Annotated in this window: 46 protein-coding genes and 1 tRNA gene; 31 read left to right on the forward strand and 16 right to left on the reverse strand. The window is 70.6% G+C overall.

All coding sequences use genetic code 11. From position 1 onward, the window contains the following. Positions 1-294: 294 nt before the first annotated feature. The 3 genes from ACFW5B_RS30415 to ACFW5B_RS30425 all read left to right on the forward strand — a co-directional run bounded on the left by ACFW5B_RS30415 (position 295) and on the right by ACFW5B_RS30425 (position 4,005). On the forward strand, positions 295-2,091 hold the full coding sequence (locus ACFW5B_RS30415) for a DEAD/DEAH box helicase (protein ID WP_386446579.1): 1,797 nt from the start codon (positions 295-297) through the stop codon (positions 2,089-2,091). Between the two features lie 385 nt (positions 2,092-2,476). Further along, on the forward strand, positions 2,477-3,118 hold the full coding sequence (locus ACFW5B_RS30420; RefSeq protein ID WP_386446582.1) for an IclR family transcriptional regulator: 642 nt from the start codon (positions 2,477-2,479) through the stop codon (positions 3,116-3,118). A gap of 107 nt (positions 3,119-3,225) precedes the next feature. Beyond that, positions 3,226-4,005 carry a S16 family serine protease gene (locus tag ACFW5B_RS30425; protein ID WP_386446585.1) on the forward strand — a complete coding sequence of 260 codons (780 nt, stop codon included), beginning with the start codon at positions 3,226-3,228 and terminating at the stop codon, positions 4,003-4,005. A 34-nt stretch (positions 4,006-4,039) separates the two neighbouring features. Here ACFW5B_RS30425 and ACFW5B_RS30430 read toward each other — a convergent pair whose 3' ends face one another. Genes ACFW5B_RS30430 through ACFW5B_RS30450 form a run of 5 tightly spaced genes read right to left on the reverse strand, consistent with a single transcriptional unit; the run spans position 4,040 to position 8,330 of the window. Beyond that, complete coding sequence (locus ACFW5B_RS30430; RefSeq protein WP_386446588.1) at positions 4,040-5,053, reverse strand: glycine betaine ABC transporter substrate-binding protein; 1,014 nt, start codon at positions 5,051-5,053, stop codon at positions 4,040-4,042. After that, entirely contained in the window at positions 5,050-5,937 is an 888-nt protein-coding gene (locus ACFW5B_RS30435; RefSeq protein WP_386446591.1) for an ABC transporter permease, read from the reverse strand. Before ACFW5B_RS30435 ends, ACFW5B_RS30430 begins: the two co-directional genes overlap by 4 nt. Continuing rightward, complete coding sequence (locus tag ACFW5B_RS30440; protein WP_386446594.1) at positions 5,934-7,208, reverse strand: betaine/proline/choline family ABC transporter ATP-binding protein; 1,275 nt, start codon at positions 7,206-7,208, stop codon at positions 5,934-5,936. Before ACFW5B_RS30440 ends, ACFW5B_RS30435 begins: the two co-directional genes overlap by 4 nt. Continuing rightward, positions 7,201-7,848 (reverse strand): ABC transporter permease, encoded by a 648-nt coding sequence (locus ACFW5B_RS30445; RefSeq protein WP_386446597.1) that lies wholly within the window; start codon positions 7,846-7,848, stop codon positions 7,201-7,203. Before ACFW5B_RS30445 ends, ACFW5B_RS30440 begins: the two co-directional genes overlap by 8 nt. 14 nt (positions 7,849-7,862) lie before the next feature. Beyond that, complete coding sequence (locus ACFW5B_RS30450) at positions 7,863-8,330, reverse strand: Lrp/AsnC family transcriptional regulator (protein ID WP_386446600.1); 468 nt, start codon at positions 8,328-8,330, stop codon at positions 7,863-7,865. Between the two features lie 129 nt (positions 8,331-8,459). Between ACFW5B_RS30450 and hppD the strand changes: the two genes are divergently transcribed. From hppD to ACFW5B_RS30490, 8 genes are all read left to right on the forward strand, one after another. After that, complete coding sequence (gene hppD, locus ACFW5B_RS30455) at positions 8,460-9,614, forward strand: 4-hydroxyphenylpyruvate dioxygenase (RefSeq protein ID WP_386446603.1); 1,155 nt, start codon at positions 8,460-8,462, stop codon at positions 9,612-9,614. Between the two features lie 122 nt (positions 9,615-9,736). Continuing rightward, positions 9,737-11,101, forward strand: a complete 1,365-nt coding sequence (locus tag ACFW5B_RS30460) for an FAD-binding oxidoreductase (protein ID WP_386446606.1) — start codon at positions 9,737-9,739, stop codon at positions 11,099-11,101. Positions 11,102-11,440: 339 nt separating this feature from the next. After that, positions 11,441-12,268, forward strand: coding sequence for an FAD binding domain-containing protein (locus ACFW5B_RS30465; protein WP_386446609.1), 828 nt, complete (start codon positions 11,441-11,443; stop codon positions 12,266-12,268). Continuing rightward, positions 12,265-14,991 (forward strand): molybdopterin-dependent oxidoreductase, encoded by a 2,727-nt coding sequence (locus ACFW5B_RS30470; protein WP_386446612.1) that lies wholly within the window; start codon positions 12,265-12,267, stop codon positions 14,989-14,991. Before ACFW5B_RS30465 ends, ACFW5B_RS30470 begins: the two co-directional genes overlap by 4 nt. After that, positions 14,988-15,959 carry an antibiotic biosynthesis monooxygenase gene (locus ACFW5B_RS30475; RefSeq protein WP_386446614.1) on the forward strand — a complete coding sequence of 324 codons (972 nt, stop codon included), beginning with the start codon at positions 14,988-14,990 and terminating at the stop codon, positions 15,957-15,959. The genes ACFW5B_RS30470 and ACFW5B_RS30475 overlap by 4 nt, the downstream gene beginning before the upstream one ends. Positions 15,960-16,037: 78 nt before the next feature. Further along, a complete protein-coding gene (locus ACFW5B_RS30480) occupies positions 16,038-16,361 on the forward strand; it encodes a hypothetical protein (protein WP_386446617.1) in 324 nt (107 codons plus the stop codon). 10 nt (positions 16,362-16,371) lie between these two features. Beyond that, entirely contained in the window at positions 16,372-16,665 is a 294-nt protein-coding gene (locus ACFW5B_RS30485; RefSeq protein WP_386446620.1) for a hypothetical protein, read from the forward strand. 79 nt (positions 16,666-16,744) lie between these two features. Continuing rightward, a complete protein-coding gene (locus tag ACFW5B_RS30490; protein WP_386446623.1) occupies positions 16,745-18,190 on the forward strand; it encodes a dihydrolipoyl dehydrogenase family protein in 1,446 nt (481 codons plus the stop codon). Between the two features lie 21 nt (positions 18,191-18,211). Here the strand turns inward: ACFW5B_RS30490 and ACFW5B_RS30495 are convergent, their stop codons facing one another. Next, a complete protein-coding gene (locus ACFW5B_RS30495; protein ID WP_386446626.1) occupies positions 18,212-18,688 on the reverse strand; it encodes an SsgA family sporulation/cell division regulator in 477 nt (158 codons plus the stop codon). 237 nt (positions 18,689-18,925) lie between these two features. On the opposite strand from ACFW5B_RS30495, the gene ACFW5B_RS30500 reads away from it, so the two are divergent. Next, on the forward strand, positions 18,926-20,455 hold the full coding sequence (locus ACFW5B_RS30500) for an RDD family protein (protein ID WP_386446629.1): 1,530 nt from the start codon (positions 18,926-18,928) through the stop codon (positions 20,453-20,455). 92 nt (positions 20,456-20,547) lie between these two features. Beyond that, entirely contained in the window at positions 20,548-21,339 is a 792-nt protein-coding gene (locus ACFW5B_RS30505) for an RDD family protein (RefSeq protein WP_386446632.1), read from the forward strand. On the opposite strand, the gene ACFW5B_RS30510 is transcribed toward ACFW5B_RS30505, so the two are convergent. Next, positions 21,331-21,702, reverse strand: coding sequence for a hypothetical protein (locus tag ACFW5B_RS30510; RefSeq protein WP_386446635.1), 372 nt, complete (start codon positions 21,700-21,702; stop codon positions 21,331-21,333). The two genes, ACFW5B_RS30505 and ACFW5B_RS30510, sit on opposite strands and share 9 nt — an antisense overlap. A 395-nt stretch (positions 21,703-22,097) precedes the next feature. Between ACFW5B_RS30510 and ACFW5B_RS30515 the strand changes: the two genes are divergently transcribed. Both ACFW5B_RS30515 and ACFW5B_RS30520 read left to right on the forward strand, forming a co-directional pair. Then, a complete protein-coding gene (locus ACFW5B_RS30515) occupies positions 22,098-24,488 on the forward strand; it encodes an immune inhibitor A domain-containing protein (protein WP_386446637.1) in 2,391 nt (796 codons plus the stop codon). 122 nt (positions 24,489-24,610) lie between these two features. Next, complete coding sequence (locus ACFW5B_RS30520; RefSeq protein WP_386446640.1) at positions 24,611-24,994, forward strand: hypothetical protein; 384 nt, start codon at positions 24,611-24,613, stop codon at positions 24,992-24,994. Between the two features lie 8 nt (positions 24,995-25,002). Here the strand turns inward: ACFW5B_RS30520 and ACFW5B_RS30525 are convergent, their stop codons facing one another. Together ACFW5B_RS30525 and ACFW5B_RS30530 are read right to left on the reverse strand one after the other, a co-directional pair. Continuing rightward, positions 25,003-25,599: an isochorismatase family protein gene (locus ACFW5B_RS30525; protein ID WP_386446643.1), complete on the reverse strand. Its 597-nt coding sequence runs from the start codon at positions 25,597-25,599 to the stop codon at positions 25,003-25,005. Between the two features lie 163 nt (positions 25,600-25,762). Next, positions 25,763-27,091, reverse strand: a complete 1,329-nt coding sequence (locus ACFW5B_RS30530; RefSeq protein WP_386446646.1) for a nicotinate phosphoribosyltransferase — start codon at positions 27,089-27,091, stop codon at positions 25,763-25,765. Between the two features lie 152 nt (positions 27,092-27,243). Between ACFW5B_RS30530 and clpS the strand changes: the two genes are divergently transcribed. The 9 genes from clpS (at position 27,244) to ACFW5B_RS30575 (ending at position 34,613) form a co-directional block, all read left to right on the forward strand. Beyond that, positions 27,244-27,597, forward strand: coding sequence for an ATP-dependent Clp protease adapter ClpS (gene clpS / locus ACFW5B_RS30535; protein WP_386446649.1), 354 nt, complete (start codon positions 27,244-27,246; stop codon positions 27,595-27,597). After that, on the forward strand, positions 27,594-28,187 hold the full coding sequence (locus tag ACFW5B_RS30540) for a DUF2017 domain-containing protein (RefSeq protein ID WP_386446652.1): 594 nt from the start codon (positions 27,594-27,596) through the stop codon (positions 28,185-28,187). The genes clpS and ACFW5B_RS30540 overlap by 4 nt, the downstream gene beginning before the upstream one ends. A gap of 320 nt (positions 28,188-28,507) precedes the next feature. Then, entirely contained in the window at positions 28,508-29,968 is a 1,461-nt protein-coding gene (locus ACFW5B_RS30545; protein ID WP_386446656.1) for an amino acid permease, read from the forward strand. A gap of 101 nt (positions 29,969-30,069) precedes the next feature. Continuing rightward, a complete protein-coding gene (locus tag ACFW5B_RS30550) occupies positions 30,070-30,495 on the forward strand; it encodes a Mov34/MPN/PAD-1 family protein (protein ID WP_386446659.1) in 426 nt (141 codons plus the stop codon). 84 nt (positions 30,496-30,579) lie between these two features. Further along, entirely contained in the window at positions 30,580-30,759 is a 180-nt protein-coding gene (locus tag ACFW5B_RS30555) for a putative leader peptide (protein WP_386446661.1), read from the forward strand. A gap of 131 nt (positions 30,760-30,890) precedes the next feature. After that, positions 30,891-31,223 (forward strand): MoaD/ThiS family protein, encoded by a 333-nt coding sequence (locus ACFW5B_RS30560; protein ID WP_386446663.1) that lies wholly within the window; start codon positions 30,891-30,893, stop codon positions 31,221-31,223. After that, the gene (locus tag ACFW5B_RS30565) at positions 31,223-32,173 is read left to right on the forward strand and encodes a PLP-dependent cysteine synthase family protein (protein ID WP_386446665.1); all 951 of its coding nucleotides are present in this window, start codon (positions 31,223-31,225) and stop codon (positions 32,171-32,173) included. Before ACFW5B_RS30560 ends, ACFW5B_RS30565 begins: the two co-directional genes overlap by 1 nt. A gap of 325 nt (positions 32,174-32,498) precedes the next feature. Further along, entirely contained in the window at positions 32,499-33,251 is a 753-nt protein-coding gene (locus ACFW5B_RS30570; protein ID WP_386446667.1) for an MBL fold metallo-hydrolase, read from the forward strand. Positions 33,252-33,773: 522 nt separating this feature from the next. Then, positions 33,774-34,613 (forward strand): cysteine peptidase family C39 domain-containing protein, encoded by an 840-nt coding sequence (locus tag ACFW5B_RS30575; protein ID WP_386446670.1) that lies wholly within the window; start codon positions 33,774-33,776, stop codon positions 34,611-34,613. Here the strand turns inward: ACFW5B_RS30575 and ACFW5B_RS30580 are convergent. Both ACFW5B_RS30580 and ACFW5B_RS30585 read right to left on the reverse strand, forming a co-directional pair. Beyond that, entirely contained in the window at positions 34,514-35,779 is a 1,266-nt protein-coding gene (locus tag ACFW5B_RS30580; protein WP_386446673.1) for a PTS transporter subunit EIIC, read from the reverse strand. The two genes, ACFW5B_RS30575 and ACFW5B_RS30580, sit on opposite strands and share 100 nt — an antisense overlap. Positions 35,780-36,074: 295 nt before the next feature. Next, positions 36,075-37,385 (reverse strand): PTS transporter subunit EIIC, encoded by a 1,311-nt coding sequence (locus tag ACFW5B_RS30585; protein ID WP_386446676.1) that lies wholly within the window; start codon positions 37,383-37,385, stop codon positions 36,075-36,077. A gap of 238 nt (positions 37,386-37,623) precedes the next feature. On the opposite strand from ACFW5B_RS30585, the gene ACFW5B_RS30590 reads away from it, so the two are divergent. The 5 genes from ACFW5B_RS30590 to rdgB all read left to right on the forward strand — a co-directional run bounded on the left by ACFW5B_RS30590 (position 37,624) and on the right by rdgB (position 40,145). Continuing rightward, entirely contained in the window at positions 37,624-37,857 is a 234-nt protein-coding gene (locus ACFW5B_RS30590) for a glucose PTS transporter subunit EIIB (protein WP_018091307.1), read from the forward strand. An 87-nt stretch (positions 37,858-37,944) separates the two neighbouring features. Continuing rightward, positions 37,945-38,676, forward strand: coding sequence for a ribonuclease PH (gene rph / locus ACFW5B_RS30595; protein ID WP_386446679.1), 732 nt, complete (start codon positions 37,945-37,947; stop codon positions 38,674-38,676). Between the two features lie 152 nt (positions 38,677-38,828). Further along, positions 38,829-38,972 carry an SCO1431 family membrane protein gene (locus tag ACFW5B_RS30600; protein WP_386446682.1) on the forward strand — a complete coding sequence of 48 codons (144 nt, stop codon included), beginning with the start codon at positions 38,829-38,831 and terminating at the stop codon, positions 38,970-38,972. 112 nt (positions 38,973-39,084) lie between these two features. Next, entirely contained in the window at positions 39,085-39,492 is a 408-nt protein-coding gene (locus ACFW5B_RS30605) for a hypothetical protein (protein ID WP_386446685.1), read from the forward strand. A gap of 17 nt (positions 39,493-39,509) precedes the next feature. After that, a complete protein-coding gene (gene rdgB / locus ACFW5B_RS30610; protein ID WP_386446688.1) occupies positions 39,510-40,145 on the forward strand; it encodes an RdgB/HAM1 family non-canonical purine NTP pyrophosphatase in 636 nt (211 codons plus the stop codon). 60 nt (positions 40,146-40,205) lie between these two features. Here rdgB and ACFW5B_RS30615 read toward each other — a convergent pair. The 4 genes from ACFW5B_RS30615 to ACFW5B_RS30630 form a co-directional block, all read right to left on the reverse strand. Beyond that, a tRNA-Leu gene (locus ACFW5B_RS30615) sits at positions 40,206-40,281 on the reverse strand. A gap of 11 nt (positions 40,282-40,292) precedes the next feature. Beyond that, positions 40,293-41,159: an HNH endonuclease signature motif containing protein gene (locus tag ACFW5B_RS30620; RefSeq protein ID WP_386446691.1), complete on the reverse strand. Its 867-nt coding sequence runs from the start codon at positions 41,157-41,159 to the stop codon at positions 40,293-40,295. Between the two features lie 10 nt (positions 41,160-41,169). Further along, positions 41,170-41,793 carry an HNH endonuclease gene (locus ACFW5B_RS30625; RefSeq protein ID WP_386446694.1) on the reverse strand — a complete coding sequence of 208 codons (624 nt, stop codon included), beginning with the start codon at positions 41,791-41,793 and terminating at the stop codon, positions 41,170-41,172. 168 nt (positions 41,794-41,961) lie between these two features. After that, positions 41,962-43,500, reverse strand: coding sequence for an MFS transporter (locus ACFW5B_RS30630; RefSeq protein ID WP_386446697.1), 1,539 nt, complete (start codon positions 43,498-43,500; stop codon positions 41,962-41,964). A gap of 341 nt (positions 43,501-43,841) precedes the next feature. On the opposite strand from ACFW5B_RS30630, the gene ACFW5B_RS30635 reads away from it, so the two are divergent. Together ACFW5B_RS30635 and ACFW5B_RS30640 are read left to right on the forward strand one after the other, a co-directional pair. Further along, entirely contained in the window at positions 43,842-44,348 is a 507-nt protein-coding gene (locus ACFW5B_RS30635; RefSeq protein WP_386446700.1) for a hypothetical protein, read from the forward strand. Next, a complete protein-coding gene (locus ACFW5B_RS30640) occupies positions 44,348-45,661 on the forward strand; it encodes a sensor histidine kinase (RefSeq protein ID WP_386446703.1) in 1,314 nt (437 codons plus the stop codon). The genes ACFW5B_RS30635 and ACFW5B_RS30640 overlap by 1 nt, the downstream gene beginning before the upstream one ends. Before the next feature lie 32 nt (positions 45,662-45,693). Here ACFW5B_RS30640 and bcp read toward each other — a convergent pair whose 3' ends face one another. After that, on the reverse strand, positions 45,694-46,161 hold the full coding sequence (gene bcp, locus ACFW5B_RS30645; protein ID WP_386446706.1) for a thioredoxin-dependent thiol peroxidase: 468 nt from the start codon (positions 46,159-46,161) through the stop codon (positions 45,694-45,696). Positions 46,162-46,339 lie beyond the last annotated feature (178 nt).

The following is a 46,339-nucleotide window of genomic DNA, read 5'->3' on the forward strand; positions in this document are numbered from 1 at the left end:
GGGCAGGGGTGTGGGACGTAAAGCGAAGCAGTCCCACACCCCTGCCCCGGAGGCCCGTCACCGCACCCCGACAGCCCCGCGCAGCGGACCCCGCCCGCCGCAGGCGCAACGGCGAGAAGCCACCACGGCGGGTCAGCCGGAGACGTACGCCGAGGCAAAGCGCAGCGGACCGGCCCGCCGCAGGCGCAACGGCGAGAAGCCTCCACGGCGGGACAGCCAACACCGTGGGAAGCAGCCCAAGCGCAGCGATAGGGTGGCGCGGTTGCCGATCCCCGAGTTCAGCCGACGGAGACTGTGACTACCACCACCAGCGCCACCAATAACCATCACCTCTCCCCGGCCTTTCCGGGGCGGGCCCCTTGGGGTACCGCGAACAAGCTGCGTGCCTGGCAGCAGGCGGCCATGGACCGCTACATCCAGACGCAGCCGAGAGACTTCCTCGCCGTCGCGACGCCGGGCGCCGGCAAGACGACCTTCGCGCTCACGCTCGCCTCGTGGCTGCTGCACCACCACGTCGTGCAGCAGGTGACCGTTGTCGCACCGACCGAGCATCTGAAGAAGCAGTGGGCGGAGGCGGCGGCCCGGCTGGGCATCAAGCTCGACCCGGAGTACAGCGCGGGGCCGCTGGGCCGCGAATACCACGGCGTCGCGGTCACCTATGCCGGTGTGGGCGTCCGGCCGATGCTGCACCGCAACCGGATCGAGCAGCGCAAGACGCTGGTGATCCTCGACGAGATCCACCACGCCGGTGACTCGAAGTCGTGGGGCGAGGCGTGCCTGGAGGCATTCGAGCCGGCGACCCGGCGGCTGGCGCTGACCGGCACGCCCTTCCGGTCCGACACCAACCCGATTCCGTTCGTGACGTACGAGGAGGGGAACGACGGCATCCGGCGTTCCTCGGCCGACTACACCTACGGCTACGGGAACGCGCTGGGCGACGGCGTCGTCCGGCCGGTCATCTTCCTCTCCTACAGCGGCAATATGCGCTGGCGGACGAAGGCGGGCGATGAGATCGCGGCCCGGCTCGGCGAGCCGATGACCAAGGACGCGGTGTCGCAGGCGTGGCGTACGGCGCTGGATCCGCGCGGTGAGTGGATGCCCAATGTGCTGCGCGCCGCCGATCAGCGGCTGAGCGAGGTCCGTAAGTCGATTCCGGATGCCGGGGCGCTGGTGATCGCCTCGGACCAGGAGCAGGCGCGGGCGTACGCCAAGCTGATCCGGGAGATCACCGGGGAGGGCGCCACGCTGGTGCTGTCCGACGACTCCGGGGCCTCGCAGCGCATCGATGACTTCTCGCAGTCGCAGGACCGCTGGATGGTCGCGGTCCGGATGGTGTCCGAGGGGGTGGACGTGCCGCGGCTGGCGGTCGGGGTGTACGCCACCACCATCTCGACGCCGCTGTTCTTCGCGCAGGCCGTGGGGCGCTTCGTGCGGTCCCGTAAGCGCGGCGAGACCGCCTCCGTCTTCCTGCCCACCGTTCCGATGCTGCTCGGCTTCGCGAACGAGATGGAGGTCGAGCGCGATCATGTGCTCGACAAGCCGAAGAAGGACGGGGAGGAGGACCCCTACGCCGAGTCCGAGAAGGAGATGGACGAGGCGAACAAGGAGCAGGACGAGGACACCGGCGAGCAGGAGCAGTTCTCGTTCGAGGCGCTGGAGTCGGAGGCGGTCTTCGACCGGGTGCTCTACGACGGCGCCGAGTTCGGGATGCAGGCCCACGCGGGCAGCGAGGAGGAGCAGGACTACCTCGGCATCCCCGGGCTGCTGGAGCCGGACCAGGTGCAGATGCTGCTGCAGAAGCGGCAGGCCCGGCAGATCGCGCACAGCAAGAAGCGGCCGGACGCGGAGGCGGATCTGCTGGAGCTGCCGGCCGAGCGGCGGCCGGTGGTCACGCACAAGGAGCTGCTGGAGCTGCGCAAGCAGCTGAACACGCTGGTGGGGGCGTATGTCCACCAGAGCGGGAAGCCGCACGGGGTGATCCACACCGAGCTGCGGCGGGTGTGCGGCGGACCGCCGAGCGCGGAGGCCACCGCCGGGCAGCTGACCGAGCGGATCAAGAAGGTACGGGAGTGGGCGACGCGGATGCGGTGAGTCCGCCGGTGGCCCGTGGGGCGGTGTGCCGTTCGGACGGTACGCCGCCCTTTTCCGTGCCTGCCGGGCGGCAGCGGCGGTCTGCCGGGTGTGTCCGTCTCCGCCGTCCCCGGACCACGCCGTAGCTCTCCTTGAAACACCACAGGGAACACAACGGGGCGTTCTGGGTGGACGTACTGGGATATTCCGGGCGTGAGCGACCGGATTCTGGACGGACTCTTCCGCTCACCGGACCGGCTCGCTACTGTCCCGGTCACGCACACGCCCCGTGGCAGCGCCGCCGCGGAGCGCAGCCGTGCCTTGCGGCCGGCGGCCTCTAGCGCGCGCTGCTTCCGGGACCACAGCGCGTCGCGCCCAAGGGCCGCCACTCACCCAGGAGGGCGTCGTGACCGCAGAGACCTCCCAGACACTCGACCGAGGGCTGCGTGTCCTCAAACTCCTCGCCGACACCGATCACGGGCTGACCGTCACCGAGCTGTCCCACAAGCTCGGGGTCAACCGCACGGTGGTCTACCGTCTGCTGGCCACGCTGGAGCAGCACGCCCTGGTGCGCCGCGACATCGGCGGCCGGGCCCGGGTCGGGCTGGGCGTCCTGCGCCTGGGCCGGCAGGTGCATCCGCTGGTCCGGGAGGCCGCGCTGCCCGCGCTGCGGTCGCTCGCCGAGGACGTGGGGGCGACCGCGCACCTCACCCTCGTCGACGGCACGGAGGCGCTGGCGGTCGCCGTGGTGGAGCCGACCTGGACCGACTACCACGTGGCCTACCGGGCCGGTTTCCGGCATCCGCTGGACCGGGGAGCCGCCGGGCGGGCCATCCTCAAGGCCCGGCAGGGCCGTACCCAAGACGCCGGGCTGGCGCTGACGCACGGGGAGCTGGAGGCCGGTGCCAGCGGCGCGGCGGCCCCGCTGCTCGGGGTGAGCGGTATCGAGGGCAGCGTGGGCGTGGTGATGCTCGCGGACACCGTCTCCGAGCGGGTCGGGCCGCGGGTGGTCGACGCGGCCCGGGAGGTCTCCGAGGCGCTCCGCTGAGGCGCGCGGTGCGGACGGGACGCCGGGGTGTGAAGGGGCGGTGGCCGTGTCGTGAGGCGGCAGCGCTGCGAGGCCCTGGTGGAGCGGGTGTCAATTAGGGTGGCGGGGTGTCTGCACGCACCCGCGCCCTGGCGGTTTGCTCCGCCCTCGTTCTCGCCCTTCTCGTCGCCGCGGCCTTCGCCCCGCTGCCGTACTCGCTCGCCTATCCGGGCATGACGGCGAATGTCCTCGGCAACGACAAGGGCAAACCCGTGATCACCATTACCGGCGCCGGAACCCGTAAGACCAGCGGGCAGCTGCGGATGACCTCGATCGTGGCGACCGGCCCGGACGCCGCGGTGCGTCTGCCGGACCTGGTCAAGGGCTGGTTCCGTACGGACGAGGCCGTGATGCCGCGGGAGGCGGTCTACCCGGTGGGCGAGAACACCGAGGAGATCGCCGAGCACAACGCCGAGCAGATGCGGGAGTCGCAGGACACGGCCACCAGCGCGGCGCTCGGGCAGCTCGGCAAGTCCACGAAGGACATCAAGGTCAAGCTGAGCCTCGCGGACGTCGGCGGGCCGAGCGCCGGGCTGATGTTCGCCCTGGGCATCGTCGACAAGCTGGACGGCGACGGCGCGGGCCATGACCTGACCGGCGGGCGCACCATCGCCGGCACCGGGACCATCACGGCCGGCGGCAAGGTCGGCGCGGTGGGCGGCGTCCCGCTCAAGACGCAGGCCGCCGGGCGGGACGGTGCCACGGTCTTCCTCGTCCCGCGCAAGGAGTGCGCGGATGCGCAGGCGGAGCTGCCGAAGGGGATGCGGCTGATCCCGGTCAGCACGCTCGACGGTGCGATGGACGCGCTGAAGGCGCTGCGGACCGGGGGCGCGGTCCCCAGCTGCTGAGGCCGCGGTCCGGGGCCGGCCCACGGCCCGTCCCTCACGCCTCCTTGATGAAGCCCTCCTGGATCAGCCAGTTCTTGGCGACCTCGTGCGGGTCCTGGCCCTCCACGTCGACCTTGCGGTTGAGCTCCTGGGCGACGGTGTTGTTGAGGGCCTTGGTGACCGGGGCCAGCACCGGGGCGATCGCCGGGTACTTCTTCAGGGCCTTGGCGTTGATCTCGGGGGCGACGTTGTAGTTGGGGAAGAAGTGCTTGTCGTCGGCGAGGACGTGCAGGTTCATCGCCTTGATCCGGCCGTCGGTGGTGAAGACCTCGCCCAGCGCACAGGTGCCCTTCGCCGTCTCGGTGTAGACGACACCGCCGGTCATCTTGCGGACGTTGGCGGACGGTACGTTCATGCCGTACGCCCGCGCCATGCCCGGCAGACCGTCGTTGCGGGTGGCGAACTCGTTCTCCACGCACATCGTCACGGCGCTCGGCTTCCGGTGGGACAGCGCCGTCACGTCCGAGAGGTCGCGCACCGCCAGCTTCTTGAAGTTCTCGGAGTTCAGCGCGAGCGCGTAGGTGTTGTTGAGCTTCGAGGCCGGCAGCCAGACGATGCCGTTCTTCGCGTCCTCGGCGCGGACGGCCTTCCACTGCTCGTAGGGGTCGACGATCGGTTTGGTGTGGCCGAGATAGGTGATCCAGCCGGTGCCGGTGTACTCGTACGCGGCGTCCGCGGTGCCGGACTTGACGGCCTCCCGGGCGCCGATCGAGCCCTGGATGCTGGTCCTGTCGATGACCTTGGCGCCGGCCGCCTCGAAGACGATGCCCATCATCTGGCCGAGGATGATCTGCTCGGTGAACTCCTTCGAGGTCACGGTGAGTTGCGCCCCGGACAGCGGGCGTCCCGCATAGCCCGCCTTCGGGCCCGGCCGTACGTTGTCGGACATCACGCTGCCGCTGACCAGGCCGCAGCCGGCGAGGGCGGCGGCGGTGAGCAGGGCGACGGCGAACCGGGTGGCGCGGCGCCGCCGGGGGCGGTGTCCGGCCGGGTGCGGGCGCCTGTTCATGCCGCCACCTCCAGGCCGCGCGGGCGGAGCAGGAGTTCGGCCAGCGAGGCCAGCCACTCCACCAGCAGCGCGAGCGCCACGGTCAGCACCGAGCCGAGGATGAGGACGGGCATCCGCTGGGTGACGATCCCTGCCGAGATCAGGTCACCGAGGCCGCCGCCACCGCCGAAGGTCGCCAGCGTCGCGGTGCCGACGTTCAGCACCAGCGCGGTCCGGACCCCGGCCAGGATCAGCGGTACGGCCAGCGGGAGTTCGACCTGGGTCAGCACCCCCGTGGGGGACATGCCGATGCCGCGGGCGGCCTCGGTCAGCGTGGGGTCGATACCGCGCAGCCCGGCGATGGTGTTGGCGAGCACCGGCAGTACGGCGTAGATGACCATGCCGACGATCGCCGAGCGGGCGCCGATGCCCAGCCAGATCACCAGCAGGACCAGCAGACCCAGGGCCGGCACCGCCTGACCGAGATTGGCGAACGCCATCGCGACCGGGGTGGCCCGGCGCAGCTTCGCCCGGGTCAGTGCGATGCCCAGCGGGATCGCGATGATCAGCACGAAGAAGGTGGAGATCGCGGTGAGTTCGATGTGCTGCTGCAGCGCCAGCCACACCTTGCCGTTGTCCACCGCCTGATGGGCGATGGAGTCCAGCCGGGCGCCGCGGAACCACAGCCAGGTGGCGAGCAGCGCCGCCACCAGGAAGGCCGGCATGAAGGTCCACTTCTGCCAGCTGATCCGGCGCCGGCCGGACGGCACCGTCACCACCGGCGCCTCACCGGAGGCCAGCTCCCGCTGCGCCATCTCGACCTCGTCCTTGAAGGCCAGCGCCTCGTGGTCGCTCGGGTGCCGGCGGCGCGGGCCGCCGTCGCCGTTCCCGTCGCGGGGGCTCATGCCTTGGCTCCCGGGCCGCTCTCGGTGCCGCCCGTGCCGGCCAGGCCCTCCTGTGCCAGCTGGGTCTGGCGGGCGCGCTGCTCCTGGAGCTGGTGCTGATGCTCGATCGCTTCGAGGCGGTCCGCCTCCAGCAGCTCGTGGACGTTGTTCATCAGCGTCGCCATGTCGACCACACCGAGGTACTCGCCGCGCCGCCCGGTGACCGCGACCCGGCCCGCGTTGTCGGTGAGCACCGCCTCCAGGGCGTCGCGCAGCGTCGCGTCCCGGGTCACCGTGTCGGCCACCAGGGTGCCGGCCCGCGCCAGCGATTCCCTGGCCCGGGACAGGTCGCCGCGGCGCAGCCACTTGTAGGGCCGGCGGTTGCGGTCCAGCAGCAGCAGTTCGTTGTGGGAGCCGGAGCGCAGCCGGTCGAAGATGGTCTCCAGGGGGTCGTCGAGCCCGGCGGTGGGGAAGTCGACCACGCCCACGTCCCGTACACGGGTCAGGTTCAGCCGCTTGAGCGCCGCCCCGGCGCCCACGAAACCGGAGACGAAGTCGTCCGTCGGGTTGGTGAGGATGGCCTCGGGGGTGTCGAACTGGGCGATGTGCGACTGCTCGCGGAGCACCGCGATGCGGTCGCCGAGCTTGATGGCCTCGTCGAAGTCGTGGGTGACGAAGCAGATGGTCTTGTGCAGCTCGTGCTGGAGCCGGATCAGCTCGTCCTGGAGGTGGTCCCGGGTGATCGGGTCGACGGCGCCGAACGGCTCGTCCATCAGCAGCACGGGCGGGTCGGCGGCGAGCGCGCGGGCCACCCCGACGCGCTGCTGCTGGCCGCCGGAGAGCTGGCGGGGGTAGCGGCCGTGGAACTCGCGCGGGTCCAGGCCGACCAGGTCGAGCATCTCCTCGACCCGGTTGTTCACCCGGCTCTTGGACCAGCCGGTCATCTTCGGGACCAGGGCGATGTTCTGGGCGACCGTCATGTGCGGGAAGAGGCCGGACGCCTGGATGGCGTAGCCCACCTTGCGGCGCAGCTTGACCGGGTCCATGCCGGTGACGTCCTCGTCGCCGATCCGGATGCGTCCGTGGGTCGGCTCGATCAGCCGGTTGATCATCTTCAGGCAGGTGGACTTCCCGCAGCCCGAGGGCCCGACGAAGATGACGATCTCGCCGGCCTTGATCTCCAGATTGACGTTGTCCACCGCCGGGGTGGGATTCCCCGGGTAGGTCTTCGTCAGGTTCTCCAGATGGATTCTGGCCCCGGAGGCCGGGGTGGTCTCGGTCGTCTCAGGCACGGATCCCCCTGGAGATGGTCAGGCGTCCGATCAGGACGTACGCGGCGTCGAAGAGAAGGGCGAGGATGGCGATCCCGACGGTGCCGGCGAGCACCTGGTTGAGGGAGTTGGCGCTGCCCAGCGAGGCGATCCCGCGGAAGATCTCGTTGCCCAGGCCGGGGCCGGAGGCGAACGCGGCGATGGCGGCGATGCCCATCAGCATCTGGGTGGCGACCCGGATGCCGGTGAGGATCGGCGGCCAGGCCAGCGGGAGTTCGACACGGAAGAGCCGGGCGGTGCGCGACATCCCGATGCCGGTGGCGGCGTCGACCAGGTCCGGGTCCACCCCGCGCAGCCCGACGATGGCGTTACGGACCACCGGCAGCAGCCCGTACAGGGTCAGCGCGATCACCGTCGGGGGGACGCCGAGGCCGACGATCGGGATCAGCAGACCGATCAGGGCCAGGGACGGGATGGTCAGGATGGTGGCGGTCGAGATGGTGGCGAGATTGCCGGCCCACTCACTGCGATAGGTCACCACGCCGATGAAGACTCCCAGCAAGGTGGCGAGCACCATGCACTGGAAGACCGCGCTGGCGTGCTGATACGTGTCCGTCAGCAGCTGGGCGTGCCGGGTGACGACGTACTCCCAGAAGCTCACTCGGTCTCCTCGTTTCAGTCTCCCGATGCCTGTTTCACCAGCGGGATGATCCGCAACGGAACCGGATTTTCCATCACGATTGCCGTCGAGGCCCGCACGATCCCATCAAAGCCCACAACCCGGTCGATCACCCGCTGCAGATCGGCGTTCGAACGGGCCACGAGCCTGCACAGCATGTCCCCGTGTCCGGTCGTTGTATGCAGTTCCAGCACCTCGGGAACGGTCGTCAAGTGGGCGCGTACGTCATTCCCTTGCCCCTGTTTGATCTCCAGCGTGGCAAATGCGGTCACGGGGTAGCCCAGTGCCGCCGGGTCCACCTCCGGCCCGAAGCCCCGGATCACTCCATTCGACTGAAGCCGGTCGAGCCGGGCCTGGATCGTGCCGCGCGCCACCCCCAGCCGCCGGGACGCCTCCAGCACGCCGATCCGCGGCTCCTCGGCGAGCAGCTCCAGCAGCGCCCCGTCCAAATGATCGATCGCCATGGCCTGCGCCTTCCCTTTCGATGGTCATCATGTACAGATAGCCCGGCCCATACGCCCTATCGCTATGCAGAATGCCCAGAAGATTCGCGAACTATTGCGCACCTTGTGGATCGGAGAGACTCTGCGGCCATGGCAGACACCACGATGCACCCTCAGCCCACCACCCCCGGCGCGGCCCGGCAGGCGGACCCCTTCCCGGTCAAGGGGATGGACGCGGTCGTCTTCGCCGTCGGGAACGCCAAGCAGGCCGCGCACTACTACGCGACCGCCTTCGGCATGAAGCGCGTCGCCTACTCCGGCCCGGAGAACGGCAGCCGGGAGACCGCGAGTTATGTGCTCGAATCCGGCGGCGCCCGGTTCGTTTTCACCTCCGTCATCAAGCCCACCACCGACTGGGGCCGCTTCCTCGCCGACCATGTCGCGGCGCACGGCGACGGTGTGATCGACCTCGCCATCGAGGTCCCGGACGCCCGCGCCGCCTACGAGCACGCCGTCGCCCAGGGCGCCACCGGCCTGGTCGAGCCGCACGATCTCAAGGACGAGCACGGCACCGTCGTCCTCGCGGCCATCGCCACCTACGGCAAGACCCGGCACACCCTCGTCGAGCGCTCCGGCTACGACGGCCCCTACCTGCCCGGCTATGCCGTCGCCGAGCCGCTGGTGGAGACCGGCCCGCGGCGCTTCCAGGCCATCGACCACTGCGTCGGCAACGTCGAACTCGGCAAGATGAACGAGTGGGTGGCCTTCTACAACAAGGTCATGGGCTTCACCAACATGAAGGAGTTCGTGGGCGACGACATCGCCACCGAATACAGCGCGCTGATGTCGAAGGTCGTCGCCGACGGCACCCTCAAGGTCAAGTTCCCGATCAACGAGCCCGCGATCGCGAAGAAGAAGTCGCAGATCGACGAGTACCTGGAGTTCTTCGGCGGTCCCGGCGTCCAGCACATCGCGCTGGCCACCAACGACATCGTCGCCAGCGTCCGGGCGATGCGCGCGGCCGGTGTGGAATTCCTGGACACCCCCGACTCCTACTACGACACCCTCGGCGAATGGGCCGGCGAGACCCGGGTGCCCGTGGAGACGCTCCGGGAGCTGAAGATCCTGGTGGACCGGGACGAGGACGGCTATCTGCTGCAGATCTTCACCAAGCCGGTCCAGGACCGGCCGACCGTGTTCTTCGAAATGATCGAGCGGCACGGCTCCATGGGCTTCGGCAAGGGCAACTTCAAGGCGCTCTTCGAGGCGATCGAGCGCGAGCAGGAGCGGCGCGGCAACCTCTGAGTGCGGCACGCCCGCCCGTCACCGGCCGCCACCCCCAGAAGGCGGCGCTGCGCGCGGACCGACCGCACCCGTGGGCCGTACACGATCTTCCGTGTACGGCCCACGGGTGCGAGGCTGAGGGTATGGACCTCATCGCACGTCTGCGCGCCGGACTCCCGGGTGAAGCGATCCTCACCGACCCCGATGTCACCGGCGCGTACGCCAACGACATGGCGAGCTTCTGCGCGGCCGGGACGCCCGCCGTGGTCGTGCTGCCGCGGACCGTCGAGCAGGTCCAGCACGTGATGCGGACGGCCACCGAGCTGCGGGTGCCGGTCGTCCCGCAAGGGGCGCGTACGGGGCTGTCGGGCGCCGCCAACGCCTCCGACGGCTGCCTCGTGCTCTCGCTGGTCAAGATGGACCGGATCATCGAGATCAACCCCGTCGACCGGATCGCGGTGGTCGAACCGGGCGTCATCAACGCCGTGCTGTCCCGCGCGGTCAACGAGCACGGGCTCTACTACCCGCCCGATCCCTCCAGTTGGGAGGAGTGCTCCATCGGCGGGAACATCGGCACCGCCTCCGGCGGCCTGTGCTGCGTCAAATACGGCGTCACCGCCGAGTACGTGCTCGGCCTGGACGTGGTCCTCGCCGACGGACGGCTGCTGACCTGCGGCCGGCGCACCGCCAAGGGCGTCGCGGGCTACGACCTCACCCGGCTGTTCGTCGGCTCCGAGGGAAGCCTGGGCATCGTCGTCCGCGCCGTCCTCGCGCTCAAGCCGGAGCCGCCCGGGCAGCTCGCGCTGGCCGCCGAGTTCCCGTCCACCGCGGCGGCCTGTGCGGCCGTCTGCGAGATCATGGCCCGCGGCCACGCCCCCTCGCTGCTGGAGCTGATGGACCGCACGAGCATCCGCGCGGTCAACGACATGGCGCAGATGGGCCTCCCGGACAGCACCGAGGCGCTGCTGCTGGCCGCCTTCGACACCCCCGAGCCGGCCGCCGACCTCGCCGCCGTCGGCGCGCTGTGCACCGCGGCCGGCGCCACCGAGGTCGTGCCCGCCGAGACCGCCGCCGAGTCCGATCTGCTGCTCCAGGCCCGCCGGCTGACCCTGACCGCGCTGGAGCGGGTCAAGTCCGCCACGATGATCGACGACGTCTGCGTCCCGCGCTCCCGGCTCGCCGAGATGCTCGACGGGACCGCCGCCATCGCCGAGAAGTACGGGCTCACCATCGGCGTCTGCGCCCACGCCGGGGACGGCAACACCCACCCCACGGTCTGCTTCGACGCCGCCGACCCGGACGAGTCCCGCCGGGCCCGGGAGTCCTTCGACGACATCATGGCGCTCGGCCTGCGACTGGGCGGCACCATCACCGGTGAGCACGGCGTCGGCGTCCTCAAGAAAGAGTGGCTGGCGCGCGAACTGGGGCCGGTGGGTGTGGAGTTGCAGCGCGGCATCAAGGCGGTCTTCGACCCGCTGGGGATTCTCAATCCCGGCAAGCTGTTCTGAAGGAACCGCCCCCGGGTCCGGGGAATGCCTTTCCGCCCCTGCCGTTCTTTCCGCCCTGTCGCCCTTCCGGGCGTTCGCGCATTTTACGCGCCCTGGTGGCCGCGTGCAGAAATGCGCACGGAAAAGCCCGGCGGATAAGGCGTTACGGAAATGCCTTTCCCGGCGCCGGATTTCCTGACGTGGCGGGGGCGGGCCCTTCTGTCTATCCTGAACGAAATATCCGCGCCCGCCGGTCCCTCCGTGTGGAGCCGGCCGCAGCGGCCATACGGAGAATTCCGTCGCTTGAGGTTGCGCCGTTCCCCGCGCACACGATGTCCGTCGTGAGGGAGAGCAATTCCCATGGACCTCAACACCATCACCGAAGTCGTCCGGCGCCCGTCCGACCGGCCGGGCGCGGACTGGCGCGCGGGCGATGCCTGGCTCGCCGGGGGCACCTGGCTGTTCTCCGTGGAGCAGCCGGACCTGCGCCGGCTGGTCGACCTGACGGCGCTGCACTGGGAACCCCTCGTGCCGGGCGGCACGGGGCTCGGCATCGGCGCCACCTGCACCATCCGTGACCTGTACGCCTATGAGCCGCCGGCGGAATGGCGCGCGGGCACTCTGTTCGCGACCAGTTGTGAGGCGTTCCTGTCCTCGTTCAAGGTCTGGAACACGGCGACGGTCGGCGGCAACATCTGTATGTCCCTGCCGGCCGGGCCCATGATCACGCTGACCGTCGCCCTGGAGGCCCGGTACGAGTTGTGGGCCCCCGACGGCTCCGTGCGCATCCTCGACGCACTCGACTTCGTGACCGGCAACAACGAGAACGTGCTGGACCCCGGGGAAATCCTGCGGCGTATCGACATTCCGGCGGCCGCCCTGCGGAAACGCACCGCACACCGCCGCTTCTCCCTGACCCGGCTGGGCCGTTCGACGGTATTCCTCATCGGCACGCAATCGCCGGGAACGGACGATCTGCTGCTGACCGTCACCGCCGGCACCATCCGGCCGGTGCGATTCGCCTTTGCCGCGATGCCCGATGCCCGGACGCTGCGGGAGAGCATCGACGCCCTTCCCGCCGACGTCTGGTTCGACGATCCCAACGGGACCCCCGACCACCGCCGCCATCTGACGCGGCATTTCGCCGAAGAGATCCGCCGCGAACTCCTGGCGGGGGGCCCGGTATGACGTACCGCGTGAACGGCAGGAGCTTCGACGACGCACCGGACCCCGGCCAGTGTCTGCGCACCTTTCTGCGCGCGCTCGGCCACTACGGCGTCAAAAAGGGCTGTGACGCGGGCGATTGCGGTGCCTGCACGGTGTGGCTGGACGGCGAACCGGTGCACAGCTGCATCACCCCCGCCTTCCGCGCCGAGGGCCGGGAGGTGACGACGATCGAGGGGCTCGGTGCGCCGGGGAAGCTGCATCCGGTGCAGCGCCGGTTCCGGGACGCCCCGGGGTTCCAGTGCGGCTTCTGCACCGCCGGAATGATCATGACGTCGGCGACCTTCAGCGAGGCCCAGAAGGCCGACCTGCCACGGGCGCTGAAGGGGAACCTCTGCCGCTGCACCGGCTACCGGGCGATCGAGGACGCGGTGCACGGCGTCGCCGGAGTGACCGAGGCCGCGCCCGGGAAGGCCGTCGGGACCAGCGTCGGCGCCCCCGCCGCCGAGGAAGTGGTCACCGGCCGCGCCGAGTTCACCATGGACACCCACCTCGACGGCATGCTCCACCTCAAGGTGCTGCACTCGCCCCACGCGCACGCCCGGATCGTCTCCGTCGACAAGACCGCCGCCCTCGCGGTGCCCGGCGTGCAGCGCGTCTACACCTGGGAGGACGTGCCGCGCAGACGCTTCACCACGGCGATCCACACCGACCATCTGGTGGACCCGGACGACACCTACATCCTCGACGACACCGTCCGCTTCGCCGGCCAGCGCGTCGTCGCGGTCCTGGCCGACTCGGTCGGGGCGGCGGAGGAGGGCTGCCGCCGGGTCGACGTGGAGTACGAGCCGCTGCCGGCGGTCTTCGACCCCGAGGAGGCGCGGGCCGAGGGGGCGCCCCAACTGCACGGCGCGCACGACCCCTTCGTCCGCGACCCGGTCCGCAACACCCTGGTGGAGATCCATGCGCAGATCGGCGATGTGGACACGGGGTTCACCGAGGCCGATGTGATCCACGAGGGCACCTACTTCTCCCCGCGGGTGCAGCATGCGCATCTGGAGACCCACTGCTCGATCGCCTGGATGGAGAACGGCCGGCTGAACGTCCGCACCAGTTCGCAGTCGCCGTCGATCGCCAAGGTCAAACTGGCCTATCTGTTCGCGCTGCGCCCGGACCAGCTGCGGGTGTTCTGCACCCGCGTCGGCGGCGGTTTCGGCGGCAAACAGGAAGTGATCTCGGAGGATCTGGCCGCCCTCGCCACCCTCGACACCGGGCGGCCGGTCAGCTTCGAATACACCCGCGAGGAGGAGTTCACCACCGCCTCGCCCCGCCACCCGATGACCCTGACGGTGAAGCTCGGCGCGAAGGCGGACGGCACGCTCACCGCACTGCAGATCCGCAATGTGTCGAACACCGGCGCCTACGGCAACCACGCCGGCGAAACCCTCTTCGCGGGCGGCGCCGCCGTCATGGCCTACCGCTGCCCCCACAAGAAGTACGACGCGTACTCCGTCTACACCAACACCGTGCCGAGCGGCGCACTGCGCGGCTACGGCATGACCCAGCCCGCCTTCGCCGTGGAATCGGCGATGGACGAACTGGCCCGCGCCCTGCACATGGACCCGCTCGCACTGCGCCGCCGCAACATCGTGCGGCCGGGCGATCCGCTCCTCGCCATGGAGGAGGGCCCCGACGACGTGGTGTTCACCGAGGACGGCCTGGGGAAGTGCCTCGACCTGGTGGACGAGGCCATGGCCCGTACCGCCGACGTGCCGTCCCCGGGCCCGGACTGGCTCGTCGGCGCCGGGGTCGCCGGCTCCCTGCACGAGACCGCGCCGCCGACCGAGCACCTCTCCGAGGCCTGGGTCACGCTGGGCGACGACCTCGTCTACGAACTGGCCGTCGGCACCGTCGAATTCGGTGAGGGCACCTCGACCGCGCATGTCCAGCTCGCGGCCAACCAGCTGGGCACCACGCCGTCGCGCATCCGCCTGGTGCAGTCCGACACCGACCGCACCGGATTCGACACCGGCGCCTTCGCCAGCGCGGGCCTGTTCGTGGCGGGAAACGCCGTGGTCCGCGCGGCCAACGCCGTCCGCGACCGCATCCTGGAATTCGCCGCCGCCCACACCGGCGTCCACCTCGTGCTGTGCTCGATGGACGACGAGGGCGTCAGCTGCGGCGACCGGCGGGTGTCGCTGGCGGAACTGGTGGCGGCGGCCCGCGCCCGCGGTATCCGCTTCACCGCCGCCCGCAAGGCCTACGGCTCGCCCCGCAGCATCACCTCCAACGCGCAGGGCTTCCGTATCGCCGTCCATCCGGTGACCGGCGAGATCCGCATCCTCTACAGCGTTCAGGCGACCGACGCCGCCGTGATCATCAACCCCGCGCAGGTCCGGGGCCAGGTGGAGGGCGGCGTCGCCCAGGGCATCGGCTTCGCCCTGACCGAGCGGCACCGACTCGACGCGGACGGAGCGATGACCAACCCGAACCTCCGCAACTACCGCATCCCCACCTACGCCGACATCCCCCGCACCGAGGTCCTCCTGGTGGACTCGACGGACTCCGTCGGGCCCCTGCGGTCGAAGGGCATCGCGGAGTGCTGCATCAACCCCGTGGCGCCCGCGCTGGCGAACGCGCTGCACGACGCCACCGGCGTCCGCTTCCGCGCCCTGCCCCTGACACCGGAACGGATCTACCGGCAGCTCGGTGCCACCACCTCCGCGACGGCGGGGCCGGGCCGATGACCACCGAGAAGCCGCAGGGCACCGCGGCGACCGTCATCATCGGCCAGAAGGTCCGGGCCGGTGCGGAGCGGGAGTTCCAGCAGTGGCAGGAGGACGTCAACGCCGCCGCCGCCGGGTACGCCGGTTTCCTCGGTGCCGAGATCTCCCCGCCGACCCCCGTCCAGCCCGAGTGGGTGGTGGTCTACCGCTTCGACTCGATCGCCCACCTCCAGGCGTGGATCAACAGCGCCACCCGGCAGCGCTTCCTCGACCGCGGCAGGCAGTACCTCGACGGCCCCGCCACCCAGCAGGTCGTCAGCGGCGGCACCCAGCAGCCGGACCCGCTGGTGACCGTGGTGGTCACGCACCGCGTCCAGCCGGACCACGTCGACGCCTTCCTCGCCTGGCAGCGCCGGATGGACGAGGAGGAGAGCGCCTTCGAGGGCTTCCGCGGCACCGAGCTGTTCCGCCCGGTCGAGGGGCTCCAGGACGAGTGGACCACGCTCTACCGCTTCGACAGCGCCGAGCACCTCGACGCCTGGCTCACCTCGGGCCGGCGGCGGGAACTCCTCGCGGAGGGCGAGAAGTTCCACGACTTCGGACTGCGCACGATCGACAACTCGTTCGGCAGCTGGTTCGCCTTCGAGGAGAACGGCAGACAGGCCCCGCCGCCCTCGGAGACCAAGACCTCCGTCGCGGTCTGGGTCGGTCTGTACCCGACCGTGGTGCTGCTGACGCTCGCCCTGTCACCGGCGAAGCTGCCGCTCTGGCTGAACCTCCTCATCGGCAACCTGCTGTCCAGCTTCGTCATGAGCTTCGTGACGATGCCGTTCTATGTGAACCCGCTGCTCAAACGGTGGCTGCGGCCGCCCCCGGACGCCCCGCCGGGCAGGACCCGGCTGCTCGGATTCGGCCTCGTCGCCGGGGTGATGGTGTTCTGGGCGGCGGTCTTCTTCCTCGTCACGACGCAGATCTGGCATCTGCCCTGACCCGGCGGCCCGCCGCGCACCGCCGCCCGCGGCGGGGCCGGGATGTACACGGCGGGGGCGGGACGGTTGACTGCCCCCATGAAGATCAACGATCCGCACAGACCCGGCGAGGGGATGGTCACCTTCCGGGTGACCGGCCGGGGTGTCGACGACATCACCTACGCCGTCCAGGCGCCCGGGGACTCCGGCGGCGAAGAACAGGTCACCCGGCCGGAGTTGCCGTGGTTCGCGGTGACCGACGCGCGCGGGGTGGGCGCCATGCCGATGCTCACCCTCACCCTCGACGGACCGGACGCCTACGCCGAGTGCGAGATCCTCACCGACGGCGCACCGGCCGTCCGCGGCACCCTGCACGGCCCGGCCGCGACTGCCGTGTTCATGGCACGCGCCGCCGCCTCATAGGGTGACCGCCATGGACTCCGTGATCATCGCAGTACTGCCCCTTCTGATGCTGGCCGCCATCCTGTTGATGACCGCCTCCGACCGCCGCGCCAAGACGCAGGAACGCCGCCTCCGGCACCTGGAGCGCAAGGTGGACCTCCTCCTGGCGCACGCCGGCATAGCGGAGCCCGAGCACGCCCGGATGGCCGAGATCGACCAGCTGCTGCGCGAGGGCAAGACGATCCAGGCGATCAAGGTGCACCGCGAGGTGACCGGCGACGGACTCGCCGAGGCCAAGGCAGCGGTCGAACGCCGGATGCGCTGACGGCCCGTTGGGCTGAGGATGGCCAGAAGGGCCGCCGGGCGCCGGTGGCCCCTCATGCCCACGCAGGAAGCGAGAGCCGATGGCCGCCACCGAAGCCACCAATGCCGCTGATGAGGCGTATGACGTCATCGTGCTGGGCGCGGGGCCGACCGGTGAGAACCTCGCCGACCGGGCGCATGCCGCCGGACTGAGCGCGGTGCTCGTGGAGAGCGAACTCGTCGGCGGCGAATGCTCCTACTGGGCGTGCATGCCCAGCAAGGCCCTGCTGCGCCCGGTCACCGCCCGCTCCGAGGCCCGCCGGGTGGCCGGCCTCGACGACGCCGCGGACGCCCCCCTGGACGCGCCCGCGGTACTCGCCCGCCGCGACTCCTTCACCTCCTACTGGAAGGACGACGGACAGGTCCGCTGGCTGGACTCGGCCGGGATCGACCTGGTGCGCGGCCAGGGACGGCTCGCCGGGCCGCGGCGAGTGGTCGTCGACGGCGGGCGGGTGCTCACCGCACGGCACGCGGTCGCGGTGTGCACCGGCAGCCGCGCGGTGGTGCCCGGCATCCCCGGGCTCGCCGAGGCCCGGCCCTGGACCAGCCGCCACGCGACCAGCGCGAAGAGCGTGCCGGGCCGGCTGGTGGTGGTCGGCGGCGGTGTGGTCGGCGTCGAGATGGCCACCGCCTGGCGGGCCCTGGGCGCCTCCGTGACCCTGCTGGTCCGCGGCGACGGGCTGCTGCCCCGCATGGAGCCGTTCGCCGGGCACCTCGTCGCCGAGTCGCTCGCCGAGGCCGGCGTCCTGCTGCGGAGCGGGGTCGAGGTGCGCGAGGTGCGCCGGGAGGCCCCCGGCGGCCCGGTCACCGTGCTGCTGGACTCCGGGGACGAGATCGTCGCCGATGAACTCCTGATCGCCACCGGCCGGGCCCCGCGCACCGAGGACATCGGCCTGGAAACCGTCGGACTGCCGCCCGGCTCCTGGCTGGACGTCGACGACAGCTGCCGGGTGAAGGGGGTGACCGGCGGCTGGCTCTACGGCGTCGGCGACGTCAACCACCGCGCCCTCCTCACCCACCAGGGCAAGTACCAGGCCAGGATCGCCGGGGCCGCGATCGCCGCGCGCGCCCGGGGCGTCCCGATCCTGGAGACCGACCCCTGGGGCGCGCACTCCGCCACCGCGGACACCCGCGCCGTCCCGCAGGTCGTCTTCAGCGACCCGGAGGCCGCCTCGGTGGGCCTGACCGCCGCCGCGGCGGAGAAGGCCGGCTACCGCACCCGGGTGGTCGACCAGGACCTGGCCGCCGTGGCCGGGGCGTCCCTGTACGCGGACGGCTACCGCGGCCGCGCCCGGATGGTCGTCGACCTGGACCGCGACGTGCTGCTCGGCGTCACCTTCGTCGGCTTCGGCGTCGGCGAGCTGCTGCACTCCGCGACGGTCGCGGTGGCCGGCGAGGTCCCCGTCGAGCGGCTGTGGCACGCGGTGCCCTCGTACCCCACGATCAGTGAGGTGTGGCTGCGGCTGCTGGAGGCCTACCGGGGCTGAGGCGGCCCGGTCCCGCACCCGCTACGCCCCGGGCTCCGGGGCATCGTCCACGGGCTGCGGGCCGCCCGGCCGCAGCTCGTCCCCGGCCGCCAGCGCGAACAGCGCGCTCAGCCCTTTGTCGAGGCCCAGATGCCCGTGCTCGGTCCCCGGCGGCACCACCCGCAGGGTGCGCTCCAGCCAGGCCGAGACCGCCGCGGCCGGCGCCTCCAACAGGGCCCGCCCGTCCGGGGAGTCCAGCGTTATGCAGACCAGGCTGCGCCCGCCCGCCTTCATCGGCCACACCCGCACATCGCCGTCGCCGCACGGCCGGAACACCCCCTCGATCAGCAGCTCCCGGGCGAACGTCCAGCTGACGGGGGAGTCCGAACCGATGTGAAAGGTGACATGGACGGCGTACGGGTCATCGGTCCGGTACCTCAGCCGGGCCGGCACCGGCACGCTGTGCTCCGGCGACAGCACCAGGCCCAGTTCCAGCTCTCGTTCCACCACGGTGTGCATGGGGTCCGCCTCTCTTCGTTCCCTGCGGGCCCCCGAAACGGTCCCGCACGCAGAGAGAGCGGCCTGCCGCCGGACTCTTACACGACTTCGTACAACTTTTTTGCGGCGCCTCTTCCAGGTGGTCGTCGGCGGGCTCGGGCACCTGGGAACCCGGGGTCTGATAGATAGTGGACGCCGCGTTGCGGCAGACTGCACCCGCACACCCACCAGGCCGAGTACAGATACGGGACTTCGGATATGAGCGCCCCTACCTCAGGATCCGCCGGCGGCAGCCCCACGCCAGGCTTCTACCCGGACCCGTCCATCCCCGGCTACATCCGGTACTGGAACGGTGCCGCGTGGGTGCCGGGCACCAGCCGGCCCGCCCCCGCCGAGGGCGAGGCGATGCCCGCCGCGCCGCCCGGCGCGGGCCCGGCCCCCGCCGTCGAGGAGACCGGCCCGGTCTTCTTCGACGAGGAGGAGGCGGCCGGCGGCTCCGCGGTGCCCGCCGTGGGCGAGAGCGGCGAGCCGGCCGCCCGGCCCGCGGCGAGCTGGGACGACCCGGCCCGGCTGCACGGCACCAGCCCCGAGTCGGCCGCCGCCTGGCAGGCCGATGCCTCCCGGCAGAGCGGATTCGGCGGGGAGCCCGTCTCCTGGGGCGCCCCGGACCAGGCCCCCGCCGGCAGCCCGTCGGGGGCCGCTTCCTGGGGCGCGGTGCCGCCGCAGCGCGCGGAGCAGGGCGCCGACGCCCAGGCCGCCGAGGCGCCCGGCGCCGCCCGGCCGGGGGTCCCCGGCGACGGGACGGTCGCCATCCGCGCCGTGAACCCGGCCGCCCGCCGCGGCGGGAAGTCCGGCGACCAGGGCACCACCGCGATCCGCGCGGTACGGCCCGACGGCGGCAAGCCCGCCAAGGGCAACGAGACGATGGCGATCCGGGTCGCGGGCGCCGGCCGCGGTCCGTCCGCCGCGCCCGAGGACGGCGCCGCACAGTCGCCGCCGGCCGCTCAGCAGCCGGCTCCGCAGGCCCCGGCCCCACAGGCTCCCGCTCAGCAGGCTCCGGCCCCGCAGGCCCCCGTCCAGCAGCCCCCGGCCCCGCAGACTCCGGTTCAGCCGGCCCCGTCCCCCCGGAGCGCGGCCCCGCAGCAGCCCGCCCCGCAGGCGTCCGCCGCCGCGGCCGGACTCCCGCCGCAGGGCGGTGCCGCACCGGCCCGGCCCGGTCCGCAGGGCGACGGCGCCGAAGGCGTCACGCCCTGGAAGCCGCCGGCCGCCGCCGACCCCTTCGCGGCCATGGCACAGGCCGCCCAGGGCCACCCGGCCGGCCTCGGCCGCCGGTTCGCGGCCCGGCTGATCGACACCCTGGTGCTGGGCGCGCTCACCGCCGCGGTCGCCGTCCCCATGTGGGGCACGGTCACCGACCACCTCGACGCCAAGGTCGAGGCGGCCAAGCAGTCCGGCCGCCAGGTGACGGTCTATCTGCTCGACGGCACCACCACCCCGGTCTTCGCCACCATCCTGGCCGTGCTGCTGCTCGGCGGTGCGCTCTACGAGGCGCTGCCGACCCTCAAGTGGGGCCGCACCCTGGGCAAGAAGCTGTGCGGGGTACGGGTCCTCGACATCGAGAGCCATGACACCCCGACCCTCGGTGCCGCGCTCAAGCGCTGGTTCCTGTACAGCGTGCTCGGCGTCCTCGCCGTCGGTGTGCTGAACGTCGTCTGGTGCCTGTTCGACCGGCCGTGGCGCCAGTGCTGGCACGACAAGCTGGCCCGGACCTTCGTCGCGTCCGGCTGACCCCGCCGCGGGCGTACCGCGGCGGCGGTATCCGTTCCCCCGAACGGACCTCGCCGGATGCGGCGGGCCACGACAAGCGGTCGACTCGGGCCATGAGTACCGACCAGCCCCGGCCCGGCCCCGGTGAGTCGCCGGAGAACGACCCGTTCCAGAAGCCGCAGGAGCCCCCGGCGGGCGACGCTCCCCGCAACCACGCTCCCCGGGACAACGGCGCGCCCCGTAACCACGCCCCGCACGGCGGCGGTACGGGGGGCGGGGGCTGGGGCGGCGCGGAAGGCGGCGGGCCGCCCCCCGGGGGTACGCCGCCGCCCGGTGGCACCCAACCGCCCCCGGCCGGCGGTCCGTACGGCGCCCCGTACGCCGGTGATCCCTACGGCGGGCAGTACGGCGCGGCCGATCCGCTGGCCGGGATGCCGCCGCTGGCCAACCGCGGCCGCCGCCTCGTGGCGCGCATCATCGACGCGATCATCGTCGGGGTGCCGGTCTGGCTGATCATGACCGCGATCGTCGGCGGGGTGGACTACTTCAGCACCGACGGCGACCAGGCCGGCCGCCAGTCGACGGTCTCGGGCATCACCCTGCTGGTGTATCTGGTCTACGAGGGGCTGATGCTCAGCAGCCGGGGCCAGACCGTCGGCAAGATGGCGATGAAGATCCGGGTGGCGATGCTCGCGGACGGTTCGATCCCGCACGGCCAGCCGGGCTGGGTCCGGGCCGCGGTCTACTCGCTGCCCGAGATCGTGCCCTGCTGCGGTTTCATTTTCTGGCTGATCAACGTCTTGTGGTGTACCTGGGACAAGCCGTATCAGCAGTGTCTGCACGACAAGGCCGCGAAGACGGTCGTGGTGTCCACGGAGACGGGGCCGGCGACCGGTTCAGCGTGAGTGCTCGCCGATCCGGGCCTCACCGGCACCGGCGGTGACACCGCGCCAGGCGGCGGGCTGCGGCGTACCCGTGGGCCGGGCCCGCCCGTCCGGGGCCGGAACGGCCGACGGAACAGCCGCGGGAACCGCCGAAGTGCCGGGCGCGGCGGGCGACTCGGTCCGTACGACATGCCGGCGGACCACCCGCGACACCCGGGGCATCGGGACCGTCATGGCGACCAGCAGCCCGAGCCCGAGCCCGGCGATGGCGATGACCGCGACCCCGATGCCGGTCTCCGTCTGGGAGAGCAGGAGCATCGCGAGGGTCGAGAAAAAGACGGTGGCCGAACCGTAGGCGAGCTGTGCGGCGGTCGGACGAGGCATGGCGGGATCCGTCCTCGGAGGGTCGGCAGGGGGCTTGGTCAGGGCGCGCCGGGAATGGAGCCTACGGTCCAAAATGCCCGCGGGGAACGCCGGGTAAGCGTGACCTAACCCACGGTTCGGGGCACAGGGGGCGCACAACACCGCCACGCCTGCCCGGACGGCATGACGTCCTGGCTGCTGGGACGGGGGCGCATGCCCGGCGGGCATATACGCCGGCGTCGGCCGGGATTTCGGACTGCCCGGCAGGGCGCGGCCGCCCGCTGTCCGATAGCCGCAACTCGCGGACCGAGAAACGTACTTCGCTGACGTGCCCAAGTCAAGATCTGTCTTTTTCATCGTACTTCCGGTCGAATGCCCTCGAACAGTGACCGGTTCGATGGGGAGGACAGCGCCAAGTGAGAGCTAACAGAGGGGTGTTCAGACCGGCCGCCCTGGCCACGGCAATTGCCGCGATCGGGGCGGCCGCTTTGTCTTCGGGGGTGGCGACGGCCGATGCGCAGGGGCCGTCACCGGTCGCCAGGCATCAGGACCCGGCTCCCGAGCGGGCCGTGAACCACGACCTCAAGGGCCCGTTCAGCAAGCGGGAGGCGGCCGAGCGCAAGGAAGCACTCCAGCAGGTCATCGCGGGCGACGCCAAGGCGACCGAGCGGAACGGTTCCCAGGTCGTCCAGCTCGGCAAGCACAAGTACGTCGAGCTGGCCCGGCAGAAGACCGACCGGATCTTCACCATCCTCGTGGACTTCGGCGACAAGGTCGACGACACCACGATGTTCGACCCGGACGGCGACGGCCCCAAGCCGCCGGTGAAGAAGTACGGCGGTGACCCCGGCCCGGCGCACAACGCGATAGGCCGGCCGGACCGTGCCAAGGACAACAGCACGGCCTGGCAGAAGGACTTCAACCGCAAGCACTTCCAGGACCTCTACTTCTCGCACGACAAGAAGAAGCAGTCGCTGGCCAAGTACTACGAGAAGCAGTCCTCGGGCCGTTACTCGGTCGAGGGCGAGGTCTCCGACTGGGTCCGGGTCGACTGGAACGAGGCCCGCTACGGCTCCAACTACTGCGGCCAGACCAACTGCGCCAGCGCCTGGGACCTGATCCGCGACGGCGTCAACCAGTGGGCCAGGAACCAGAAGGCGGCCGGCCGCACCGACGCGCAGATCAAGACCGACCTCGCCAAGTACGACCGGTGGGACCGCTACGACCACGACGGCGACGGCAACTTCAACGAGCCCGACGGCTACCTCGACCACTTCCAGATCGTGCACGCCGGTGAGGACGAGTCCGCGGGCGGCGGTGTCCAGAAGACCAACGCCATCTGGGCGCACCGCTGGTACGCGTACGGCACCGACAACGGCAAGACCGGTCCCGGCGACAACCGGGCGGGCGGCACCCAGATCGGCGACACCGGCTTCTGGGTCGGCGACTACACCATGCAGCCGGAGAACGGCGGCCTCGGCGTCTTCGCCCACGAGTACGGCCACGACCTGGGCCTGCCGGACGAGTACGACACCAGCGGCACCGGTGAGTCCTCGGTGGACTTCTGGTCGCTGATGTCGGGCGGCTCCTGGCTCGGCACCGGCAAGGACAGCATCGGCGACCTGCCCGGCGACATGAGCGCCTGGGACAAGCTCCAGCTGGGCTGGCTCAACTACGGCAAGGCGAAGGCCGCGAAGAAGTCCACCCACACCCTGGGCGTCGCCGAGTACAACACCAGGAACAAGCAGGCGGTGGTCGTCGAACTGCCGGCCAAGGCGGTCAAGACCGAGATCGTGAAGCCCGCGGAAGGCTCCAAGCAGTGGTGGAGCGGCATGGGTGACGACCTCAAGAACACCCTGTCCCGCCCGGTGGACCTCACCGGCAAGGCCAAGGCGTCGCTGACCCTCAAGGGCTGGTGGGACATCGAGAAGGACTACGACTACCTCTACGCCGAGGTCTCCACCGACGGCGGCGCCAACTGGACGGCCCTGGACGGCACCGCGGGCGGCAAGGCCATCCCGCGCGACGGCAGCGACAAGCCCGCCCTGACCGGCACCGTCGCCGCCTACCAGGACCTCGCCTACCCGCTGGACGCCTACGCGGGCAAGAAGATCGACCTGCGCTTCCGCTACCAGACCGACGGCGGCGCGGCCCAGAAGGGCTTCGCGGCCGACGCGGTCAGCGTCGTCGCCGACGGCAAGGCGCTGTTCACCGACAACGCCGAGGGCGACGACAACGGCTGGACGAGCAAGGGCTTCTCGCGCGTCGGCGCGTCCTTCACCAAGGACTACCCGCAGTACTACCTCGCCGAGAACCGCCAGTACGTGTCGTACGACAAGACCCTCAAGGTGGGCCCGTACAACTTCGGCTGGACCTCGACCAAGCCGGACTGGGTGGAGCATTTCCCGTACCAGAACGGTGTGCTGATCTGGCTGTGGGACACCTCGCAGGCGGACAACAACGTCGGCCAGCACCCGGGCCACGGGCTGATCCTGCCGGTCGACGCGCACCCGAAGGCCGAGCACTGGGCGGACGGCAAGCTGATGCGCAACCGCTTCCAGTCCTACGACTCGACCTTCACCCGCTTCCGGACCGACGCCCTCACGCTGCACCGTGACGGCAAGCAGGTGAAGATCGCCTCGAAGAAGGGCGTGACGCTCTTCGACGACCGGCACGGCGTCTACTACGACACGTCGAACCCGACCGGCGGTGTGATCGTTCCTGACACCAACACCCGAATCAAGATCACCAAGGAGGCCCGGGACGGCTCCACGGTGCTGCTGCGGATCGGCTCTGCCGGTAAGTAAAAGGTAAATTCGCAGGTCATACGCGGTTCGGCCGCCGCCCCCTAGCGGGCGGCGGCCGATTCGCGTTTAGATGCGTTCTACAGTTCCTTGTTGACGAGAAGTCTCACGGGGGAGATATGACGATGTCCGGTGGTGGATTCATCAGGCTTCCAGGCGGAAGCGTGGTGGTCGCCCTCTCACTGCCCAGGCCGCCGCACGGCGCGCGGTCCGGCCCGTACGACTGCGGCTGCCGGGTCCGGGTCCTGGTCCATGCCGTGAACCGCCAGCGCGCCCTGACCAGGCTGCGCAACCTCGGTCTGCGCTCCGTCTACCTGCGCGGCAACACCGAGCCGCCCACACCCGACGAGATCACGGCCGTCCTGCACCATCCCGACGGCCTGGTCTGGCGCGAGGCCCCGGACGACGACACCGAGTCGTGGCACCCGATACGGGCCCTGCTGCGGCCCCAGCCGGCCCGCCCGGCGGAGCAGGCCCCGGCCCGAGGGGGTGAGCGCCCGGCCGCCTGACGGGGCCGTCAGCCGCCGATCAGGACCGGCTTGCCGGTCAGCTCGGCGCCCGCCGCGCGCAGCTCCTCCAGTGCCCGCTCGGTGCTGTGCGCGGCCACCCCGGCGGTCAGGTCCAGCAGGACATGGGTGCGCAGCCCGGCGCCGAGCGCGTCCAGGGCGGTGGCGCGTACGCAGTGGTCGGTGGCGAGGCCGACCACGTCGACCTCGCTGACGGAGTGGGCGTGCAGCCAGTCCGCCAGCGGGGTGCCGTTCTCGTCCGTGCCCTCGAAACCGCTGTACGCGGCGGTGTGGGCCCCCTTGTCGAAGACGGCGTCGATGGCGCCGGAGGCGAGCGCCGGGGCGAAATTGGGGTGGAAACCGCTGCCCTCCGTGCCGGCGACACAGTGCACCGGCCAGGAGTGCTCGTAGTCCGGGGTGGCGGAGAAGTGATCGCCCGGGTCGATGTGGTGGTCCCGGGTGGCCACGACGTAGCGGTAGCAGCTGCCGGCCGCCTGGCCCACCAGATCGGTGATGGCCGCCGCGACATCCGCACCTCCCGCCACCGCGAGGCTGCCGCCCTCGCAGAAGTCGTTCTGCACATCAACGACGATCAATGCCCGGTGCATGGTGCGTGCCTTCCGGCTGGGGATCGGGAGTGGGGCGCGAGCGGTGGTGTGACCGAGGGTAGCCACTGGACGGGGATTGCGGGAGTGGGGCGGAGCCCGGTACGGCGCGGGACGCCGGGCGGCCTCCGCCCGGTGTCCCGCGCCCCCGGTCAGACGTACGAGGTCACACGTACTCGGTGGGCAGGACGGGCTCGCCCCGGGAGAGCTGGGTCGCCGACAGCGGCAGCGCGGCGCGGGCCGCGATGTGCCGGTCGCGGGCGGCGTCCAGCGGCTCGCGGGCCACCACCCGGCCGGCGCTCACCAGCGGCACCAGCAGCTGCCGGCCGGCCAGCTCGGCGGGGACCGGCCCGGTACCGATGACCTCGGCCTCGGCGACGCCGTCCGCGTCCGGCCGGCGCGCGGCCCACTTGCGGCCGCCGTGCGACGTCTTGGCGCCCATCGACTTCTTCGCGACCGGCCGCAGCGGTGCGCCGGGCTCCTCGCTGTCGGCGCGGGCGACCAGCTTGTAGACCATCGAGCAGGTCGGGTGCCCGCTGCCGGTCACCAGCTGGGTACCGACGCCGTACGCGTCCACCGGGGCGGCGGCCAGCGAGGCGATGGCGTACTCGTCCAGATCGCTGGTGACCACGATCTTGGTCTTCTCGGCGCCCAGCTCGTCCAGCTGCGCCCGCACCCGGTGGGCGATCAGCAGCAGATCACCGGAGTCGATCCGTACGGCACCGAGCCCCGGGCCGGCCACCTCCACGGCGGTGCGCACCGCCTCGGTGACGTCGAAGGTGTCCACGAGCAGGGTGGTCCCGCCGCCGAGGGTGTCGACCTGCGCGGTGAAGGCGTCCCGCTCGGAGTCGTGCAGCAGGGTGAAGGCGTGGGCGCTGGTGCCGACGGTGGGGATGTGGTAGCGGAAGCCGGCGGCCAGGTCGGAGGTGGAGTGGAAGCCGCCGACGTACGCGGCGCGGGACGCGGCCACCGCCGCCAGCTCGTGGGTGCGGCGGGCGCCCATCTCCATCAGCGGGCGGTCGCCGGCCGCCACCGCCATCCGGGAGGCCGCCGCGGCCACCGCGGAGTCGTGGTTGAGGATCGAAAGGATCACCGTCTCCAGGAGCACCGCCTCGGCGAAGGTGCCCTCGACCCGCATGACGGGGGAGCCGGGAAAGTAGACCTCGCCCTCCGGGTAGCCCCAGATGTCGCCGCGGAAGCGGAAGTCGGCCAGCCACTCCAGGGTCGCCTCGTCGAGGATGCCGCGCTCGCGCAGGAAGCCGAGGATGGTCGCGTCGAAGCGGAAGTTCTCCACCGCGTCCAGGACCCGGCCGGTGCCGCACACCACGCCGTAGCGGCGGCCCTCGGGGAGGCGGCGGGTGAAGACCTCGAAGACGGAGCGCCGGTCCGCGGTGCCGGAGCGCAACGCGGCCTGCAGCATGGTGAGTTCGTACTGGTCGGTGAAGAGCGCAGTCGACGGCACGGCCACCGGCAGCCCCAGGTCTGCTGTGTTCATGGGGGAGATGCTACCCCCCTTACTCGTCACTTTGACGATAGTGGGTCGGGCGGTCCGCGACGCGCCCGCAGGCCGCACCGCGCGGCTCGCCGACGCGGCCCGCGCGAGAGGCATTTGTGCGTCGCCGGGCCCCGGGTGGCAGCATGGGGCCTGTGAGCGCCCACCCGTCACCCACGACCACGCTCCGGCCGCATCGCTGCACGCTCAGTGTCCCGGTCGAGATCGAACGTCCCGAGTCGAGCGAGGCTCCCTTCGAGGTCCCCGAACCCGACGTCCCGTGGGTCACGATCGTCCACAACGACCCCGTCAATCTCATGAGCTACGTCTCCTATGTCTTCCAGACGTACTTCGGCTACTCCAAGGACAAGGCGCACCAGTTGATGCTCGACGTCCATCACAAGGGCCGCGCCGTGGTCTCCAGCGGCAGCCGCGAGGAAATGGAACGCGACGTGCAGGCCATGCACGGCTACGGCCTGTGGGCGACGCTCCAGCAGGACCGCCGATGAGCGGGCACTTCGCGCCGCTGCCCGACGGCGGTGCCGCCGTCCCGCTCGACGAGGTCGAGATCTCCATTCTGCGCAGCCTCGCCGTCCAGCTGATGGAGCTGATCGGTCCGGGCGAGGAGGCCGGGGAGAGCGAGAGCGACGATCTGCTGGCGTCGGTCTTCAGCGACGGCCCCAGCGAGCCGCCCGCCGACCCCGTCCTGGCCCGGTTCTTCCCCGACGCCTACGGCGGGCCCGACCTCGTCCCCGACGACGACGTCCGCGCCGCCTCCGCCGAATTCCGCCGCTACACCGAGAACGATCTGCGCGCCCGCAAGCGCGAGGACGCCCTCGCGCTGATCCGTGCGCTGGACACCCTGGCGCCCGAGGGTGGCAGTGCGGAGCTGCGGCTGAAGCCCGCCGAGTGCCGGCAGTGGCTGGGGGCCCTCAATGACCTCAGGCTGGCCATCGGGACGCGGCTTGAAGTCACCGATGAAGAGGACGGCGGCGAGCTGCTGGGGCTGCCGGACAGCGATCCCCGCAAGCCGATGGTGATGGCGTACCTCTGGCTCGGCGGACTTCAGGAGACTCTCGTCGAGTCACTGATGGGCTGAAATACGGGCGTACCGCTCCGGAAATTCTTCAAGTGTTCGCTCAGCGGACGCTCAAATCCGGATAACGATCGCATCACCGCCGCGCCGCGTTCTGCGGTTATTCGCGGAACTTGTCCCGTTTTCCTTGTGGTTCGGTTCACGCCATCTCTAGTCGATCTTCGATGGCGCGTGTTAAATGTTCACGACCTGCCGTGAGCGACGCCACCCCTGTCGCTGCGGGAGCGCTAGCCGGCCGACCGTCGGCGTGCAGGAACTCCATCCGGGGGGATCGGGACCCGATCCGGACAGACCGGGTCGGAATGGAGAAAGGCGCACCACACATGACCTCTGTGCAGGTCGACAAGCAGCACGACGGCAACGGGGCTGGGACGGAGTCCGAAGAGGGCTACCAGCGGGGTCTGGGGAACCGTCAGATCCAGATGATCGCCATCGGCGGCGCCATCGGCACCGGTCTGTTCCTCGGGGCCGGCAAGGCGATCTCGATGGCCGGGCCGAGCATCGTCCTCGCCTACGCCATCGTCGGTCTCGTCATCTTCTTCATCATGCGGGCCCTGGGCGAACTGCTCATGTACCGGCCCGTCTCCGGCTCCTTCTCGGAGTACGGACGCGAATTCCTCGGCCCGTTCATCGGCTTCGTGACCGGCTGGACGTACTGGCTGTTCTGGGTCGTCACCGGCATCACCGAAGTGACCGCCGCCGCCACCTATGTGCAGTACTGGAACAAGGACATACCGCAGTGGGCCTCGGCGCTCGTCTTCACGTGCGCGCTCTTCGGTATCAACCTGATCTCCGTGAAGATCTTCGGTGAGCTGGAATTCTGGTTCTCGATGGTCAAGGTCACCGCGATCATCGGCATGATCCTGATCGGCCTCGGTGTGATCACCCTCGGCTTCTCCGACGCCGGTGACACCGCCTCCTTCACCCTCCTCTGGTCCGACGGGGGCTTCTTCCCCAAGGGCATCGGCGGCACGCTGATGACGCTGCAGATCGTGATGTTCGCCTTCCTCGCCGTCGAGCTGGTCGGCGTCACCGCGGGCGAGGCGACCGATCCCAAGAAGGTGCTGCCCAAGGCGATCAACACCGTGCCGTGGCGGATCGGCCTCTTCTACATCGGTGCGCTGATCATCATCCTGTCCGTCGTCAGCTGGACCGCGTTCAAGCCGGGCGTCAGCCCGTTCGTCGCCGCCTTCCAGCAGATCGGCCTGCCGGCCGGCGCCGGCATCGTCAACTTCGTCGTGCTGACCGCCGCGCTCTCCTCGGCGAACTCCGGGATGTACTCCACCGGCCGGATGCTGCGCGACCTCGCGCTCAACGGACAGGGCCCGAAGTTCTTCACCAAGCTCAGCAAGAACGGACTGCCCACCTGGGGCACCGGCGTCTCGGTCGGCATGATGCTGTTCGGCGTCTACATCAACTACCAGTGGCCCGGCGAGGCGTTCAACTACGTCGTCTCCTTCGCCACCATCTCCGGTATGTGGGCGTGGATCGTCATCCTGGCCTCGCAGCTGCGCTACCGCGCCAAGGCGAACCGCGGCGAGCTGCCGCAGTCCGAGTTCAAGGCCCCCGGCTCCCCCTTCACCTCGGTCTTCGCGCTGGCCTTCATCGGCATGGTGATCGTGATGATGGGCGCCGACAAGGACGCCCGGATCTCGCTCTACGCGGCTCCCGTGTGGGCGCTCATCCTGGGCGTCGGCTACCTCTGCATCCAGCGGCGGGACGCGGCGAGCCTGGCGGCCGTCGCGGCGCCGCAGGAGGCCGCCGCCAAGGACACCAAGGGCTGAGGCGGCCCCCGGAGGACCCCCGGACGGCCAGGCTGTCCAGTATGCGGGCCGGTACGTACCACTCTTCGGTACGTACCGGCCCGCTGGCTATTCTTGGCGCCATGCTGACCCTCACCAAGGCCCTCTTCGACCAGATCGTCGAGCACGCCCGCCAGGACCACCCCGACGAGGCGTGTGGCGTGGTCGCGGGCCCGGCAGGCAGTGGCCGCCCGGAGCGGTTCATTCCGATGCTGAACGCCGCCCGCTCGCCCACGTTCTACGAATTCGACTCCTCCGACCTGCTCAAGCTCTACCGCGAGATGGACGACCGGGACGAGGAGCCGGTGATCATCTACCACTCGCACACCGCCACCGAGGCCTACCCCTCCCGCACCGACCTCTCCTACGCGAACGAGCCCGGTGCCCACTATGTCCTGGTCTCCACCGCCGACACCGACGACGCCGGGCCCTTCCAGTTCCGCTCGTTCCGCATCGTCGACGGCGAGGTCACGGAGGAAGAGATCGAGGTCGTGGCGGCGTACTCCTGAGCGCGTCCCACCTGGCGTACACCAGTCGTCCGCATCATGGGACAAGGTTCCAATACCCGGACCGGGAATCGCTACGATGACCGCATGGTTGACCACGACGTGAGCGAGAACAAGAAGGGACCGGGCATGCTGCTGCTCGCTCCGCTCGCCACGCGTCGCTCCGCATCCGCGCTGCTCGGCGCGTTCGGCTGCGGAGCCGCCCGGCTGCACGTGGATCTGTGCCGCCTCTCCAGCGCGATCTGTCCGCGCTGCGCCGGCGCCTGACCCGGCCCGTACGGGCGCACCTCCCGCGCGACCCCCGCACCTCCCGCGTCACCCGACGCCCTCCCGGCCTGCCGACCCCGTGCACCCGGGACGCATCGCATCCGCCACCGCACTCCCACAGGAGCACCCTCATGGCCATCGAGGTCCGAATCCCGACCATCCTGCGCACCTACACCGACGGCCAGAAGGCCGTCGAGGGCAGCGGAGACACCCTCGCCGACCTCTTCACCGACCTGGAGAGCCGGCACGCCGGTATCCGCGAGCGCCTGGTCGACGGCGAGCAGCTGCGCCGCTTCGTGAACGTCTACCTCAACGACGAGGACGTGCGCTTCCTGGAGGGCATCTCCACCAAGCTCGCCGACGGCGACAACGTGACGATCCTCCCGGCCGTGGCAGGAGGTGCCGGGGCGCAGCCCCGTCCGGCAGGGGCGGTGGTCGGGTGGCGGGCGGGGGGCATGCGCTGATGCGTTACGACTCCCCGCTGGCGGCGGTCGGGAACACCCCTCTCGTCCGCCTCCCGCGCCTCTCGCCCTCCGATGACGTCCGTATCTGGGCGAAGCTGGAGGACCGCAACCCCACGGGCTCGGTCAAGGACCGTCCCGCGCTGCACATGATCGAGCAGGCCGAGAAGGACGGCCGGCTCACCCCCGGCTGCACCATCCTGGAGCCGACCAGCGGCAACACCGGTATCTCGCTCGCCATGGCGGCCAAGCTCAAGGGCTACCGCATCGTGTGCGTGATGCCGGAGAACACCTCTTCCGAGCGGCGTGAGCTGCTCGCCATGTGGGGCGCGGAGATCATCTCCTCGCCCGCCGCGGGCGGCTCCAACACCGCCGTCAGGGTCGCCAAGGAGCTGTCCGCCGAGCACCCCGACTGGGTGATGCTCTACCAGTACGGGAACCCCGACAACGCCGGTGCGCACTACGCCACCACCGGCCCCGAGATCCTCGCCGACCTGCCCTCCGTCACCCATTTCGTCGCCGGTCTGGGCACCACCGGCACGCTGATGGGCGTCGGCCGCTATCTGCGCGAGCAGGTCCCCGGCGTCCAGATCGTCGCCGCCGAACCCCGCTACGACGACGTCGTCTACGGGCTGCGCAACCTCGACGAGGGCTTCATCCCCGAGCTCTACGACGAGTCCGTGCTCACCACCCGCTTCTCGGTCGGCTCCGAGGACGCGGTCCGCCGCACCCGTGAACTCCTCGCGGAGGAAGGCATTTTCGCGGGTGTCTCCACCGGCGCGGCACTGCACGCCGCGATCGGCGTCGCCAGGAAGGCGGTCAAGGCCGGGGAGACCGCCGACATCGTCTTCGTCGTCGCCGACGGCGGCTGGAAGTACCTCTCCACCGGCGTCTACACGGCCGAGTCCACCGAGGCCGCGATCGCCACGCTGCACGGCCAGCTCTGGGCATAGCGGCGGGGACGCCCCCGGCGCGGTCCGGGGGCGCTCCGCGGGCGGCGGGGCGCGGCACCCTTACGGGACGGGTCCGGGCACTGCGTACGGGCGTACGGGGCGACAGCCCAGACTGGTGATTCCGCCCACAGCTCGCCCCGCTGGAGGCACCACCGGACCTTTTGCGGCTTACGCTCGTGGGCACCGCACAGACCGTCAAGGACCCGGCACCACCCCGGCAGGGCCCCGCCGGGAACCCCGTACGGACCCTTCCCCGCGCTCCAACTGCGTTCGAGCAGGGGAGGCCCCCAGACCGCCGCCCCCGCCCACGGAGGTTCACGCCCGTATGAAGCTCACTGTCGTCGGATGCTCCGGGTCGTTCCCTTCGATGGAATCGGCCTGCTCGAGCTACCTCCTGGAGGCCGACGGCTTCAGGCTGCTCCTCGACATGGGCAACGGCGCCCTGGGCGAGCTGCAGCGCCACATCGGCCTCTATGACCTGGATGCCGTACTCCTGTCGCATCTGCATGCGGACCACTGCATCGATTTGTGCGGCTATTTCGTCGTCCGCTACTACCGCCCGGACGGCGGGCGTTGCGCGCCGATGCCGGTGTACGGGCCGGCCGGCACCGAGCGGCGGCTGACCGTCGCACACGCCGATGTGCCGCACGACAACGCGATGAGTGAGGTCTTCGACTTCCGCACCCTGGCGCCCGGCACCTTCACCATCGGCCCGTTCACCATCCGTACGGAACACGTCAGCCACCCGGTCGAGGCCTTCGGCTTCCGCATCGAGCACGGCGGCCGGACCCTCACGTACTCCGGCGACACCGGCCCCTGCCCGGCACTGGAGTCCCTCGCCGAGGGCGCCGACCTCTTCCTCTGCGAGGCGTCCTTCACGTACGGCAAGGAAGACATCCCCGATCTGCACCTCAACGGCCGGGAAGCCGGTGAGAGCGCCCGCCGGGCCGGCGTGGGGCGCCTGGTCCTGACCCACATCCCGCCGTGGACCGACCCGGACATCAGCATCCGCGACGCCCAGAAGGTCTACGACGGCCCGGTCGAGGCCGCCAAGGCGGGCGCGGTCTACGAGGTGTGAGCGCGCCCCCCGGGACGGGACGAGCCCCCCGGGGGACTCGTCCCGTCCCGGGGGGGATCTCGTACGTCGCGGCTCCGGTGAGCTGATACCGGAGGCTGTCTCCACCAGGGCCCGTAGCGGAACCTGCGCAGGCCGCAGCCTCCGACGGCCTGGGGGACGGTGCCCTCTCCGTGTCGGCATGGATGCATCGTCTCCAACAAGATTTCTGGCCGGCACTGGGCGCGGGCCGACGGCAGCACACGTGCGACGCCGCCGTACGGGCCCGGCCCGCGCTTTGAGCAGCCCCTTCTCCCGGGCTGCGACCAGCACCCCCCGTTGTGCGTACGTGAAGTCGAGCCGGCTCCGCACCGCCCTCGCGGCCTGGCGGTCGGCCGGTCCACCCCACCATCAGGAACCGGGCTACCGGTCCGTCGATCCGGCGGCCCGACGCGCCAGGATTCGACAGAACCCCTGCTTTCCGCTCGGCGGGCAGGGGCAGGGCGCCGATGAGGGAAACTCACCCTCCCGAAGGAGCAGGACCCCATGAAGTGGCAGCGCTACCACGCGCATCAGGAGGGCGAGACCGACTGCGGCCCCGCCTGTATGCGTATGGTGCTCAACCGGCATGGGGTGGTGGTCGATACGGCCACGTTGCGTGAGTCTGCCGGCCTCGGTCATGGAGGTGCCTCCCTGCTTCGGCTGCGAGACGTTCTGGCGGGGTATGGCGTCGAACCGCTCCTGCTGAGGGTGTCGCCCGGAGAGTTGCGTACCGCTGTCCGGAAATCTGGTCCTGCCATCGCCGTGATGAAGGAGGAAGGCCTTCTTCATTTTGTTGTCGTACATGAGGTGCGCAGCGATGGGCAGTTGATCGTCAGCGACCCCGTGCGCTACCGGCCGGCCGTCGTAAGCCTGGAGCGCTTCGCCGAATGGTTCAACGGCGAAGTGCTGGTGACCGATACGCCCCAGCGGAAGCTCACGATCCGCAGTACGCTCCAGCACGCCCGCAGGAACAGCGTTGTATGGCAGATCGCCGCAGAACGTAAACGCAGTCTGCTGGTCACGGGCCTGATAACCGCCGTCACCGCGGTCCTGCTCATTGCCGTCAAGGGCCATGGCGGTTCGCGCAGGCGGCACGCGCCGGCCGTCCGTTCGGTCAGAGCCCTCCAGGCGGAGGCCATCCGGCGGAGCCCATCGGCTTCAGCGCTCACCGGCCCCCGGAAAGAGGCGGCGGCCTCCCGCCCGTTCAGGTGGGAGACCGCCGCCGAACCGTTCGGGAGGCCGGCTTACTTGGCCTTCTTCTCCGGCTCGGGGAGTTCCTCGTCGGGTTCGCGGCCCGGCGTCGGGAGGTTGAACTTGACGATGGCGAAGCGGAAGACCGCGTAGTAGAGCGCTCCGAAGCAGAGCCCCACCAGCGCCAGCATCCACGGCTTGGTCGCGATGCCCAGGTTGAGCAGGAAGTCGATGGCGCCGGCCGAGAAGCCGAAGCCGTCCTTCATACCCAGGGCCCAGGTCAGCGCCATGGAGACGCCGGTCAGCACCGCGTGGATCGCGTACAGCACCGGGGCGATGAACATGAAGGTGAACTCGATCGGCTCCGTCACGCCGGTGACGAAGGCGGTAAGCGCGAGCGAGAGCATCATGCCGCCGACGACCTTCCGGCGCTCAGGGCGGGCGCAGTGCACGATCGCCAGGCAGGCGGCCGGGAGCGCGAACATCATGATCGGGAAGAAGCCGGTCATGAACTGTCCGGCCGAGGGGTCGTGAGCCAGGAAGCGGGCGATGTCGCCGTGCTTGCCCTCGTAGTCACCGGCCTGGAACCACGGGAAGGAGTTGAGCAGGTGGTGCATGCCAACCGGGATCAGCGCACGGTTGGCGACGCCGAAGATGCCGGCCCCCACCGCGCCCGAGCCGACGAGCCAGGCACCGAAGCTGTGCAGCCCGGCCCCGACCACGGGCCAGATGTAGCCGAAGACGATGCCGATGACGAGACCCGCGAAGGCGGAGAGGATCGGCACCAGGCGGCGCCCGCCGAAGAAGCCGAGCCAGTCGGGCAGCTTCTTGCGGCTGTAGCGCTGGTAGAGCAGCGCGACCACGACACCCATCACGACGCCGCCCAGCACACCGGCGTCCACCGGCGGGGCGACATCGGCTATCTTGCCGTCGACGACCTCCTGGACCGTGGGCAGGTTGGCGTCCTTGAAGGTGCCCAGCACCTGCTTGAAGACCAGGTAGCCGACGACCGCGGCCAGACCCGTGGATCCGTCGGACTTCTTGGCGAAGCCGATCGCGATGCCCACGGCGAAGAGCATCGGCATGTTGTCGAGCAGCGCGCCGCCGCCGGCCGCCATGAACTCGGCGATCTTGTTCAGGAAGGCGGGCAACGACTCCCGGCCGAGCATGTCCGGCTGGCCGAGCCGCACCATCAGCGCCGCCGCGGGAAGCGTGGCGATCGGCAGCATCAGACTGCGGCCGATGCGTTGGGCCACTGCCATGGCGCGGGAGCCGCGACCCTGCTTGTCGGGAGCCGCCGTAGCGGTGGCCGAACTCATCGGATTCCTCCTGGTGAGGCGGGCGCTCGAAGGGGGACGGCCCGCGCTTGGTCTGCACCTTGGTCTAAACCACTAGTGGTTTAGACCATTCTTAGCACGTAGTCCCGACATAAAGGAATCCAAAGGAATTCATTCTTCCAAGTGGTGTGGACCACATGGCAACCGGCCCCCGGGGCGCAGGGCGCGGGGGCCGGCGCGCGCGTCACACCAGGCCGAGCGGCGGCCCATGTGCGGCCACTTCCGGCGGTGTGTCCGGCGATGTGTCCGGCGGTGTCCCGGCGGTGCCCCGGGGGTCCTACTTCACGTTCTCCCGCTCCATCGCGTCCCCCACCTCATCCGGCTCGCGGCCGGGCGTCGACAGGTTGAACTTGGTGATCAGGAAGCGGAAGAGGGCGTAGTAGACCACCGCGAAACACACGCCGATGGGAATGATCAGCCAGGGCTTGGTCGCCAGCCCCCAGTTGATGACGTAGTCGATCAGCCCCGCCGAGAAGCTGAAGCTGTCGTGCACGCCCAGCGCCCAGCTCACCGCCATCGACACACCCGTCAGCACCGCGTGCAGCACGTACAGCACCGGCGCGACGAACAGGAACGAGTACTCGATCGGCTCGGTCACACCCGTCACGAACGACGTCAGGCCGACGGACAGCATCATGCCCGCGATCTCCTTGCGGCGGTGCGGCTTGGCGCAGTGCGCGATCGCCAGCGCCGCCGCGGGCAGCGCGAACATCATGATCGGGAAGAACCCGGTGGTGAACTGCCCGGCATCCGGATCGCCCGCCAGGAACCGGTTGATGTCACCGTGCACGATCGTGCCGTCCGGCTTGGTGAAGCTGCCGAACTGGAACCAGACGAAGGTGTTCAGGAACTGGTGCAGGCCCACCACCAGCAGCGCGCGGTTGGCGACGCCGAAGACCCCGGCCCCCCACGCCCCCAGCCCCGACAGCCACTCGCTGAACGTCGTCAGCGCGTCCCCGATCGGCTGCCAGACGAACAGCGACAGCACCGCGAAGAGCAGCCCGACGAAGGCCATGATGATCGGGACCAGTCGGCGGCCGTTGAAGAACCCCAGCCAGTCCACCAGCTTCACCCGGTGGAAGCGCTGCCAGAGCCAGGCGGACAGAAAGCCCATGACGATGCCGCCGAACACCCCCGGATTCTGGAAGGCGGCCTGGGTCACCGTGTCGTCCTTGTCCACGCAGACGCCGTTCCACAGACCCGCCTGTGTGTACGTCTGGCCCGCGGCGCAGCCCGACGGGAACGCGTGCAGCACCGAGAAGTAGACGAGGAAGCCGGCCACCGCCGCCAGCGCCGTCGACCCGTCCGACTTCTTCGCCATCCCGATCGCCACACCGATACAGAACAGCAGCGGCAGACCGAGCCCCGAATCCAGCAGCGCACCGCCCGCGGCCGCGAAGACCTTGCCGACCGCGTCCCAGCCCAGCCCGTCCGCGCCGAACACATCCGGCTGGCCGAGACGGTTGAGAATGCCCGCGGCGGGCAGAACGGCAATCGGCAGCTGCAGACTGCGCCCCATCTTCTGCAGACCCTGGAAGAGGTTCGACGCCCAGCTCCTCCGCGGTGCCGCCGCTGCGTTCGAACTCATCGCTGTCCTCCCGGCGTCGGCCCGTCGACAACCGACCTGGTGTGTGCCGCATACTGGTGGTGTAGACCACTTTCGGGGTGCGCACCGCGGCCGTTCCGCCTGCCGTCCATGCGCACTCCGGTGATCGCCATCCTTCGTCAGACAGCGGACAAACGCCCACATAGTTGGGCTGAACGTGCGTTACGGTGTGAAAACCGCACGGCGGCACCGCCGGCGGCCGAGACAAGCAGGAGTGGACATGGCCAGCAAGGCTGAGAAGATCGTCGCCGGGCTCGGCGGACTCGACAACATCGAGGAGGTCGAAGGCTGCATCACCCGCCTCCGCACCGAGGTCGTCGACTCCTCGCTCGTCGACGAGGCCGCCCTCAAGGCCGCCGGCGCCCACGGCGTCGTCAAGATGGGCACCGCGATCCAGGTCGTCATCGGCACCGACGCCGACCCCATCGCCGCCGAGATCGAAGACATGATGTGAGCTGACCCCCGGTCACTCCCGAAGGCCCCGCCCCGGACGCCCACCGCCCGGAGTGGGGCCCTCGCCGTTCCCGATAGGGTCTACGCCATGTCTCGCATCGACGGCCGCACCCCCGAACAGCTCCGCCCGGTCACCATCGAACGCGGCTGGAGCAAGCACGCCGAAGGCTCCGTCCTCATCTCCTTCGGCGACACCAAAGTCTTCTGCACCGCCTCCGTCACCGAAGGCGTCCCGCGCTGGCGCAAGGGCACCGGCGAAGGCTGGGTCACCGCCGAGTACTCGATGCTGCCCCGCTCCACCAACACCCGCGGCGACCGGGAATCCGTACGCGGCAAGATCGGCGGCCGCACCCACGAGATCAGCCGCCTCATCGGCCGCTCGCTGCGCGCCGTCATCGACTACAAGGCCCTCGGCGAGAACACCATCGTCCTGGACTGCGACGTCCTCCAGGCCGACGGCGGCACCCGCACCGCCGCCATCACCGGCGCCTACGTCGCCCTCGCCGACGCCATCACCTGGGCCCAGTCCAAGAAGCTCATCAAGCACGGCCGCAAGCCGCTCACCGGCACCGTCTCCGCCGTCAGCGTCGGCATCGTCGACGGCACCCCCCTCCTCGACCTCTGCTACGAAGAAGACGTCCGCGCCGAGACCGACATGAACGTCGTCTGCACCGGCGACGGCCGCTTCGTCGAGGTCCAGGGCACCGCCGAGGCCGAACCCTTCGCCCGCGAGGAGCTCAACGCCCTCCTCGACCTCGCCGTCGCCGGCTGCGCCGAACTCGACGACGCCCAGCGCGCGGCGCTGGCCCGCACGCTCTGACCGGCCCGAGCGCGCCGCCGACCACCGCGTGACACCGCCACCACCACAGGGGGAGGACCCGGAAACCTCCCCCTGTGCCGCTCCCTGTGACCCTTTTCTCACGGGGGCCGCCCCCTCTGGAAGAGCCACCGCGGCACCCGCACTGTGGAGCCATGTCCACGAACGCTGCCACCGCGCCCGGCGCCCGCACCCGCACCGGCGGGCCCGAGGACGGCTCCCGGCTCCTGGAGCACATCCTCGGCTGGACCCTCGTCGTCGTCCTCGCCGTCCTGCTCACCCGGACCGGCCTCCTCTGACGGACCGGACGGCCGCGCCACGCGGGACCTGAGGGGCCGCGGGCAACCAAAACCACCCCGCCGCGCGTTTCTTCCTTTGCCCGCACATTGCCAAGGGAAGGAAACCCGCGTCATGGCCCTCCGCTCGCTCCCGCAGCGCCGCCCCGCCGCCACCGCACTCGTCGCGCTGGCCGCCGCCACCCTCGCGATACCGCTGCTCTCCGGCTGCGGAGCGGTCCAGAAGGCCATGGACTGCGCCAACACCGCCTCCTCCGTCGTCGACGCCGTCGACAAGCTCCAGCAGGCCGCCGACAACGCCGTCAGCGAGCCGCAGAAGACCGAGCAGGCCCTCGACGACATCGACAAGAACCTCCGCAAGCTCAGCAAGGAGTCGAGCGACGCGGACCTGTCCAAGGCCATCGACAAGACGAACGAGGGCATCAAGGCCGCCCGCAAGGACCTCGACAACAACAAGGCCCCCGACATCCAGCCGATCGTCGACGGCACCGGCGAAATGACCAAGATCTGCACCCCGGGATAGCCGGGATAATCGGGGCCATGCAGACTCACACCGGCGAACCCTCCGCACACCCCCGCCGCCTCATCCTCGCGACCCGCAACGCCGGCAAGGTCGGCGAACTCCGCGCCATCCTCGAAGCGGCCGACCTCGACATCGAACTCGTCGGCGCCGACGCCTACCCCGACATCCCCGACGTCAAGGAAACCGGCGTCACCTTCGCCGAGAACGCCCTGCTCAAGGCCCACGCCCTGGCCCGCGCCACCGGCCACCCGGCCGTCGCCGACGACTCCGGCCTCTGTGTCGACGTCCTCGGCGGCGCGCCCGGCATCTTCTCCGCCCGCTGGGCCGGCACCCACGGCGACGACCGGGCCAACCTCAGCCTGCTCCTGGCCCAGCTCGGCGACATCGCCGACGAACACCGCGCCGCCCACTTCGCCTGCGCCGCCGCCCTCGCCCTCCCCGACGGCACCGAACGCGTCGTCGAGGGCACCCTCGAAGGCACCCTCCGCCACACCCCCGCCGGCACCGGCGGCTTCGGCTACGACCCCATCCTCCAGCCCCTCGGCGACACCCGGACCTGCGCCGAACTGACCCCCGCGGAGAAGAACGCCATCAGCCACCGGGGCCAGGCCTTCCGCGCGCTGGCGCCGGTGGTGCGGGAGTTGCTGGGCTGAGGACGGGCCGGGTAGCAGAACGGCCTCCCGGTCCAAGGGCCGGGAGGCCGTATACGCAGGTGGGCCCGGTGGGACTCGAACCCACGACACACCGGACCTAAACCGGCGCCCTCTTGGCCAGCTGGGGTACGGGCCCGCACGCCTACCTTACTGTGCCCGGCCGCGCGGCTGTGCGGGGACGGCGGCGTGCGCCGACCTGCGAGAGAAATTCCTCGTCTGGCTGTGGCACGAGGGGCACAGGTAGCGCAGGTTCGCCAGCCGGTTGTCCAGCCGGTCGCCGCTGATGTGGTCGATCTCCAGGACGAGCCGCTTGCCCTGCCAGGTGTCCCCGAGGCCGCACTCCGTGCACCGCCGAGGCACCTTCTTCTCATCAAGGGCACGGCGTAAGAACGTCGTTCTCTCGCGTCGGGAACCTGGTGCGCGTAACCGCAGGATGTGGTCGGCCGACCTGCGGCTCGGCGAGGGAAGCCCCCGCCGGTGGCCCTGCCCTGTGAAGTGCTCGGTCGCCAGGCCGTATGCCTCGATACTGCGCTTCACCGCTCTTCGTGAGGTGCCGTTGTCGGCCAGGGCGAGGCATCCAAGGACTCCGGCGAGGCTCTGCGAGGCGGCCACGGCCGGTTCCAGTTCGCCGCGTGGGAGCAGGGAGGAACCATGCCTGGGGCGGGTGAAGTGCGAGGTGTCGATGCCGAATTGGTTCAGCTTCCTGCGGAGGTGCGTGTACGCGCTGTCGTAGGGCGGAACCTTCATGTACTCCAGCATTTCCCGGATGCTGGAGGACTGCGAGGCGGCCTCGGTGAGCAGCGCCTCCGTGTACGAGCGGCGCTGACGGTGTGGCAGCGGCTCGTCGACGAAGTGTGCGGTGTCGATGCCATGGTGCTGCAACCGCTCGCGCAGGTATCTGCGTGGACCGCTGCCCAACGGAGCGTCGAGGCGGCGCATCATGTCGACCAGACTGACGGAGGCCGCGGCTGTACGGGTCAGCAGCTCGCGGGTGTAGGTGGCGCGCCGGGCCATGGTCAGGACGTCACTTCCGCCGAGGCTTGCGGCCGCGGTATGTGTCGCTCACCGCATGGCAGTTGGGGCACACCAAGCGCAGATTGCCTGGGCGGTTGTCCCACCAGTCACCGTTGAGATGGTCGACTTCCAGGCGCAGCGGCCTGCCGTTCCACTCCGTGCCCGTGCCGCACATCGCGCACCGCTCCGGAGCTCCCCGGCGCAGCAGGTCCTTGCGCAGGCGCTCGCCTCCGGTGCGGCCGTCGGCCGGCGAGCCGAGAACCAGAAGGTCGCGCTTGGTTCTCTTGGCATGTGTGCGGGATGTGGCGGTGAAGTGCGAGGTATCGATGCCCAGTTCGGTGATGCGCCTGCCGATGTGTGCTTGATTTCCGCCGACCGGGCTGATGCCGAGGCGGCGTACGACCTCGGCGACGCTGCGCGAGCAGGCCACCAGCTCACGAAGCCGGGACTCGGTGTGCCGTACGCCGGGGGGCGCGAAGTGCGCGGTGTCGACGCCTGCCTCGCGCATCCTTGCGCGCAGGTGGCGTCGGCTGCCCGGCGACGGTGTCCCGCCGAACCACCGCACGGCGTCGTCGAACGACGAGCATGCGCGTGCGGCCTCCGTCAGCCGCTCGGGCGTGTACTTGACCGGCATGGCTCCTCCCCTTCCCGCGCACCGGGCCCGCCCCCGTGCGCCCCTCGAACAGAACAACGATCGAACGCGGGCCCGGTTACGGCGGAGGGGGGAAGCGGAAGAGGCCCCGGGAAACGGTCCCCGGGGCCCCTCGGAGGTGGCGCCGATGGCGCCGTCGGGCGGAGCAGGTCAGAAGCGCGGCTCCGGTGTCTGGGATTCGATGAGTTCGACGGCTTCTTCCTTGGTGGCTACCGAGGGTGGGGAGCCCTCCAGGGGCTGTTGGGCGGTTTCCTTCATGCAGGCGACGGCGAGGACGCCGACGAGGGCGGCGGCCATCGTGTAGTAGGCGGGGACCATCACGTTCTGGTCGAAGGCGTCCATGAGGGCGGTGATCACCAGGGGGGTGGTGCCGCCGAAGAGGGAGACGGCCAGGTTGTAGCCGATGGAGAGGGAGCCGTAGCGGACGTTGGTGGGGAAGAGGGCGGGGAGGGCGGCGGACATGGTGCCCAGGAGGCAGACCAGGGAGAGGCCGAGGAGGGCCATACCGGTGCAGACCGCGGGGATGCTGCCCTGCTTGACGAGGAGGAAGGACGGGATCGCGAGGACGAAGAAGCCGAGCATGCCGGTCATCAGCAGCGGCTTGCGGCCGTAGCGGTCGTTCAGCTTGCCGACGGTGCTGATGAGGCACATCAGGACGGCCATGGTGCCGAGGAGGATCAGCAGGCCGTGGGTCTCCTCGTAGTGGAGGGTGTCCGTCAGGTACGTCGGCATGTACGACAGCAGCATGTAGTCGGTGATGTTGTACGCGCCGACCAGGGCGATGCAGAGGATGAGGGTGGGCCACTGCTGGGCGAAGATCTCGCTGATCTTCTTCTTGGGGGCGTTCTCGGAGAGGTGGGAGAACTCGGCCTCGGCCTCGACGACGGAGCCGGTGGCGCTGTGGGTGTGGGCGGCCTCGAACTTCTGGAACGCGGGCGTCTCGTCGAGCCTGACCCGGAGGTAGAGACCCACCAGACCGAGCGGACCGGCGATCAGGAAGGGCAGCCGCCAGCCCCAGTTGAGCATGGCGGCGTCGCCGAGGGTGGTGTTGAGCAGCAGCACGATGCCGGCGGCGCCGGTGTAGCCGATGAGGGTGCCCATCTCCAGGAAGCTGCCGAAGTAGCCGCGCCTCTTGTCGGGGGCGTACTCGGCGATGAAGGTGGAGGCGCCGCCGTACTCGCCGCCCGTGGAGAAGCCCTGCACGAGGCGGAAGAGGATGAGGAGGACCGGCGACCAGAAGCCGATGGTGGCGTAGGACGGGATCAGGCCGATGCAGAGGGTGCCCAGCGCCATCATGATCATGGTGAGGGCGAGGACCTTCTTGCGGCCGATGCGGTCGCCGAGCGGGCCGAAGTAGGCGCCGCCGAGGGGGCGTACGAGGAAGGCCACCGCGAAGGTCGCGAAGGACGACAGCAGGCTGGTGGTGTCGCTGCCGCCGGGGAAGAAGACCTTGCCGATGGTGACCGCGAGATAGCTGTAGATCCCGAAGTCGAACCACTCCATGGCGTTGCCGAGCGCGGCGGCCTTCACGGCGCGCCGGACGACGCGTTCGTCGGTGACGGTGATGTCGGTGCGCCGCAGTCTGGGGTTCTTGCGCCGGGCGACGGCACGGAAGAGCACCCGGTGGCGCTTGCGCGCTTCCCGGTCCTGGTCGGGAGCGGCGTCGGCTTCGGTGCTGCCGGTCGGCACGAGGCGGTCCTCTCGGTCGGTCAGCGCGTGGTGCGCGGTGGGGAGTACGACAGGTGCGCCTGCGCGGTGGAGGGCGGATCAAACCACTCTGGCCGGACGAATTGCGCTACGTCATCCGAGCCTGGTCCGTACGGGGCACCGGGCGGCACTCGGAGACGGGCCGGGGCAAGGAAGCGCCAGAGGGGGAACGGCCCTTGTTACAGGACTGGTACACAGCCGAGGGTTCACTGCAGCGTTCAAGCAATCGTCTTGTGTCGCGGGGACGGGAGAGTGGCGGTGTCGGGCGCGGCATTCGTGTTTGCTGTGGGGGTACGGGGCGTCAGCCCCGGGAGGAGAGCGTGATGACGGACCGCGAGAAGGCCCGCTGGATCCGGGGTCGTACCGCGCTGGCGGCCTTCGTCGTGGTGACGGCGATGGCGGCCGGCGGGATGTGGTTCGTGCAGGTGTCGGACCGTGCGTCGGCGGTGGACGTCGCGCCGAAGACGTCGGCGGTGCAGGACGTGAAGGAGGACGGCCGGCAGTCCGGGGGGCTGCCGGGGGTCCGGGACTGCGGTCGCGGCAAGCCGGAGATCAAACCGCATGTCATCACGCTGACCTGCGATGATGCTGAGATGGTGGCGACCGGGATCACCTGGAAGCTCTACGGTCCGCGGGAAGCGTTGGGGAGCGGTGTGGTGCAGGTGGAGAAGTCGGATGCCGGGGTGGCGGCGGATGCCGGTTTCCCGGCCACGTTCCGTCTGCTCGATCCGAAGCGGGTCGGTGGGGCGGTGGCCTTCACCGGCCTGGAGGTCACCTACGAGGGCTCGACGCCGCTCGGTAACACGACGGAGATGTACAACCTCGCGTGATGGGCATTCGAGGCCGGATCGCCCTGGCCATTTCCTGTATGACCGCGCTGGCCGTGGTGGTGCTCGGGTTCGCCGTGCACCACATAGCGGATGCGGAGCGGGAGCGGTCGGCGCGGGCGTATCAGGACGACCGGCTCAGTTCGGCGCTGCAGATCTACGAGCGGGACGGCACGCTGGCGCTGGGGGCGCAGCTGGACGACGCGACGCTGCCGGCGCCGCTGCGGGCCGCGGTGTTCCGGAACCAGTCGGGGACGTATGTCAGCGGGGGTGAGGATCCGCGGGTGTGGGCGGCGACCGGCGTGGGCGGCGGCGACGGGAGCGCGCCGGCCCGGTCGCTGTCGGTGTCGGCGGCGTATCCGGACGACGATCCGGCGCAGGTGTCGCTGGACCGGGCGCTGCTGATCGCGGGGTGCGGCACGGTCACGCTGATGGCGGGGGTGTCGTGGTTCGTGGCGCAGCGGCTGTCGCGGCGGCTGCGGATGAGTGCCGCGGCGGCGCGGCGGATCGCGGCGGGTGCGCCGCCGGACGCGGACGCGCTGGCGAGTCATGGCCGGGACGAGGTGGCCGAGTTGGGCCGCAGTGTGCATCACATGGCGACGTCGCTGGCGGCGCGGGTGGAGGCGGAGCGGGAGTTCACCGCGGATGTGGCGCATGAGCTGCGGACGCCGGTGGCCGGGCTGGTGGCGGCGGCGGAGCTGCTGCCGCAGCCGCGGGCGGTGGAACTGGTGCGGGACCGGGCGCAGGCGATGCGGCGGCTGGTGGAGGACCTGCTGGAGGTGTCGCGGCTGGACGCGGGGGTGGAGCGGGCGGATGTGGACGCCTGTGAGCTGCCGTCGCTGGTGCGCGGGATCGTGCAGCGGGCGGCGCGGCAGCGCGGGGTGGACGAGGTCGAGGTGTCGGTGACCGTGGAGGGCGAGCCGCGGATCGTGGAGACGGACCGGCGGCGGGTGGAGCGGGTGCTGGTGAATCTGCTGGCGAACGCGGCCAAGCACGGGAAGCCGCCGATCGAGGTGGTGGTGGCCGGTGCGCGGATCGTGGTGCGGGATCACGGGCCGGGCTATCCCGCGGAGTTGTGCGCCGAGGGGCCGCGGAGGTTCCGTACGGCGGCGCCGGAGCGGGGGACCGGGCACGGTCTCGGGCTGACGATCGCGGCCGGTCAGGCGGGGGTGCTGGGCGCGCGGCTGGACTTCGGCGCCGCCGCGGAGGGCGGCGCCGAAGCGGTGCTGGAGCTGCCGGACCATACGGCGACCGTGCCGGGAATCGGTATTCCACTCGCCGAGACCGACAACGGCTCCTGTCCCGGGTCACCCTGACGCGGGGCGTTCGGCGGTGCCGGATCGCGCGGTTACAGCTTCAGGTCCTTGATGATCTTGGCGACGTGGCCGGTGGCCTTGACGTTGTAGAGGGCGCGCTCGACCTTGCCGTCCTCGTCGATGATGACGGTGGAGCGGATGACGCCGGTGACGGTCTTGCCGTAGAGCTTCTTCTCGCCGAAGGCGCCGTAGGCCTCCAGGACGGTCTTGTCGGGGTCGCCGAGGAGGGTGACCTTCAGCTCCTCCTTCTCGCGGAACGTGGCGAGCTTCTCCGGCTTGTCGGGGGAGATGCCGATGACGTCGTAGCCGTGGCCGGCGAGGAAGTCGAGATTGTCGGTGAAGTCGCAGGCCTGCTTGGTGCAGCCGGGGGTCAGGGCAGCCGGGTAGAAGTAGACGATGACCTTGCGGCCCTGGTGGTCGGCGAGCGAGACCTGCTTGCCGTCCGCGTCGGGCAGGGTGAAGGCGGGGGCGGTGTCGCCGGGCTGAAGTCGCTCGCTCATGCGCCCGCCTCGCTGCGCTCGGCGCGCACGCATTCGCGATGCGCGCACCTCTCGATGATTCGCTCGCTTCGCTCGCTCATGGCTCTCCGTAAGTTGTTAGGCGGCCCGGGAGGGCCGGGTGTGGCTTATGGTTCTCTGCCTTCAGTGGCTTCCAAGGAGTGGCCGCCCGGCTCTTCAG

Source organism: Streptomyces sp. NPDC058773, from assembly GCF_042746015.1.
Lineage (GTDB): Bacteria > Actinomycetota > Actinomycetes > Streptomycetales > Streptomycetaceae > Streptomyces.

Excerpts from the sequence above, each read along its gene's own strand:
- ACFW5B_RS30580 (WP_386446673.1), bottom strand. The coding sequence starts at position 35,779 with ATGAGTTCGGCCACCGCTACGGCGGCTCCCGACAAGCAGGGTCGCGGC.
- ACFW5B_RS30465 (WP_386446609.1), top strand. The coding sequence starts at position 11,441 with ATGGACCTCAACACCATCACCGAAGTCGTCCGGCGCCCGTCCGACCGG.
- rph (WP_386446679.1), top strand. The coding sequence starts at position 37,945 with ATGTCTCGCATCGACGGCCGCACCCCCGAACAGCTCCGCCCGGTCACC.
- bcp (WP_386446706.1), bottom strand. The coding sequence starts at position 46,161 with ATGAGCGAGCGACTTCAGCCCGGCGACACCGCCCCCGCCTTCACCCTG.
- ACFW5B_RS30540 (WP_386446652.1), top strand. The coding sequence starts at position 27,594 with ATGAGCGGGCACTTCGCGCCGCTGCCCGACGGCGGTGCCGCCGTCCCG.
- ACFW5B_RS30635 (WP_386446700.1), top strand. The coding sequence starts at position 43,842 with ATGACGGACCGCGAGAAGGCCCGCTGGATCCGGGGTCGTACCGCGCTG.
- ACFW5B_RS30450 (WP_386446600.1), bottom strand. The coding sequence starts at position 8,330 with ATGGCGATCGATCATTTGGACGGGGCGCTGCTGGAGCTGCTCGCCGAG.
- ACFW5B_RS30530 (WP_386446646.1), bottom strand. The coding sequence starts at position 27,091 with ATGAACACAGCAGACCTGGGGCTGCCGGTGGCCGTGCCGTCGACTGCG.
- ACFW5B_RS30495 (WP_386446626.1), bottom strand. The coding sequence starts at position 18,688 with ATGCACACCGTGGTGGAACGAGAGCTGGAACTGGGCCTGGTGCTGTCG.
- ACFW5B_RS30550 (WP_386446659.1), top strand. The coding sequence starts at position 30,070 with ATGCTGACCCTCACCAAGGCCCTCTTCGACCAGATCGTCGAGCACGCC.
- ACFW5B_RS30565 (WP_386446665.1), top strand. The coding sequence starts at position 31,223 with ATGCGTTACGACTCCCCGCTGGCGGCGGTCGGGAACACCCCTCTCGTC.
- ACFW5B_RS30585 (WP_386446676.1), bottom strand. The coding sequence starts at position 37,385 with ATGAGTTCGAACGCAGCGGCGGCACCGCGGAGGAGCTGGGCGTCGAAC.
- ACFW5B_RS30435 (WP_386446591.1), bottom strand. The coding sequence starts at position 5,937 with ATGAGCCCCCGCGACGGGAACGGCGACGGCGGCCCGCGCCGCCGGCAC.
- ACFW5B_RS30470 (WP_386446612.1), top strand. The coding sequence starts at position 12,265 with ATGACGTACCGCGTGAACGGCAGGAGCTTCGACGACGCACCGGACCCC.
- rdgB (WP_386446688.1), top strand. The coding sequence starts at position 39,510 with ATGCAGACTCACACCGGCGAACCCTCCGCACACCCCCGCCGCCTCATC.
- ACFW5B_RS30640 (WP_386446703.1), top strand. The coding sequence starts at position 44,348 with ATGGGCATTCGAGGCCGGATCGCCCTGGCCATTTCCTGTATGACCGCG.
- ACFW5B_RS30480 (WP_386446617.1), top strand. The coding sequence starts at position 16,038 with ATGAAGATCAACGATCCGCACAGACCCGGCGAGGGGATGGTCACCTTC.
- ACFW5B_RS30600 (WP_386446682.1), top strand. The coding sequence starts at position 38,829 with ATGTCCACGAACGCTGCCACCGCGCCCGGCGCCCGCACCCGCACCGGC.
- ACFW5B_RS30505 (WP_386446632.1), top strand. The coding sequence starts at position 20,548 with ATGAGTACCGACCAGCCCCGGCCCGGCCCCGGTGAGTCGCCGGAGAAC.
- ACFW5B_RS30605 (WP_386446685.1), top strand. The coding sequence starts at position 39,085 with ATGGCCCTCCGCTCGCTCCCGCAGCGCCGCCCCGCCGCCACCGCACTC.
- ACFW5B_RS30625 (WP_386446694.1), bottom strand. The coding sequence starts at position 41,793 with ATGCCGGTCAAGTACACGCCCGAGCGGCTGACGGAGGCCGCACGCGCA.
- ACFW5B_RS30520 (WP_386446640.1), top strand. The coding sequence starts at position 24,611 with ATGTCCGGTGGTGGATTCATCAGGCTTCCAGGCGGAAGCGTGGTGGTC.
- ACFW5B_RS30510 (WP_386446635.1), bottom strand. The coding sequence starts at position 21,702 with ATGCCTCGTCCGACCGCCGCACAGCTCGCCTACGGTTCGGCCACCGTC.
- ACFW5B_RS30555 (WP_386446661.1), top strand. The coding sequence starts at position 30,580 with ATGGTTGACCACGACGTGAGCGAGAACAAGAAGGGACCGGGCATGCTG.
- ACFW5B_RS30490 (WP_386446623.1), top strand. The coding sequence starts at position 16,745 with ATGGCCGCCACCGAAGCCACCAATGCCGCTGATGAGGCGTATGACGTC.
- ACFW5B_RS30575 (WP_386446670.1), top strand. The coding sequence starts at position 33,774 with ATGAAGTGGCAGCGCTACCACGCGCATCAGGAGGGCGAGACCGACTGC.
- ACFW5B_RS30430 (WP_386446588.1), bottom strand. The coding sequence starts at position 5,053 with ATGAACAGGCGCCCGCACCCGGCCGGACACCGCCCCCGGCGGCGCCGC.
- hppD (WP_386446603.1), top strand. The coding sequence starts at position 8,460 with ATGGCAGACACCACGATGCACCCTCAGCCCACCACCCCCGGCGCGGCC.
- ACFW5B_RS30485 (WP_386446620.1), top strand. The coding sequence starts at position 16,372 with ATGGACTCCGTGATCATCGCAGTACTGCCCCTTCTGATGCTGGCCGCC.
- ACFW5B_RS30545 (WP_386446656.1), top strand. The coding sequence starts at position 28,508 with ATGACCTCTGTGCAGGTCGACAAGCAGCACGACGGCAACGGGGCTGGG.
- ACFW5B_RS30500 (WP_386446629.1), top strand. The coding sequence starts at position 18,926 with ATGAGCGCCCCTACCTCAGGATCCGCCGGCGGCAGCCCCACGCCAGGC.
- ACFW5B_RS30460 (WP_386446606.1), top strand. The coding sequence starts at position 9,737 with ATGGACCTCATCGCACGTCTGCGCGCCGGACTCCCGGGTGAAGCGATC.
- ACFW5B_RS30475 (WP_386446614.1), top strand. The coding sequence starts at position 14,988 with ATGACCACCGAGAAGCCGCAGGGCACCGCGGCGACCGTCATCATCGGC.
- ACFW5B_RS30525 (WP_386446643.1), bottom strand. The coding sequence starts at position 25,599 with ATGCACCGGGCATTGATCGTCGTTGATGTGCAGAACGACTTCTGCGAG.
- ACFW5B_RS30560 (WP_386446663.1), top strand. The coding sequence starts at position 30,891 with ATGGCCATCGAGGTCCGAATCCCGACCATCCTGCGCACCTACACCGAC.
- ACFW5B_RS30620 (WP_386446691.1), bottom strand. The coding sequence starts at position 41,159 with ATGGCCCGGCGCGCCACCTACACCCGCGAGCTGCTGACCCGTACAGCC.
- ACFW5B_RS30590 (WP_018091307.1), top strand. The coding sequence starts at position 37,624 with ATGGCCAGCAAGGCTGAGAAGATCGTCGCCGGGCTCGGCGGACTCGAC.
- ACFW5B_RS30570 (WP_386446667.1), top strand. The coding sequence starts at position 32,499 with ATGAAGCTCACTGTCGTCGGATGCTCCGGGTCGTTCCCTTCGATGGAA.